This window comes from Bacillus sp. FSL L8-0199, from assembly GCF_038005705.1.
Taxonomy (GTDB): Bacteria; Bacillota; Bacilli; order Bacillales; family Bacillaceae_G; genus Bacillus_A; species Bacillus_A cereus.
Map to the genome: position 1 here is coordinate 5,298,660 of NZ_JBBOTS010000001.1, position 57,671 is coordinate 5,356,330.

Sequence of the window (57,671 nt, forward strand, 5' to 3'; positions counted from 1 at the left end):
TGTGAACATACCGTTGTCGTAACACGCGGTGAACCAATAATCTTAACAGAAATCTAATATAAAAAAACGGTTGTTTTATTCCACATAAAACAGCCGTTTTTTTATTTTTGGGAAAATATGTGAACCATTGTTGAACTCTTTATCATTTAAGTATATAATCTTTAGCGGAGGTTACTTAAGCTTATCTTTACTAAAAAGATATTGTAACTAAGGAGTAAAACACCTTCTTTCTTATTGTTTAAACAGTCTCAAAAATGACCGTAGTAACGTGTTAGTCGAATATTCTGTAATCCTTATATTTATCTAACAATGTAAGAAACTATCATCTTTCAACTTCGGTCCACTAATCGCACAACTCTCTTTAGACAAAATAGATGACTATTTTCAAAGTACATATTGTCTTCATTCTGACCAAAACCAACCCTATCTAGATTTTTATTTCCACATAACTTTAAGGCAAAAATAAGCCTTCACAAAGGGATACACTACATTGGTTAGTATGTATCGTAAAACTTACCTTTATAACCATTCTTTTTTACTAGATATACATGAAAACTATCTCACATATAAAGGTCTGATATCATTCTTTATATCAGTATTTTTTTCGACATTTTTTGTCGAATTGTGTATATTTCCACAGAACTGTGTAAATATACATTTTGTTTTACGTTAAACAATTTTACTTTGAACATAATCTTGTTTGTCTGAGAACGCGTATAGAAACGGAGGGATAACAAAAATAAATAGCTTATAACAAATACTTTTAATATTCCATTTGTTCATGTGGAATAAGTCCCCAATGGACAAATGAATGTTCAGAGGAGGAAAAATGAAAAAACTTTTTAATGTATGTTTAATTGTATTCGTACTATTTTCGCAACTTGCTAGTTTTCCATACAATCAAGTAAGAGCGGAAACCTTAACAGGAGATTCCTTATTTGACACTGTTGAAATGAAAGATGCGACGAATCATATTATTGACGAAGCAAAAAATCCTAACAATTTAATAAAGATAGGATCAACCATTCAAGTAGAATACGCTTGGTCAATAAAGGATCAACAAGTTGCACACGCAAATGATACAGCAGTAGTTCAAATACCACTTGCATTAAAAGTATCTAAAGATTTGCAAGGGGATTTAGTAACAGATCAAAAAAATATTGGTCAATATTTTATAACAGCTAAAGATAATAAATTAAAATTAATATTTAATGATCAAGTAGAAAATTTGAAAGACGCTAAAGGAAAAATTAAAGTTGATACCGTGTTTAACTCAACTTTAAAAACTGGGGAAAAATCAGTTCAAATCGCTTTTCCTTTAGGAACAATGGTTCAGCCTATATCAGTTCCTGTTCAAGTAGAAAACTCTAAAGAAGATGGCACCAAACAGGATACTAATAAACAAGCGCAAGATCCAGTAGCTAAACCTGTTACTGACAATCCGGAGCAAGATCCAGCAACTAAAACTGTTACTGATAATCCGGAACAAAACCCAGCAACTAAAACTGTTACCGATAATCCGAAACAAAACCCAGCAGCTAAAACTGCCACTGATAATCCGGAACAAAACCCAGCAGCTAAAACTGCCACTGATAATCTGGAACAAAACCCAGCAGCTAAAATTGCTACTGACAATCCAGAACAAAAGCTATCAAGCGGCCCTGCTGAGAATACAAATTCAGGTCCAAAGCAAATAACAACAAACATTTTAACCGGTGTAAAGTTGACGGATAAAGACGGAAAACCATTTACAGAGGATAACCGTCCAAGTACAGATTCCCCTGCCAATATTGAGTTTACATGGGAACTTTTAAAATCAATGAATGTGAAAAATGGAGATTACTATATTTTTGATCTTCCTAAACATTTTAAGATTTACAATACAATTAACAGTCCTTTATATGATAGTGAAAACCATCAAATTGGTAATTTTACTGTTACAAAAGATGGAAAAGTCACGATGACATTCAACGATTATGTTGAAGAGCATCCAGATGTTGCTGGTAACCTACAATTAAAGACAGAATTTAATAAAGCTGAAATTAAAGGTACAACAACACAAGAAATTCCTTTCCCGATTAAAGATAAGGATGTTTCTATTACAGTTGACTTTAAGCCTAATGTACAAACAGCTACGAATAAAAAAGGATTACCTGATAGACCAATTAATACAAATGAAATTAATTGGAAAGTAGAGATGAACAAAACGCAAGACACCCTTAAAAACGCTATTTTTAAAGATAACATTCCACAAGGTACAAACTTAAATAAAGATTCTATTAAAGTTTATTATTTAGAAGTTGATGTTAATGGGAATGTAACGCGTGGTGCAGAAGCTGAGCCAACAGATTACAATATTATTTCATCAGATGGTTCAAAATTGGAGATTGCTTTCAAAGATTCTATCAATAAAGCATATCAAATCGAATATACCACAAAAATTACTGATGAAAATATTAAAAGTTTCCGAAATAACGTTACGATAACGAGTGATAATCAAAAGCAACAAAACGCAAGCTCTACTGTAACGGTTTCTCGTGGTACACACTTAAATAAAACAAGTAAATATGATCCAAAGACGCAAACAATTGAGTGGACAATTACTTACAATGGTGATCAAAGAGAGATCAAAAAAGCAGATGCGATTTTAAAAGATATTTTTGACGATACACACGAACTAGATGCAAATTCTATTGTTGTAAAAAACGCTTCATATAATGAAAAAGGAACGCTTGTAACAGGAGACGCTGTTAATAATTACACTGTAAGTAACAAGAAGAATGGATTCGATTTACAGTTTAATGATGATATTAATAGTGCTTATGTGATTACCTATAAAACCAAGCCAACTAATAAAGTTATAGAAGATGGAAAAGTAAAAAATAAAGTTACAGCTGATAATGATTCAAGTAAAGAAAATGAAGCTAGCTTCAAGCAGCAAAATATTATTAAATCTAATAATAAAGCTGAAACAAATTATAAAGACAAAACAACAACTTGGACAATTATAGTAAATAATAACAACTATCCATTAAACAACGCGATTATTACGGACACCTTTGATCATGGTGGATTACAATTAAAAGATAAGAAACTAGAAATTAAAGACGGAAATTATACCCTTCAAGCTGGGACTGACTATGTTTTAGATGTAACAGATAAAGGCTTCAAAATCACTCTTATAGGTACGTATCAGTCTAATATGACAAAGACATTAGTCGTAAAATATACGACAGACTTTGATTATACAAAGCTAGAAAGTGGTAAAACTTCATTTAAAAATACAGTTAACCTTTCTTGGATAGATACGGATTCTAATCCACAATCAAATAAAGTTGAAGCTAATTTCGATCCTGATACTTTCACAAAGGCAAATGGTTATAAATACGGTTCTTATAACGCCCAAACGAAGGAAATTACTTGGATAATAGGCTTTAACTATAATAATGTCGGGATTAAAGATCCTTATGTTATAGACGTCATACAAGATAAACAAAAGTTAGTGCCTGGATCCATTGAAGTGCGCGATATGATTTTAAATGGAAATCCTGATAATGCACAACCTGGTAATGCTGTACCAACTGAGAAATATGAACTTGAAGAACCTACAGAGGAAAATAAAAACACCCTAAAGGTTCATTTCAAACAATCAATTAATTCACCTTACTATATTATCTTTAAAACAAGCCTTGATGGTGAACTTATCCAAGGTACCTACAAAAACGAGGCAGATTTAAAAGATGGCTCTAAAATTGTAAACACCCTTACAGGTGACACTCAAGTAAATAAAGGTGGCAGCTTCGTTACTAAAAAAGCTGTGCAAGACGACAACTATATTAATTGGAGTATCGCAATTAACGAAAGCCAATCAACCATTGCAGATGCCGTTGTAACAGATGACCCAACCGAAAATCAGGTAATTGTGGAAGATTCATTCCACTTATATCCTACAACTGTTGATCCATATGGAAATTTAACAAAAGATACAGTAAATGAATTAAAAGAAGGAACAGACTATAAACTCAAAATAACAACAGACAATAATACCGGAAAGCAACATTTCGAAATTGCCTTCTTGAAAAAAATTGATCGAGCTTATATTTTAGAATATCGCTCACTTATTAATGCAGATGATAAAGAAAAAGTAAGTAATAAAGCGAAAATCACAGGCAATAAGTTGACAGTTAAAAACACAGAAACTACTGAAACGATTGAAGTGAGAATGTCTTCTGGTTCAGGCGGAGGATCTGCTACTAAAGGCCGTGGAAACCTTGAAATTATAAAGGTAGATAACGACAATAAGAACGCACTATTAGCTGGGGCAGAATTTACTTTATACGATCGTACAGGTAAAACTGTTATCCGTAAAATTACAACAGACAAAGATGGTATCGCTAAATTTAATAACTTAAAACGCGATAAATATTTATTAAAAGAAACAAAAGCTCCTGAGGGCTATGTAATTAGCTGGGATTTAAAACAGGGAAAAATTGTTGAACTTGGTTCACAAGAGACTACAACATATAAACTTGCAAATAAGAAATTTGTCGGTAAAGTAGTTTTAACAAAGTCTGATGACCTGAATAAAAACGTCACACTGCAAGGTGCCGTTTTCACACTACTTGATAAAGACAAAAAAATAATTTCAGAACACGAAAAATTAACAACAAATGATAAAGGACAAATTACTGTAGATAATTTAAAATCAGGAACTTACTACTTAAAAGAAATAAAGGCTCCTGAGCATTATCAATTAGATGATCGACTTATTGAATTTACAATCGAGGAAGATCAAACAACAGTAATTAATAAAACGGCCCAAAACAGCTTAATTAGAGGCTCAGCTATCCTAACAAAAGTTGATAAAGAGGGTAATACTTTAGAAGGTGCTGTATTTAGTGTACGGGACCAAAATAACAAAAGAATTCCTGGTTATACCAAATTAACGACAAATGGTAACGGACAAATCGAAGCGAAAAATTTACTTCCTGGAGAGTACCAATTTGTTGAAGAGAAAGCACCTGAACATTATGAAATAGATAAAAAACCGCTTAAATTTACAATTGATAAAAGCCAACAGAAAGCACTTACTGTTACCGCGACAAATCACCTCATTAAAGGTGGTGTCACTTTAACGAAAGTCGATGATGTCGATGGCACTGCCCTTGAAGGTGCTGTATTTAAAATTGTCGATGCGAATGACGAGAAACAAGTAATTCGTGAAAATATAAAAACAGGTTCAGATGGAAAAGTTACCGTTAAAGATCTAGAGCCTGGTGTTTATAAATTTATCGAAACAGAAGCTCCTAAGGATTATACGTTAAGTACAAACCCTATCGAGTTTACAATTGATAAAAGCCAACAAGCTCTTGCTACTGTTACGGCAAATAACAGCTTAAAAACGGGCGAAGTTGAATTATTAAAAGTTGATGAGTTTGGTGAGAAAAAACCACTTGAAGGTGCAGTATTCAAGCTTGTCGATACAAATAATAATGACGTTTCCCCTCACACTAACTTAACTACTGATAAACACGGTAAAGTTAAAGTTAGTAACCTACGTCCTGGTACGTATAAATTCATTGAAATAGCTGCTCCTGAACATTACGTTTTACGAGCAGAACCTATTGAATTTACAATCGATAGAAGTCAGAAAGAAACTCTACTTGTGAAAGCTGAAAATGCTTTAAAACCAGGAGATGTTGAATTAACAAAAGTTGATGATGTCGATGGTACAGCTCTTGAAGGTGCTGTATTTAAAATTGTTGATGCAAATGATGAAAAGAAAGTCATTCGCGAAAATATAAAAACTGGTGCGGATGGTAAAGCTATCGCTACTGGCTTACGCCCTGGCGATTATAAATTTATCGAAGTAACAGCACCGAAGTATTACGACAAAAATACAAAACCAATTAAATTTACGATTACAGAAAGTCAAACAACTCAGGCTACTGTTACCGCTAAAAACAGCTTAACAAAAGGCGGTATTGAGTTAACAAAAGTGAATGCTGCAGATGAAAAGGAAACACTTGAAGGTGCAGTATTTAAAATCGTTAATAGAGATACTAATGAAGATGTTCGTACGGACCTTGTTACGAATAGTAAAGGAATGCTAGTTGTAGATGACTTACGTCCTGGTAACTATAAACTTATCGAAACAAAGGCTCCAACTTATTACGATGTAAATGTAGAACCAATTGAATTTACAATCGAAAAAGGACAACAAAAACTCCTTCCACTTACATTTAAAAATAGTTTAACGAAAGGAAAAGTTAAACTTATTAAAGAAGATGATGTGGAAAGTAGTAAAGCTCTTGCCGGCGCTGTATTCACATTGCAAGACGCAACTGGCAAAGAAATTATGAAAGATTTAACAACAGATGATCACGGAGTATTAGTTATTCCTGATTTAGCACCAGGGGATTATCAATTTATCGAAACAAAAGCTCCTGAACATTATAAATTAGACAAAACACCTATTAAGTTCACAATTAAAAAAGGTAGTAAGGAAGATCTTCCTATCCCTGTTACTGTAAAAAATAGTTTACTTACAGGTGGCGTCACTTTAACAAAAGTTGATGATGTTGATGGCACTACTCTTGAAGGTGCAGAATTTATAGTCGTGGACGCTCATGATACTAAAAAGGTAATTAGAAAAGGTTTAACGACTGATAAAAACGGTAAAATTACTGCTTCTGATTTACGTCCTGGAGACTATCAATTTATTGAAGTAAAAGCTCCAAAAGACTATACCTTAAGCAAAGATCCTATTCCGTTCACTATCGAAAAAAGTCAAAAAGAGAATATTACTGTTACTGCTACTAACAGTTTAAAGAAAGGTGCGGTAACATTAACAAAAATTGATGACATCGATCGTACGATGCTCGAAGGTGCAATCTTTAAGATTGTGGATATGAATGGTAAGGAAGTTCATACGAATCTTGTTACTGATAAAAACGGAAAAATTTCTGTTTCTGATTTACACCCTGGAGACTATCAGTTCATTGAAACAAAAGCTCCTGAGCACTATGTATTAGATGAAACAACGATTCCATTTACAATTGAAAGAAGTCAAGCGAAAGAGATCAATGTTACAGGCAAAAATGCTTTAAAAAAAGGTAGCGTTGAACTAACAAAGATTGACGATATTGATATAAATACAAAACTTTCTAACGCCGTATTTAATTTATTAGATGCAGACGGTGAGCTAGTTGAAGAAGGCTTAAAAACAAATGCTGAAGGTAAAATTGTTGTTGAAAATCTACGTCCTGGTACGTATCAATTCGTTGAAACAATTGCTCCTGAACATTACGATTTAGATAAAAAACCTATCGTATTTACAATTAAAAAGAGCCAAACTGAAACTCTTCATATCACTGCTACAAATGCTTTAACAAAGGGTGCAGTTAAACTTTCTAAAGTAGACGATGTTGATGGCACTGTCCTTAAAGATGCAGTATTTAAAATTGTTAATATGAACGGTTATGTAGTTCATAAAGACCTTGTTACAAATGAACAAGGAATAATCGAAATTAACGACCTACGTCCTGGTGATTACCAATTCATCGAAACGAAAGCTCCTAAGCATTACGTTTTAGATGAAACACCAATCAAATTCACTATTGAAAAAGGACAGAAGAAAGTTATTTCTTTAACTGCTACAAATAGCTTAAAACAAGGTAGTATCGAATTACTTAAAGTTGATGATTTAAACACTCAAACAAAACTTGCCGATGCGGTATTTCATTTACTAGATCAAGATGGCAAAGTACTTAAAACAGATTTAAAAACAAACAGTGAAGGTAAAATCGTTATCGAAAACTTACGTCCTGGTACGTATCAATTCGTTGAAATAACGGCTCCTGAACACTATGATTTAGACAAAAAACCAATTATATTTACAATTAAAAAAAGCCAAAAAGATATTGCTACCGTTACTATGAAAAATAGTTTAACAAAAGGCGGCGTGGAACTTTCTAAAGTGGATGACGTCGATGGCACTACTCTTGAAGGCGCAGTATTTAAAATTGTGGATATGAATGGCACTGTAATTCGCAAAGATCTTGTTACGAATCAACAAGGTAAAATTAGCGTTTCTGACCTACGTCCTGGTGATTATCAATTCATCGAGACAACGGCTCCGAAACACTATGATTTAAACAAAGAGCCAATTCCATTCACAATCACAAAGAGCCAAGCTGATCCTATCTCCGTTACAGCTACAAATAGCTTAACGAAAGGCACTGTGGAACTTTCTAAAGTAGATGATGTAGATGGTACTGCTCTTAAAGATGCGATATTTAAAATTACTGATATGAATGGTAACGACATTCGCACTGAGCTTACAACAGATGTACCTGGAAAAATTTCTGTTTCTGATTTACGTCCTGGGGACTATCAGTTTATTGAAACGAAAGCTCCTGAACACTATAAATTAGATAGTACACCTATTAAGTTTACAATTAAGAAAAGCCAAAAAGAAAAGCTCCAAGTTACTGCTACAAATAGCTTAACTGAGGGTGCTGTAGAATTAATAAAAGTGGATGATATAAATCCAGATACAAAACTTTCTGATGCAGTGTTTAACATCATCGATGCGAAAGGTAAAATTGTTCGCACTGATTTAACTACTGATAAAGATGGGAAGATTTCTGTTTCTGATTTACGTCCGGGAGATTATCAGTTCATTGAAACGAAAGCTCCAACTGGCTATGATTTAAACGTTAAACCAATTCCTTTCACAATTACGAAAGGACAATCTCAGGTTACCTCTGTTACAGCTTTAAATAGTTTAACAACAGGTTCAATTGAGTTAACTAAAGTTGATATTGATCACCATGGAACACTTGAAGGTGCCATTTTCAATATTTTAGACCAAGATGGAAAAGTCATCCGAGAAGGTTTAAAAACAGATAAACACGGAAAAGTAATCGTAAATGATTTGAAACCTGATAATTATCAATTAGTAGAAACAAAGGCTCCTAAAGGCTATCAATTAGATGCATCACCAATAAACTTTACAATTGATAAAGCCCAAGCTACGCCACTACAAATTACAGTTTCAAATAAAAAAATTGAATCTTCTTCAGGTGGAGATGACAAGCCAATTACTCCTCCAAATAAAGAAGATAACAAAGGCAATGAAACATCTGAGAAACACGAAAACGGAACTTCTGAAGAACAAAATAATGAAACACCTGAGAAACACGAAAACGGAACTTCCGAAGAAACATCGAATAAAACAGATAACAAACAGCAAGATGATCGAAATACGGATAAGCACCTTCCAAATACAGGTCATAAAGAAGACCCTACACAAACAGTAGGTATTGTTCTTCTACTAGCTGGATTATTAAGTATTTTAGCTACAAAACGCAAAAAAAATTATTAATAATTTTTTCACATCCAATCAATCTCTCAATTGATTGGATGTTTTTTTATACAAAAAGGACGATACATAAAGTATCGTCCTTTTAACGGGGTGAGGCTGCCCAAAAGTACGGAAAACCTTTGAACAGCCTCTTATTTTCATATGGATGCCTTACATATATCACTGATAATAATTATGAAATGCGGAAACATAATTACCATCAACTGATTCAAACATGAGAAATGAAACCCTACAGTGGTTCCATTCCTCTACATAATCTAAAGTTTGGGTACACTAGATTCATGCAATGTAGGAGCTTTCAGAGTAGAAAGCGAACCTTCGTTTAAAATGATAGCATACATATCTCCCTCAAAAATATGCAAATATGCATATATCGTTTTTTTATTTCTCAATGTCAGAATATTGAAAAACAAAAGGTGTGAAGGTAAAATAAAGTCATTATCCGTCTTCTTTTGTCAGTCAGAGAGAATAGAAGAATAGGAGAGGAAAAAATGAGAAAATCATTGAAACAAAAAATAGTAAGCTCTTTGCTTGCTGTATCACTTGCTGTTAGCTTAGCTCCAATTGGGCAAGCAAAAGCGGATTCCACGTCAGAGGTTACACAAACTCCATCTATTACAAAACAGATTGATCCAAACCGCGCGATTGAACATGTTCGTTTCTTATCTGAAACAATTGGTCCTCGCCCCGGTGGAACAAAATCCGAAGAATGGGCTTCTCGTTACATTGGTATGCAGCTTAAATCAATGGGCTATGACGTAGAATATCAACCATTTCAGGTGCCCGATCAATACGTTGGATTCATTGAATCACCACTATCAACAAAACGTAATTGGCAAGCTGGTGCTGCTCCTAATGCACTAATTTCTACAGAAGCTGTTACAGCTCCCCTTATCTTTGTTGAAGGTGGGACAAAATTAGAAGATATTCCAAATGAAGTAAACGGTAAAATTGTTTTATTTGAAAGAGGAACGACAGTTACCGACTATAATAAACAAGTTGAAAATGCTGTTAGCAAAGGTGCAAAAGGTGTTCTTTTATACAGTTTAATTGGCGGGCGCGGAAATTATGGACAAACCTTCAATCCCCGCCTAACGAAAAAGCAATCTATCCCTGTCTTTGGTCTTGCTTATGCGCAAGGAAATGCATTTAAAGAAGAAATCGCTAAAAAAGGGACAACAATTCTTTCCCTAAAAGCGAGACATGAATCTAAATTAACATCTCTAAATGTTATCGCCAAAAAGAAACCAAAAAAGAGTACAGGTAATGAAAAAGCAGTCGTTGTAAGTTCGCACTATGATAGTGTTGTCGGAGCACCTGGCGCAAATGATAATGCTTCTGGAACTGGATTAGTATTAGAACTAGCTCGTGCTTTTCAAAATGTAGAAACTGATAAAGAAATTCGCTTTATTACCTTTGGTTCTGAAGAAACTGGATTACTTGGTTCGGATTATTACGTGAATAGTCTATCCCAAAAAGAACGCGACCGTATTTTAGGTGTCTTTAACGCCGACATGGTTGCAACAAATTATGATAAAGCAAAGAATTTATATGCTATGACACCTGATGGCTCTACAAACTTTGTAACAGACGCTGCCTTGCAAGCAGGTAAACAACTAAATAATAACCTCATCCTACAAGGTAAATTCGGTTCTAGTGATCATGTTCCATTTGCTGAAGCTGGTATTCCTGCTGCTCTATTCATTTGGATGGGTGTCGATAGTTGGAATCCATTAATCTATCATATTGAGAAGGTATACCATACACCTCAAGATAACGTATTAGAAAACATTTCACCTGAACGAATGAGAATGGCATTAGACGTTATCGGAACAGGAGTTTATAACTCGCTTCAAAAACCTGTTCCTCAAACTGAACAGAAAGCTGCTTAATCATTTAAAATACCACTGATTTTATCAGTGGTATTTTATTGAGAAAAAATATATATGCATAAAAGCATATTTTATCCTACCCATTATCGTATACAATATTAACTGTAACAAAACTGATTACAACTAATAAGGAGGCTTTTTCTATTATGAAAAAAATGATTTTAGCAGGTGCATTAACTTTAGCAGGAATTACTGGAGCTACTGCGTTTATTCCTGAAACAAAAGTCGCTGCTGCCGCTCAAGAACAAAGCTTTACAAAATTTTATTCTTTGCAAACTGGAGGTAGTTCTGAACAAGAACCTATTTTCCTTCAAAAAGGACAAGAACTAACAATTCATCCTAACAGCAAAACTCCTAGTTACAGTGTTTATGACTCAAATCATAACCTTATTGGACGTTATTCTGATGGTTACGGCCGAATTTTCACTGCAAAAACAGATGGCAATATGTATGTTCAATTTCATGCACCTTACGTTTACTATAGTCCTGTTAGTTTTTCTGTTACTTATACTATTCAATAGAAAAGAGGTCCTTTATAGGACCCTTTTATTTCTCTTCCCAATTCACTTTTACAAATCCATCTTTTACTTTTAATCCGCTTATATTCAATACATATTCTTCATTTGCTTTTAAAGTAACTGTAAAAGTACCTTTTTTCGATTCACAAATTTCCTTTAACTCTTTTATACCTTCTCCTTGTCTTTCATACACACTAAAACATAAGTTTCCTCGTTTTGCATCTGTCTCATAAGAAAATGTCACTTCTGTATCCTTTTCATACTGAAATTCAATATCCTTACCGGCAATATCCCATGATGAGAATTTTGCCTTGTAACTTGTTTTCCCTTGCCTCTCATTTGCTAAATATATATATCCGGCTCTCCACGCATCATCTAACGTTTGTGCAAAAGTAAAACCACTAAGTAATACAAACATTGTGCTTGCCAATATCGCAACTAATGTTACTTTCTGTTTTTTAACAAAATTCACCTTACGTTCTCCTTCAACCTTCTTTTTACTTCTTCTTGCCATATATAATAAAAAACCAATAAAGAATGGTAATATAACTGCTAAAATACTCCATCCTTTGCTCATTTGATGTGCTTTAGCATCTGTATATACCCATGACCCAACACATATTAAAAGTGCTATAAAAGCCAAAAACATTGTAATCCCAGCTATCTCAAATACTACAAATGGATTAGCGAACTCTATCATGTAATTTATACTCCTTCTTTAAAAATGACTGTATTACAACATATATCGGAACGTATACGTGCATCATAATCACACTTGCTATCAGCATAGGAATTTTATGATCCAAATGAGTGATAAATTGTTCTATAACAATTGTTAACAAAACAATCCAAATGGCATGAATACTAATTAGCCACCTCTTCTCTAACTTCTGAGCCTTTCGCACACTCTGCTTCGTGTTATTGATTAGCTCTTCGCTTGGAATTATCTCTCCTGCTAAACTGCTCTTTATTTTCTGTTCAAATTTATCTTCCTTCATGAACGAACCCCTCCAAATGTTCTCGCATTTTCTTTTTCCCATAATTAAGCCGATACTTTACCGTACCAATCGGTATATTTAATATTTCACTCATTTCCTTGTAAGAATATTGTTCATAGTAATAGAGTACGAGTACCGTTTTATATTTTTCATTTAATAAATGTATAACTTCCCATATCATTTCCGCTTCTACCTTTTGAATGATTTCCTCTGATATATTCACATCATCTACAAACTCTACTTCTCCACCATCTTCTTTATGAAATAAATCTAATACGCGATCTTTCCATCTTTTCTTCTTGCGGTAAAAGTCATAAAATGTACGAACGCAAATTGTAGTAATCCACTTTTTATAATTATCCACATAAGAAAGTTGGTGCCTTGATGAAAAAACCTTTATCCACGTCTCTTGAAAAATATCTTCCGCATCTTCTTTCGTTTTCGCTAACTTATAGCATAAGGAATATATTTGCTGCTTATATATATCAATTAATTCTTCTATCTTTTCTTCCATCATAAGCCTCCTGTCATTTATATAAGACGACGCAAATTCCTCTTTTGTTTGATAAAATTTTATTTTTTTATTATCTCCACATAAAAAGGCAATCACAACATCGTGTGATTGCCTTTTATTTAAAAACGAAAGTCCGCTTCCGTTTTTCTTTATGTCCAGCTCTGCCTCCTATTCTAAACGAGCCGCTTCCGCTTTTCTTCATTACATTTTTTCTGGTGCAGATACTCCTACGATTGCTAATGCATTTTGAAGTGTAGTGCGTACTGCCTTCATTAACTCGTAACGAGCTTTACTTAATTCTAAGTTATCTTGGTTTAATACTTTTTCTGCATTGTAGAAGCTGTGTAATGTTGCTGCTAATTCAAATGCATAGTTTGTAATACGGTGTGGCAGACGTTTTTGTGCTGCATCTGCAACTACAGCTGGGAATTCACCAAGTTTTTTCAGTAACTCTACTTCTTTCTCAGAAGTAACAAGCTTGTAGTTCACATCTCCGCCTGTAGCTAATCCTAACTCTTCACCTTGACGAAGGATACTGCATACACGAGCATGAGCATATTGTGCATAGTATACTGGGTTTTCATTAGATTTTGATACAGCTAAGTCCATATCGAAGTCTAAATGAGAATCACCGCTACGCATTGCGAAGAAGTAACGCATTGCGTCCACGCCTACTTCTTCCATAAGCTCACGAAGTGTAACTGCTTTACCCGTACGCTTACTCATCTTCATTTTTTCACCGTTTTGATACAGTTGTACCATTTGGATGATTTCTACTTCAAGTGTTTCTTTATCGTAACCAAGTGCTTGAATAGCAGCCTTCATACGAGGAATGTAACCGTGGTGGTCAGCACCCCAAATGTTGATTAACTTATCAAAACCACGCTCTAATTTATCACGGTGATACGCGATATCTGGCGTTAAGTATGTGTAAGAACCATCGTTTTTAATTAATACACGGTTTTTATCGTCACCGTAAGTCATTGAACGGAACCAAGTTGCTCCATCTTCTTCAAAGATCTCTTCGCGCTCTTTTAATACGGCAAGAGCTTGATCGATTTTTCCGTTTTTGTATAGTGATGTTTCTGAGAACCATACATCAAATTTAACACGGAAGCTTTCTAAGTCTTTTTGAAGTTTTGCTAATTCATATTTTAAACCGTACTCACGGTAGAATTCATAGCTTTCTTTTTCATCAGCTTTCGCATAACGATCGCCGAATTCTTCAGCTAAACGTTTACCGATTCCAATGATATCCGCACCATGGTAACCGTCTTCTGGCATTTCTTTATCTAAGCCTAAAGCTTGCATGTAACGAGCTTCAACAGAAAGAGCTAAGTTATGAATTTGGTTACCAGCATCATTAATGTAGTACTCACGAGATACATCGTAGCCTGCTTTTGCTAATAGGTTACATAAAGTATCACCTACTGCCGCACCACGTGCATGCCCTAAGTGAAGGTCACCTGTTGGATTCGCAGATACGAACTCAACTTGTACTTTTTCACCTTTACCAGTATTCGTTTCACCGTAAGCTTCACCAGCGTTTACGATTGTTGGAATTAAATCTGTTAAGTAGCTATTATCCATATAGAAGTTAATAAAACCAGGACCAGCGATTTCGATTTTTTCAATAGAAGCTTTTGCTTTATCGAAATTTGCAACTAGTTCTTCTGCAATCATACGAGGTGCTTTTTTCGCAACGCGTGCAAGTTGCATTGCCATATTTGTAGAGAAGTCACCATTTGTTTTATCTTTTGGAGATTCTAATACAACGTTTGGAATCTGTTCTTCTGTCGCTAATTCTGCCTTTAATACAGCAGCCTGAATTTCTTCTTTAATCAATCCTTTTACTTGTTCTAAGGAATTCATTATTTTGCCTCCTTCAAATTAATTGTAATAGTATATCTGCCAGCTTCTTGTTCACTTAGAAGCAATGCGTAAGTTAAGAAGAGTTGTCCTTTTTTCTTTTCATCCGACCATTTAAAAAGAACGTTATCAGTCTTTGTTTGCAATGCAAACGTACCAAGTTCACTCGTATACGTACCAGTTGTCCATTCACCTTTCACATGCGTCTGACGCATAGAAACAGCACCTGAACGCATAATGAGAACTTGTTCATCTTGAATTTTAATAATTGTTTTCACTTCGCCTTGTTCGTTCGGCTCCTGGAATGTTACATATGTACCTTGACCTTTTACATAGTATTGACCATTTGCTTCAAAAGCAACGGTTTCCTTCCTCGCCCCTTCACGGATTTCTGTTACGAAATGAACGTGTACCGGCAAGCCTGCAAGTTGTTTCTCCACGTCTTGCACACCTTTCAAATGTTATAGATATTAAATACTACTTATAATAAATCACTTTTCCTATCATATCAAAAAAAGACTCTGTCTGTCTGCTGAAAAATCAGGAAAACTCCATTTCAAAAAATAATTCACTTCTACTTTATTTCATATGATAAAATATTTTTTAAATCTAAATATTCTTTCAATTAAAGAGGTGAGTATAGTGATACCAACAAAGTTAAAAAAGGGTGATGAAATACGAGTGATTTCACCATCGTGTAGTTTAAGTATTGTTTCAAATGAAAATAAAAAACTTGCTATAAAAAGATTAACCGACATGGGCTTTCAAGTTACATTCTCAAAATATGCCGATGAGATAGATCGATTTGCTTCCTCTTCTATTTCTTCCCGCATTCAAGACCTCCATAAAGCATTTGGAGACCCTAATGTAAAAGCTATTTTGACGACACTTGGCGGATACAACTCCAATGGTTTATTGAAACATCTCGATTATGATCTAATTCGTAAAAACCCGAAATTTTTCTGTGGTTATTCAGATATTACTGCTTTAAATAATGCAATTTACGCAAAAACAGGGCTCGTTACATATTCAGGACCCCATTTCTCTTCCTTTGGAATGGAGAAAGGGCTCGAGTATACAACCGATTACTTTTTAAAGTGCTTAACTTCTAATGAGCCTATTGAAGTCCTGCCATCTGAAACATGGAGCGATGATTCTTGGTATATAGATCAGGAAAATCGAGAATTTATTAAAAATGAAGGATACGTTTCAATTCAGGAAGGAGAAGCTACGGGAGATATTATCGGTGGCAATATGAGCACATTTAACTTACTGCAAGGCACACCATATATGCCAAATTTAAAGGACAAAATTTTATTTATTGAAGAAGATAGTTTAACTGGAACATCTACTCTTAAAACTTTTGATCGTTATTTACATTCCCTTATGCAGCAGCAAGATTTTGAATACATAAAGGGAATCGTTATAGGAAAGATGCAAAAAGGTGCAGAATGTACGATAGAAGACATTCAAGAAATGATTGCTTCAAAACCTGAACTTGCACATATTCCTATCATTGCAAACGCAAGTTTCGGGCATACAACCCCGATTTTCACTTTCCCAATTGGTGGACGTGCAAAAATTATTTCTAACAAGGAAAAAACATCTATCACTATTTTAACGCACTAAAAAAGGAGCGAATGAGTCGCTCCTTTTATGGTTTTTCTATTTTTTCCAACGCTTTTTGTGGAATAGATTCTTTCGGGATTTCAGCCCATCCTTTTCCTTGCATACCTTTTGCATAAATTTTTATAAACGCCCCCGTATGCAATTCACGGTTCATCATTCTTTTAATGATCTGTAACTTTCCGTCTTCTGTATACCCTTTAAAAGTATACAAGTATTCTCCGTCTTTTTTCTCACCTTTATCTATAACCGCATAATAATCTTGTATTTCTTTATTTGAAAAGAAGTTGTCTACAAAAGCATGTACACCTTCTGTTTTTGTGTTCAAATAATACGCTGTTCCACCTAGAATAATGGCGAATACAGCTAAAACTTTAATTACCAATTTCATACATGAACCTCCTGTTTGCACTTCTTTCTCACTAGTATTATATCTATACTTGTATTATACGGAAAAGAGCATACTATACTCTATCTAAAAGTCTTACACTTTCCTTACATTATTGTAAGGGATTTTTTCTTACAGCAAGTTCCCAAGAAAAAATTTTTCCGTTTCATACACTTTTATATTATTATTGAATGATACGAATTTTTATTACAAAAATCAAAGGAGACAGTTTTCAAATGGCTATCTTGCAAGGTTTAGCACTATTACTTGTTGTACTTTGTCTATTTACACTTTTTAGTTACCGTGCGCCTTATGGAATGAAGGCGATGGGTGCTTTAGCTAATGCAGCAATCGCAAGTTTTCTTATTGAAGCATTTCACCGTTATATAGGTGGAGAAATGTTTCATAATGACTTTTTACAATCAGTAGGAGAAGCTTCCGGTAGTATGAGCGGTGTCGCAGCAGCGATTTTAGTCGCATTAGCAATCGGTGTTTCCCCCGTATACGCTGTTTTAATTGGTATCGCTACTAGTGGATTCGGTATTTTACCAGGATTTTTCGCTGGATACGTTTGTGCTTTCGTCGTGAAATTTCTCGAAAAGAAATTACCAGCTGGCGTGGAATTTTTAGCAATCCTATTTATCGCTGCACCAATCTCACGCGGAATGGCAATGCTTATGGATCCGCTCGTTAACGCAACACTCGGTAAAATCGGTTCTATGATTTCAGTTGCAACTACAGAAAGTCCTATCATTATGGGTATTATGCTTGGTGGATTAATAACAGTTATTTCTACCTCTCCACTGAGTTCTATGGCACTAACTGCAATGCTTGGATTAACAGGTTTACCAATGGCGATTGGTAGTCTTGCCGTTGCGGCCTCAGCCCCGATGAACTTTATTTTCTTTAAACGATTAAAAATTTGTTCAAAGAAAGATACAATTGCTGTAGCAATCGAACCTTTAACACAAGCCGATGTTGTCTCAGCAAATCCAATTCCTATCTATATGACAAATTTCGTTGGCGGTGCACTTGCCGGTATTATTACATCGCTATTCCAACTTGTTAATAATGCACCAGGAACAGCATCACCAATTCCAGGTCTTCTTGTCCTATTCGGATTTAATGACGTTATAAAAGTAACGATCGCTGCCGTACTATGTGGAATCGTTACCACTATTGTCGGATACATTGGATCTATTGTGTTCCGTAAATATCCAATCCGCTCTGCTGATGAAATTCGCGGAGTTACTTCGGAAGAGAAGGTTGCATAAAAAAAGAGCTATTCCCATCGTTTGAGAATAGCTCTTTTTTGTGTTGCATAATGGTAAATGAAATTATATCGGCGGTTTTTTAAATATATCAGCGATTTTTTTAATATATCGACTTACCGACACATAACGACAAAGTAAGAGCCCTCTAATCATATAGAGGGCTCTTACTTTATCTAGCTGCAGCAGCTAGAATGATCGGTGGCTTCGCTTCTTCCTTCGAGGCAAAAAGCGCCTCTACGTCTGAAGCTCCATCCCCCTCACATTCTGAGCGAGCCGCTTCCGCTTTTATTTTATCCAGTTACGCCTCCTAGACCCTTGCGTCTAAGAACCTTCCCTGCCAAAAGGTAAAAAGCACCTTTTGCAGGAAAGAACCTTAGTCACCGGGTCTAAACAGTCGGCTTCACTTTTATTTCACCCAACCGAGCAGCATTTCCCGCACGAATTTGCTTGCTGCGACTGGTGTTTGATCACTATGGTCGTAGACTGGAGCTACTTCTACTAAGTCTGCTCCAACTACATTTATATTTGAATTTGCAATTGCTACGATGGAATCTAATAATTCTTTAGATGTGATACCGCCAGCTTCTAACGTTCCTGTTCCTGGAGCGTGAGCTGGGTCCAATACATCAATGTCGATTGTGACATAAACTGGGCGGCCAGCAAGTTTCGGTAATACTTCTTTTAACGGTTCTAATACGTCAAATTTGTATAAGTTCATACCTACTTCTTTCGCCCATTCAAATTCTTCCTTCATTCCAGAACGAATTCCGAAAGAATATACGTTTTCCGGACCAATTAAATCACACACTTTACGAATTGGTGTAGAGTGGGATAAAGGCTCCCCTTCATACGATTCACGTAAATCAGTATGAGCATCCATGTGGATGATTGCTAAATCCGGATATTTTTTTGCCATTGCCTTAAAAATTGGCCAAGACACTAGGTGCTCACCGCCGAGACCTAGTGGAAACTTATCGGCATCTAAAAGTTTTGATACATACTCTTCAATCATGTCTAAGCTGCGTTGTGCGTTTCCAAATGGTAATGGGATATCACCCGCATCAAAATATTTTACCTCTTCTAGTTCACGATCTAAATACGGGCTATATTCTTCAAGACCGATTGATACTTCACGAATACGTGCAGGGCCAAAACGAGATCCCGGACGGTAACTTACTGTCCAATCCATAGGCATCCCATAAATAACTACCTTTGACTCTTCAAAACTTGGATGACTTTTAATAAATACTTTACCTGAATAAGCTTCATCAAAACGCATATTCTTTTCCTCCTTATGTGGAACTTAAGGTATCCCAACCTTTCACTATTTCTCAAATTTGGAGCGAATTGCTCCTCTTTCTCGATTTACCGGGTCTTCTTTTTAACAACAAGAAGACGATTTTCTCTACAGAAGTGTAAGTAGCTAGCATGTTCAAGTCTTCTGGACAAACACCTTAAATGAGCTACTTACACTTTATTTGTTTGATACAATTCTCTTACTTAATTAAATCGCCAACAAATTTCGGTAATGCGAATGCTGCATTGTGTAATTCTTTTGTGTAGTATTTCGTTTCGATTTCGTGGAAACGCTCTTCACTTACTTCTAATGGATCATGTTTTTTAGATCCAATTGTGAACGTCCAAAGACCACTTGGGTAAGTTGGAATGTTTGCTGTGTATAAACGAGTAATTGGGAAGATCTCTTTTACGTCTTTAAACACAGTTGTAATTAGTTCTGGTGTAAACCAAGGGTTGTCCGTTTGTGCAACGAAAATACCATCTTCTTTTAACGCTTTTGAAATTCCAGCGTAGAAGCCTTTTGTAAATAGGTTTACTGCTGGTCCTACTGGCTCAGTAGAATCTACCATAATTACATCGTATTCATTTTCGCTTTCTGCGATATGTAGGAAACCGTCTCCTACTTTTACTTCTACACGCTCATTATCTAATGCGCCTGCAATTGATGGTAAGTATTGTTTAGAGTACTCAATTACTTTTCCATCGATTTCAACAAGAGTTGCTTTCTTTACACTTGGGTGTTTTAACACTTCGCGAATAACACCGCCATCGCCGCCGCCAACAACTAATACGTTCTCAGGATTTGGATGTGTAAATAAAGGTACGTGCGCTACCATTTCGTGATAAACGAACTCGTCCTTTTCTGTTGTCATAACCATGCCATCTAAAATAAGCATGTTTCCGAACTCTTCCGTTTCAACCATATCTAGTTTTTGGAATTCTGTTTGCTCCGTATGTAATGTGCGGTTAATACGCGCCGTAATCCCAAAATGTTTTGTTTGTTTTTCAGTGAACCATAGTTCCATCGTACAATCACGCCTTTCAATGCAAATTTATAATAGGGACATCATTAATGTCCCCTAACAAAAATAAAACAAAACATCCAAAATGTATAGTTAAAAGTACAAAAATACCGAAAATATATTTTAGTCAGAGGGTTCTAACATATGTGCGGAAAGGGTTTGCACCGTAAAAGGAAAGAAAACCCTTTCTTAAGAAAGGGCTTTTGTCTCTATTTCTACTGGTTTACGAATTGGAATTAGGATCATAATACAACCAACTAACACAACAATTCCACCTACTAAAAACGGACTTTGTGGTGAAACAGTATGACCGATAATTCCTGATAAAATTGGAGCAATCGCACCACCTAGCCAACGAACAAAGTTATAAACACCTGACGTAACAGATCTTTCATAAGGTGAAATATCCATTACATAACTTGTATATAATGCATTGTTTAAGCCAGATGCCAATCCTGATAAAACGATAAGAGTAATTTGTAACCACATAATTTTCACAAAGAATAGTGCAATTAAGAAAATCGCAAATACGAGTAAACTACCCTTTAATAATGTTTTTGGTTCATATTTCCCTTCTAGCTTATGTGCTAAAATTGCAGAACCGTAAGCTAACGCGAGCCCCCATCCGCAAAATACAAAGCCTAATTGAATAGCTGATAAATGCATAATAAGTGGTGAATATGCTAACACAACGAAAAATCCGTAGTAGTATAACATTCCTGAAATCGCACCTTGCATAAACGGTTTATACTTCACCAGGTTAAGTAATTCCCCTACCCCAGCAGCCTTACGCTTCACTTTTCGCTCCGGTTCTTTTACAAAAAAGAATACTAAAATAAATGCTAAGAAAATTAAAATACTTGTCGCGAAAAACGGATAACGCCAAGAATGACCACCTAATATCCCGCCTAATAATGGTCCGCCAGCCATGCCTAAACCGATAGCTGCTTCGTATAATCCTACTGCTTCATGAACTTCTTTACTTAATGCTATTAATAGCGTCATTGCTGTAGCAAAAAACATCGCATTTCCTAATCCCCATCCAGCGCGGAAAAGAGATAATTGAGCAATCGTTTGCGATATACCGCATATAAACGCAAATACAGTCACAATTGCAAGGCCGATTGTCATCATTCGTTTATCACCAAATCTCGATGCAAATATACCAGCTGGTAACATCATGATTGCCATCGTTAAAATATAAGCGGTAAATAACATTTCAACTTGCCAATGCGTTGCACCGATTTTCTCAGCAATAATTGGCAAAATCGGGTCAACTACCCCTATACCCGAAAAGGCAAGGAAGGTAGCCACCACTGTAATCAATCTCCCTAGTTTTTGTTTGCTCTCCATTTTGATTACTCTCCTTTTGTGTTCTCTAAAAATGTTACTGCACGATGTAAACTATCTTCGAGTTCTGCCTTTACACGTTGCATTTGCTCCATTTTTTCGTCTAGCGTTTGCACTTGTTGTTCAAGCATCTCTTTAATTTCTTGAATCACTTCACGGTCACGAGGATTTTCACTACTTCTTCTTTGCTCCATTCTTTCTTTTAACGATAAAAAATGCTGCATCTCTTGAAGCGTAATTCCTAACACTTCTTTCGCTTCCACAATTTTTTTAATTCTGGCGATATCCCCGTCTGTATACAGGCGAATGTTCCCCTCACTACGTTCAGGGGGATGAATTAAACCAATTTCCTCATAATAACGAAGTGTACGTTTTGTCAAACCAACTTGCTTTGTTACTTCATCAATTTTATACATGTTTATTCCTCCCTTCACTTGATTATTACATTTTACGTTAACGTTAACTTCTGTGCAACTGTTAGACTTTTGTAAATGTTTGTCATATTCAATTGTATTTTCCCTAAAGCAGTTTCATAATGAAAGAAAAGAGATAATAAGGAGAATTTCACATGAGTAAACCACTTATTTTCGCTCACCGCGGAGTAAAAGGAACACATCCCGAAAATACGATGATTGCCTTCCAAGAAGCAGAACGCATTGGCGCTCACGGAATTGAACTCGATGTCCACTTATCAAAAGATGGTGAACTTGTCGTAATTCACGATGAAACCGTCAATCGTACAACAAATGGCGTTGGACTTGTTTCGGAAAAAACGGTAGAGGAACTACAATCATTGGACGCTGGTAGCTATAAAGACCCTTCTTTCCATGAAGCAAAAATCCCAACGTTGCGTGAGGTTTTCATTTGGCTTTCCACAACGAACTTACAACTAAATATTGAATTAAAGACAGATGTTATTCATTACCCAAATATTGAGGAAAAAGCTGTTGCACTTGTGCGTGAATATCATCTTTCTAATCAAATTGTATTTTCATCATTTAACCATGACTCTGTTTCATTATTAGCAGAAATTGCTCCTGAAATCCCAAGAGCAATTTTATATGATACACCACTTGCTGATCCAATTGCCGAAGCAAAACATAGAGAAGCAAATGGATTACATCCAAACTTCCAGTTATTAACGAAAGAATTTGTGCAGTTAGCACAAGAGCAAGGGTATGTTTTCCGTCCATATACAATTAATGAATACAAAGATTTACAAACTATGATTGATTATGGTGTAGATGTCATCATTACTGATTGGCCAGCACGTGCCTTTGAGCTCCTTTCTTAATGGAAGGGGCTTTTTTATTTTCGAAATTTCATTGTTTAAAATAAATGAAAACCCTCAATACTAATACAATAACGCTTGTATTAATGAGGGGCTGAAAAAAGATGGATCAAACTATGAATCCAAAACTTAAAAAATATAAACGTCTTTTCTTCACCGCAATGTTTTCTTGCGTCCTTTTCTTCGTTTTTTCTTTTTTTGTTATTATTATAGTTGCAAAAATTATGGGACCTCCTCCTGTTGCGGTCCCGCAAACAAGCGTCTTTTACGCAAATGATGACACTGTTATAGGACAAAGTAATGAAATGCAAAAACGTTACAATGTATCTCTTAATGAAATTTCACCTTATGTAAAAGAGGCGACACTATCTATTGAAGATCAACGATTCTACAAACATCATGGCTTTGATATGAAACGTATTGCTGGTGCCATTGTTGCCGATTTAAAAGCGATGGCAAAAGTCCAAGGTGCTAGTACGATTACACAACAGTATGCTCGTAACCTTTACTTAGATCATGATAAAACGTGGAAACGTAAACTATTAGAAGCAATGTACACAATTCGCCTTGAGGTGAATTATAATAAAAATCATATTTTAGAAGGATATTTAAATACAATTTATTACGGACATGGCGCTTATGGCATCGAAGCTGCATCCCGTCTATATTTCGATAAAACGGCAAAAGAGTTAACATTAGCAGAAGCTAGTATGCTCGCAGGTATCCCGAAAGGGCCAAGTGTCTATTCGCCCTTTTTGAAAGAGGATCGTGCGAAAGGACGACAAGCTCTCATATTAGATGAAATGGTAGAACAAGGATATATTACGAAGCAACAAGCAGCCTTAGCGAAGAAAGAGCCACTAACTTTTGCCTCATTAGATACGAAAAAAGTAGCAGAGGTCGCACCATATTTCCAAGATGCTGTACAAGCTTCGCTCCTTCGTGATGTTGGATTAGACGAACAAGCTTTACAACGGGGTGGCTTGCGAATTTATACAACGCTAGACCCTAAACTACAAGCTGTAGCAGAACAAGCTGTAAAAGATCACATACCTGACACAACAAACATACAAACTGCTCTCGTCTCTATGAATCCAAAGACAGGTGAAGTGGCTGCTCTTGTTGGTGGAACTGATTATACTACAAGTCAATTTAACAGGGCTACACAAGCCATTCGTCAGCCTGGTTCTACATTTAAGCCATTTCTATATTATGCGGCATTAGAACGAGGATTCACGCCTGCTACGCGCTTAAAAAGCGAATATACTGTATTCACCTTAGGTGACGGCGTTTCAAAGTATAAACCGAAGAACTATAAAGATTATTATGCAGATGATTTCGTAACGATGGCACAAGCTCTCGCAGTCTCTGATAACATTTATGCTGTGAAAACGAATTTGTTTTTAGGCGATGACGCGCTTGCAAAAACAGCGAAACAATTTGGAATTAAAAGTGCATTAAAAGATGTTCCTTCTCTAGCTCTTGGTACATCACCAGTAAAACCAATTGAAATGGTTAACGCTTATAGCATGTTCGCAAATGGTGGAAAAGAAGTAAAACCTACTTTCATTCGCCGCATTATGGATCATGAAGGAAATATATTATACGATGCTCATTTAGAGAGTAAACAAGTTCTCGACAAGAGCAAAGCGTTTGTAATGGAAGAAATGATGACTGGTATGTTTAATAAGAAACTAAGCAGCTATGCTGCTGTAACTGGTCAATCGATGTTATCCAAACTATCAAGAACATATGCCGGCAAATCTGGTTCTACTGAAACGGATAGTTGGATGATTGGATTTACTCCGCAAATCGTAACTGGTGTGTGGGTCGGATATGATCAACCTAAATCTATTTCAAACGTAGCAGAACAAGGATATGCGAAGAAAATATGGACTGATACGATGGAGAAAGGGTTAGATGGACAACCAAAAAAAGAATTTAAACAACCAAGTGACGTCGTAGCGGTTAATATCAATCCAGAGAACGGTAAAATTGCTACAAAAAATTGTCCTATTTCTGTGAAAATGTATTTCGCTAAAGGTACCGAACCGACTGAATATTGTATGGATCACGTCGATGATAAAGAAGAATTTGAAAAAACGACTGAAGAAAAGAAAAAAACAAGTTGGTGGAAAAAATATCTTCCTTGGTAAAAAAATAGCTGACGGGCATCCGTCAGCTATTTTTTATTCACTTAATAATGCACGGCGCAATTCTTCACTAGATTCGTTCCAAATCGCTTCATTATGTTCTTTCAAGAACGTACCAAGTACTTTTTTAGATGATTCATCCATATGTTCAACCATAATGTGACGCTTCAATGATTTATCCATTTTATTTACGTGCTCTGGAAGTGATTTATATCCGCGGCGAATTTCACGGTCTACTGTCATTTCACAAGCTGTTACACCTGCGTAATACGCACCTGTCGCAGTTCTTTCAATCGTTACCCAAACAAGCCAAAATGGTTTTCCGTTTGGAACTTCATCTTTATTTGTTAAAAACTTAATACCTTTTTCTACTGTACTACGCGCGTGCATCGCACCAATATCAACGAATGCAGTTTTCTCTAGTACATCAACAAATACAGGTGAAATGTTTTCTAAGCTTAATGCCCCAACACCAAATCCACCATGTCCATCTGTTGAATCATTTTTCACGATATTAAAACCGATTTTTTTCTTTTTCTCTGTCATATGTAAAATCCTCCTCACTTAAAAATTATAAAAGGCCAAAAATAGGCGCAATGATGCTATCTAAAAATACAAATACATGCGGAATAACTACCTGGAAAATAGGTTGAATTGTGTAATTACTAAGCGGTGTAATAACGAGAATTAATAACGCAATTGCCCCGTATTTTTCATACTGTGTCATTTTCGCGCGAATATTTGCTGGCGCTAAATCTTCCACTACACGATACCCATCAAGTGGCGGGATCGGTAATAAGTTAAATACAAGTAAAACGATATTCAGCATAATAAAAATCTGAAAAAATTGAGCTAACGTATCTGCTACTGCAGATGGAATTGAGTATAATACACCAAATTTTAATAAGCTATACCAAATAATTAAACCAATTGCGCTTAAAATTAAATTACTAATCGGCCCCGCAATTGAAACTAATACACCTGCAAGACGCGGTCTTTTAAAGTTATATGGGTTAACAGGAACCGGTCTTGCCCAACCGAATCCAAGAATTAATACTGCAATCAAACCTATAGGATCTAAGTGTGCCATCGGTGATAAAGTCAAACGACCTTGTCTCTTTGCTGTATCGTCTCCAAATTTATATGCTACATATGCATGTGCAAATTCATGAACTGATAATGCGATAATAATGGCCATTGCTACCAAAGGAATTTGGTGCAACGGGTATCTAAATAACTGATCCATGCTTCATCTCCTCTTCCATATGTCAAAAAAAGAAATTATTTGTTTTTTCGATTGTTCTTCCCTATAATCCGCTATAATAAGAGTGTAACTTACATAAAAGGAGCGATTGTACATGCCATACGTAACAGTGAAAATGCTAGAAGGACGCACAGAAGAACAAAAGAAAGCTCTTGCTGAGAAAGTAACAGCAGCAGTAAGCGAAACAACTGGTGCTCCTGAAGAAAACATCGTTGTTTTCATCGAAGAAATGTCTAAAAACCATTATGCAGTTGGCGGAAAACGCTTAAGCGACAAATAATTTCAAGTTTTTTCATAAGAAGCAGCCATTAGCTGCTTCTTATTTCTTTCCTTCTAACAACTCAATAATTCTCTCTTTATATTTTCCTTTTCTTCCATCTTCATAGATTAAATCATGCGGATAGAATAGCTTTTGATCCGTTCTTTTCTTACCTGTAATCGCCTCAACAATATCCGACTCACGTGAAAGCTCTCTAAGCTCTCCGTTTGGCATAAGAAGTAGGATTGGTAGACGCTCTTCTTCTTCTCCTGCACGATAAAAGTCATACGGTAAGTCTGATGTTGAATCGACTACTAAATAATACTCCGGATCAAGTCCAATCTTTTTAAATAAACTACTTAATTCCATCCAATTATCTAAACCGTGTTTATCTGTAAACTCTACATATTTAAATAGATTTCGATTCATAAAACGGCGGCATAAATCGCTTAAAATTGGATCTTCTTCTTCCTGCCATACTTGGAAGTAGTAATACATAACGTTCTCGTCTAACTTTAAATAATCCTCTACTGTTACTTCTTCTTCAAATAAAGAATAGAAATGAACAGGATGATTTTTAAATGTATAATACTTCTCGTGCAGTGATTTCGCACGGTGTAAAATCTTCGTTAAAATAACTTCTGCACTTCGCGTTACCGGGTGGAAATATACTTGCCAATACATTTGATAACGACTCATAATGTAATGCTCAACAGCATGCATACCACTATTTTTAATGACTACTTGATTCCCATACGGACGCATTACACGCAGTATACGTTCCATATCGAAGTTTCCGTACTTTACGCCTGTAAAATAAGCATCTCTTAATAAATAATCCATACGATCCGCATCAATTTGACTCGAAATCATACTAATCGCTAATTTATTAGTAGACGTTTTTGCAATTACATCTGCTACCTTTTGTGGAAACTCCTTATCAACACGACTTAATACATCATTAATCTCCGTATCGCCTACGATAATCTTTTGCGTAAATTTCTCATGATCTAATGAAAATACTTTTTCAAACGAGTGAGAAAATGGGCCGTGGCCGACATCATGAAGTAATGCCGCACATAAACATAACAATCTATCTTCAGCATTCCAATTTGGTCTGCCATCAAACACATCATCAATCATACGACGAATAATTTCGTATACACCTAACGAATGAGTAAAGCGACTATGCTCTGCACCGTGAAATGTAAAAAATGTCGTTCCAAGCTGCTTAATACGGCGCAAGCGTTGAAATTCTTTCGTTCCGATTAAATCCCAAATAACACGATCACGCACGTGCACATATTTATGTACTGGGTCTTTAAACACTTTTGTTTCGCTGAGTTTGTCGTTTAAATATACCACTTTCCGACATCCCCCTTTCTTTACTACATTCTTACTTTATATTATAAACGAAATGAGAAACAGAAAGAAATGAAAGACTGTATTAATTCCCTTTATAAAAAGAAAAAATCACCTTTACCGAAGTAAAAGTGATTTCCTTTATACATTATTTACCTAAAACGAATTCAGCAACTTCGTCTAAGATCATATCTTTTCCTAGTGGGAAGTAACCTTTGTTTAAGTCTTCATTTTTAATTGTAAATACGTGGTTATTTTTAACAGCGTTCATGTTTTTCCAAATTGATTCTTCTTGGAATTCTTTTAAGCGCTGAGAACCGTCACCAGTTGTAAATACGAATAAGTAATCTGGGTTGTAATCGATTAAAGCTTCTTTTTGTACTTGTACTAACGGTTTATCAGTTGGTGTACCTTTAACTGCTGGTAGTTTTAAATCATTAAAGATTACGCTACCGTAACCGTAGTCACCATATACGCGGAAAGCATTTGGATATGCAGCCATTTTCATAAATGTTGCTTCACCAGTTTTAGCGACGATTTTGTCATGTAATTTGCTTGCTTTTTCATCATACTTTTTGAACCATTCTTTTGTTTCTTTTTCTTTACCGAAGATTTGACCTACTTCTTCGAATTTTGGACGCCATTGATCTAATGGAGTGTTTAACATAACTGTTGGTGCAATTTTAGATAATTGATCATAAATCTTTTCTTGACGATTATTTACAAGAATTAAATCTGGTTTTGCAGCAGCTACTGCTTCGATGTTAATTTTATCGCCCCAAGCAGAACCAACTGGTTTAACATCTTTTAGTTTCTTTTCAATATGTGCATCAATTTTTTCTTGAGATGTATTAGCAGTAATAACCGGTTTCATACCGAAAATTAGTAATTCTTCTGTTGAACCACTAAGGTCAGCAATTTTCTTTGGGTTTGCAGGAATTTTAATTTCCCCTTTTGCATGTTTTACAGTGCGCTCTTCAGTCTTTGCATCTGCTTTCTTTTCTTCTTCTTTGTTAGAACAAGCTGCAAATAGTACAGAAGTCACAACTAGTACCATTGCTAATAGTGCCATTTTAAAATTCTTCATGTTCCCACTCCTTCTAGCTGTATTTATCTTATAAGTTACAATGAACTATAAGAAACAAAGATAACAATTAATTAATATATATTTATTAACTGTTGTTAATAACCCATTCTAACGGGCGTTCAACTTCCCATTCATATATAAGAAGCTCAACGTCCATTAGAAGCCCCCCTCTTTACGAGGGGGTTCTACTTATGCTTTTTTACGCAATTGATTACTAATCATCGCTAAATCATATGTTAAACAAATTGGCTTACAGTTTACTGGACATGGAACGATTTGAGCTTCAATCTCAAATACGTTACGAAGTGTTTCACTTGTCATAACTTCATCTGGCGTTCCTTGTTTCATTAACTTACCTGCTTTTAATGCAATCATATGATCAGAGAAACGAGAAGCGTGGTTTAAGTCATGGATAACCATAACAATCGTTCTACCTTCTTCTTCATTTAACTTTTTCAATAAGTTTAATACTTCTAATTGATGAGCCATATCTAAGTACGTTGTTGGTTCATCCAATACAAGTAATTCTGTTCCTTGTGCAAGAGCCATTGCGATCCAAACACGTTGACGTTGGCCACCTGATAGCGCTTCTGCTGGACGATTCGCAAATTCTTTCATTCCTGTCACTTCAAGTGCCCAGTTAATGTAGCGATAATCCTCTTCTTTCAACGTGCCAAACCCTTTTTGATGAGGGAATCTTCCATATGACACAAGCTCAAATACAGTAAGACCCGTTGGCACTTCTGCAGTTTGTGGTAAAATCGCCATTTTCTTTGCAATTTCTTTCGTTGGCTGTTTCTCAATTGCTTTTCCGTCAAGATAAACAGTACCTTGCTTTGCCTTCAAAATACGAGACGCCGTTTTTAATAATGTGGACTTCCCACAACCATTTGGTCCAATAATTGTTGTAATTTTCCCTTCCGGAATTTCAACTGTTAACCCGTCAATAATTAAACCTTCATTATAGCCAACAGATACCGCATCCACCGCTAAAGTTGCCATACGAAAAGCCTCCCTTTATTTTGTCCTCATAAGTAAATAAATGAAATATGGTGCACCAATTACAGAAATAACAAGACCGACTGGTATTTCTGAAGTTGTTAATACACTTCTTGAAATTACGTCTGCAAATAAAAGTAAAAACGTTCCTATTAGCGCAGCTGTGGGCAACATAATTTGATGTTTACCACCAACAAGGCGCCTTGCTAAATGCGGGGCCATTAAACCGATAAAGCCAATTCCGCCTGCAACAGCAACAGATGCACCTGCTAAACAAACTGCAATAAATAATAATTTACGTCTTTCTTTTTCTACGTTTACACCAAGGCCAACTGCTGTAGAATCGCCTAGGTTCATTACATTTAATATGTGTGCTTTACTTATAGCAAGCGGTAAGAAAATAACCATCCATGGAAGTACACTTAATACGAATTTCCAATCTGTACCCCATAGACTTCCCGCCAGCCAAATCGTAGCAAAACGAAAATCGTTAGATGTCATCTTCATAGAGAAAATTAAACTAACAGCTCCAAATCCAGCTGCAACGGCAATACCTACAAGTATTAATCGAGTCGATGAAACGCCGTCTTTCCATGCTAGTAAATAAATAATTACCGCTGCTAATATCGCTCCAACTAGTGCGAAGAATGGAAGAATGAATACAGATAAAAATGTACCAGTCCCTACTTTCCCGAAGAAGAAGTAGACGAATATAACAACTGTTAATCCCGCTCCAGCATTAATACCTATAATACCTGGATCAGCAAGCGGATTTCGTGATAAACCTTGCAAAATCGCACCTGACATAGCTAAAGCAGATCCGACTAGTATAGCAATTACCATACGCGGCATACGGAATTCAAATAAAATAACAGACTGATCTTCAGCCCCTAGTCCAACCAATGACTTTAATACGTCCATTGGCGGGATTTTAAAAGTTCCTGTATTTAAACTAATAAGAAATATAGAAACGATTAGTCCTACTAAAATCGTTAATATAGAAATGTTCTTTTTTGTTAAGACACTCGTCCTCACATCTTTCCTCTCCCTTCATTACGTGCTAAGTAGAGGAAGAATGGAACCCCAATTAGCGCTGTAATTGCTCCAATTGGCGTTTCAAATGGCGGGTTAATAACGCGAGATAACATATCTGCACATTCAATTAACAGCCCACCTAAGACCGCAGAACATGGAATAACCCATCTATAGTCCGAGCCTACAAGAAAACGAGTCATATGCGGAATTACAAGACCAACAAATCCAACTGATCCTGCCATGGAAACTGCGGAACCCGTTAAAACAAGAACAAGTACTGTTCCGATAAATTTAATCAATGTCGTATTTTGACCAAGTCCAATTGCAATTTCTTCACCGAAGCTCAAAATTGTAATATATCTCGACATCATAATTGCGATAAAAAGACAAACAAGGCCAATTGGCACTAACATATTAATACTTTGCCATTTCACTCCAGCAACTCCGCCTGCATTCCACATGCTTACCTCTTGGGCAAGATTGAAATACAATGCGATTCCAGATGAAATTGCCCCTAATAAAGCACTAATAGCTGCACCTGCTAAAGCTAATTTCACAGGTGTTAATCCACCTGGTGAAGAAGACCCAATTCCATATACAATGCTTGCACCAAACGCAGCTCCAATAAAAGATGCGATAACAAACATTAAATAAGGTGAATTAGGAAAAAATGCATACATAATTGCAATTCCAAATACAGCCCCATCTGTAATCCCCATTAACGATGGTGAAGCAAGTGGATTTCGCGTCATACCTTGCATAATTGCTCCTGATACCGCTAAAAAGGCACCTGCAACTACGCCCCCTATTGCTCTAGGCATGCGAAGCTCTTGAATTACATTATGATGTGTAATAGATCCATCAAACTGAAATACAGCTTGCCATACAGTCTTTAAACTAATATCTGCAGCCCCAAAAGAAATAGAAACTGCCATGCTTAAAGCTAACAAAACTGTACCCGCTACTAAAATAATAGAAGCGATAAGCGGTCTGCTCTTAATCTCTTTAACATTCTCTTCTTGCTGTTCTATACTGCTTGCGCTCGCTTCCATCCCTCAACCATCCTAACTAACAACATATATTTATTGAAATGAAATTTATTCTCAAATAGTAATAAAAAAATTAGGTGAATTGTTATTTTCCTGATAATGATTATCAGAATCAGACACTTCTATTCTACCTATCGCTTTAAAAGACTGTCAACCATTATTTTGAAATATAAATTTATATAAATTGGAATTTCAATACAAAAGTTATATCTATCCTTTAGAAAACGTTCGTCCACACAAGAGTACTTTCGCAGAATAAATCATTCCTCTTATGGGCATAAAAAAGAAGAGTAATCTTTTCACTCTTCTTTTTCTTACTTATTTAACTTTGCTTCAATTTTTGCGATTAACTCATCTTCTGTTGGAGCCGCAACTGGACGGTTATTTACAAATGCGAATGATTTTTTACGACCAGGACCACAGTAAGACTGACATCCAACTTCAATCGTTGCACATGAATCTACTTTTTTTAACTTCGGAACTAACGTTTTAACGTTCGTTGCCTGACAGTCATCGCACACGCGAAACTCGTTTCCCATTATATAACACTTCCTCTATTTTAAACTTTTCTCAAGTACATTTAAAAATAAACACTAAATGGTATTTTACCGCTCTTTGAAGCTCGTTGCAAGTTTCCCTACAAAGCCTATTCTCTACATAATGCTACATATTTATATGCTCTTCTACAGAAGCGCTCACCATTCATGGGAAAATTTTTACCTTTCATCGAAATCTACCATATTTTTAAAAGCTTTGTATAAAAGTTTATTTTTTTGCCCATTATAAAAATAGGAAGTTCATAAAAAGAAAGGGAGTTGAATCTATGAAAGTAAGACAAGATGCTTGGACAGATGAGGATGATTTATTACTTGCTGAAACGGTACTTCGTCATGTTAGAGAAGGAAGTACGCAATTAAATGCATTTGAGGAAGTAGGGGATCAGTTAAATCGTACATCTGCTGCTTGTGGTTTCCGCTGGAATGCTGTTGTTCGCTATAGCTACGAACAAGCTCTTCAACTAGCAAAAAAACATCGTAAAGATAAAATGCGTGCTGCAAGCGGTGAACAAGCAAAAAAACGTTTACTTTATACACCACCAGCTTCAGATTCGATAACTGATTATGAAGAATTAGTACAAGAAGAATCAATCGTACAATATAAAGAAGCTATTCCATATCAAGAATCTACTGCTCCTGCTGCAAGAAGCTCTATGACAATGCAAGATGTTATTTATTTTTTACAAACAGTCGGATCTTCAAATATAAAAGTGACAGCTCTTGAAAACGAGAATACGAGATTGAAACAAGAAATTAAAGCACAAATCCTTCGGAATGAGGAACTAGAAAAGAAACTAGAAAAATTGGAAAAGCAATCTCATACTGTACAAGAAGATTACGAAACACTTATGAACATTATGAACCGAGCTCGTAAATTGGCAGTCATGGATGACGAAGAACGTTCTCAAACATCTTTCCGAATGGACCGAAACGGTAATTTAGAAAAAATTGCAGAATAAAAAGGATGCATGTAATGCATCCTTTTTATTATTTCACCTATAAGCTCCCCCTTTATATGTGAGAAAACTCCATTCTTCATTTTTTGCTATAATAGAGATTGTCATTTTAAAGATAAGGGGTTAGTTATATGAGCAATTCCCGTTCCATTTTATCTCAGCCAGAGTGGCGCATTGTAGATCAATCTAGTTTGGGACCAACATTCCATGCACTTCAGTCATTCGCAATGGATGACACATTATGCACAAGCATTGGAAATGGCAAGTCAGCCGCAACAATGCGTTCTTGGGTTCATCACAATACAATTGTCCTTGGCATTCAAGATTCACGCCTTCCGCATTTAGAAGAAGGTATTTCTTTTTTAAAACAAAACAACTTCAATGTTATTGTCCGTAATTCTGGCGGGCTTGCGGTCGTGCTTGATGAAGGTGTTTTAAACGTATCACTTTTATTCCAAGAAACAGAAAAAGGTATCGATATTGATCTTGGATACGATACAATGTGGCATTTGATTAAGGAGATGTTAAAGGATTACGACGTTACTATCGAGGCAAAAGAAATTGTCGGCTCTTACTGTCCTGGTAGTTATGACTTAAGTATTCGCGATCAAAAATTCGCTGGTATTTCACAACGTCGTATTCGCGGCGGTGTCGCTGTCCAAATCTATCTCTGCGCTACCGGAAGTGGCTCTGAGCGTGCCGCACTCGTTCGTGATTTTTACAGCCTAGCAATTCAAGGGGAAGAAACACGCTTTACGTACCCTGAAATTGTACCAAGTACGATGGCCTCACTCTCAGAATTACTTGGCGAAACCATTACAGTACAAGATTTAATGATGCGTCTTTTAAAAACATTGCAGCAATTCGCTCCAAAGTTAACACCATCTCAATTAACAATAGATGAGATTCCTTTATATGAGACGAATTTACAACGTATTATTGATCGTAATAATAAAGCACTTGGTTTAGAAAAATAAAGACCGTCGCTATAATAGCGACGGTCTTTATTTCAATTCATTATAGAATTAAAGTGCTTGAGCTGCTGTAATTAAAGCTAACTTGTACACTTCTTCTTCGTTACATCCACGAGATAGGTCATTTACAGGCATGTTTAAGCCTTGTAAGATTGGCCCTACTGCTTCGAAGTTACCTAAACGTTGAGCGATTTTGTAGCCGATATTACCAGCTTCTAAGCTTGGGAATACGAATACGTTAGCATCACCTTTAATTGTAGAACCTGGAGCTTTTTTCTCAGCTACAGATGGTACGAATGCAGCATCGAATTGGAATTCTCCATCTAAAGTTAACTCAGGAGCCATTTCTTTTGCAATGCGAGTTGCTTCTACAACTTTTTCTGTTTCTGGAGATTTCGCAGAACCTTTTGTAGAGAAGCTTAACATAGCAACGCGTGGATCAATGCCGAATAACTCAGCAGTTTTCGCACTTTCGATACCGATTTCAGCTAAATCTTGACTGTTTGGTGCAATGTTAATTGCGCAATCAGCGAATACATATTTCTCTTCTTCACGTACCATGATGAATACGCCAGAAGTTTTTGTAACGCCTGGTTTTGTTTTAATAATTTGAAGTGCTGGACGAACTGTATCAGCTGTAGAGTGAGCTGCACCACTTACTAGACCGTGTGCTTTGCCCATGTATACAAGCATTGTACCGAAGTAGTTTTCGTCTTTAAGGATTTTGCGAGCGTCTTCTTCAGTTGCTTTACCTTTACGGCGTTCAACGAAAGATGCTACCATTGCATCCATTTCTTCGTATGTAGCTGGGTCGTAAATATCAACGCCTGCTAATGTTAAATTCATGCTAGCAGCTTTTGCGCTAATTTCTTCTCTATTACCAACTAAGATTGGTTTTACTAACTCTTCTTTTGCTAAACGCTCTGCAGCGCCTAAAATTCTTTCATCAGTTCCTTCAGGAAGTACGATAGAAATGCCTTTTCCTTGAACTTTTTCTTTTACTGTTGTAAATAAGTTGCTCACGAATAAACCCTCCTACATATGTTAAAAAAACTCTATCTTTAAGAATACTGCTTTTCTTCTATATTTTAAACTTATAGCTCCCAAAAAATAGATAAAATAAAAATGATTATATTTTCATAAAATTCAGCCGTTAAATTCACCTTGCTTAAACACTTAAATGTGACAATTTTATGCGCCAAGGTTTTATATAGATGATTTTAAAACTATATATGCTATAGTTAACGTGTAAAACTATCATTAACTGAGGTGAATAGAATGAGTGAAGCAACAACAACGTTAGATGGCTGGTATTGTTTACATGATTTACGTTCTATTGATTGGGCTGCATGGAAAACATTATCTAGCGACGAACGCGGACAAGCAGTGTCTGAATTTTTAAATGTCGTTGAAAAATGGAACGAAGTAGCTACTGCGAAAAAAGGTAGTCACGCAATGTATACAGTTGTTGGCCAAAAAGCTGATATTATGCTTATGATTTTACGTCCAACAATGGAAGAGTTAAATGAAATTGAGACAGAATTGAATAAAACAACTTTAGCTGAATATATGGTTCCTGCATATTCTTACGTATCTGTTGTTGAATTAAGCAACTATCTTCCAGCTGATGAGGATCCATACCAAAACCCGCAAATTTTAGCTCGCTTATATCCTGAATTGCCGAAAGCAAATCATATTTGCTTCTATCCAATGGATAAGCGTCGCCAAGGTGATGACAACTGGTACATGCTTCCTATGGAAGAGCGTAAAAAAATGATGTACAGTCATAGTAAAATTGGACGTCAATACGCAGGTAAAGTACGCCAAGTGATTTCAGGATCTGTTGGATTCGACGATTTCGAATGGGGCGTAACATTATTCGCTGACGATGTTCTTCAATTTAAAAAACTTATATATGAAATGCGCTTCGATGAAGTAAGTGCTCGTTATGGTGAATTTGGAACATTCTTCGTTGGAAACATTTTACCAGACGAAAAAGTAGAGAAATTTTTACACATATAAATGGTGAAAAGGAACGAAATTCGTTCCTTTTTTTATTCTTCTCTATATTTATCCTCAAAAATCCCCTTTTTTCTGCACTTTTGAAGAAAAACCGACATTTTTTCAAATTTATTGTAAAATTGTAACCTTTTTATATGTAAAGATATGCTAAAATGATACGAGCTATATGCTAAATAACGATGCGAAGGTGATAATCTATATGAAAAAAATTTTGTCTATTTTACTATTGTTTGTATTGTCAATTTCTTCCTTAGGAGTAACAACATCCCATGCGGAAGAAAAAATACATATTGAGGCAGCCGCTGCACTTTTATTTGATGCAGATACAGGAAAAATACTTCACGAGCAAAATCCAGATGAATTGCTAGCTATTGCTAGTATGTCGAAATTAATTGTTGTTTACGCTGTTTTAGAAGCAATTAAAGAAGGAAAAATCACATGGGATACGAAAGTAAATATTTCTGATTACGCTTATGAAGTCTCTCGTAATAATGAATTCTCTAATGTACCGTTCGAAAAAGGACGTCAATATACTGTAAAAGAATTATATCATTCTATTGTTATATTCTCTGCAAATGGATCTAGTATCGCTTTAGCAGAACTTCTTGCAGGAAGTGAGAAAAACTTCTTAAATCTTGCAAATGAACATGCTAAAAAGCTAGGATTAAAGAAATATAAATTTGTAAACGCTACGGGCTTAAATAACGCTGACTTAAAAGGAAAACATCCTGAGGGTACTGATCCAAATGCAGAAAACTCTATGTCAGCTCGTGATATGGGTATGCTTTCAAAAGCAATGATTACAAAGTATCCAGAAATGCTAGAGGATACAAAACAAAGATTTAGAAACTTCCCAGACAATCACCCAAAACCAATTCGTATGGAAAACTGGAATTGGATGTTACCAGGAGCTGCTTTCGCTTATGAAGGTACTGATGGTTTAAAAACTGGAAGTTCTGATACAGCTGGATACGGATTTACTATTACTGCTAAACGTGGTGATGTACGTCTTATCTCGGTTATTATTAAAACAAAATCAATGGATGAACGTTTCACAGAATCTCGTGAATTAATCGAATATGGATTTAATAACTTTGAAAAACAAAAACTAAAAGTTAATAAGAACAATACAATCTCTGTAGTAAAAGGGAAAGAAGACCAAGTAACTGTTGCACCCGAAAAAGAAATAACAGTAATTGCGAAAAAAGGTAGCAAAGAACCTTATAAAATTGGGACTGAATTAGATAAATCTCTTGCTGAAGATGGACATTTAGTTGCTCCTATTAAGAAAGATGCCAAAGTAGGCTCAATTACTTTAGAATCAACTGATAAATATGGTTTCTTAGACGGTAGTAAAAGTATGAAAGTTACTGCAAAAACGACAGAGGAAGTTGAAAAAGCAAATTGGTTTGTGTTAACAATGCGCTCTATTGGTGATTTCTTCTCAAACTTATGGTCTAAAGTTTTTTAATAAAAAAGCTGGCTCACGCTAGCTTTTTTTATTTTCCGCTCTCAATGTAAAACTTCGTTTGGTTGTCATATCTGAGCCCTTTTCCTCATACGTATGAACTAGTAATTGTTACACACTTCATCTAGAGATAAACCTCTTTCCAAAAGGTATTCCAAAAAGAGAGGTGACACATAATGGGAGTTATTGCTTATAACGAAGAAGATGTAAAGTTGTTAGCTAGACTGATGCGTGCTGAAGCCGAAGGAGAAGGACAACAAGGAATGTTAATGGTCGGAAACGTTGGGGTAAATCGTGTCCGCGGAAATTGTTTAGACTTTAAAAGCATTCGTAATTTACGTCAAATGGTTTATCAAAACCCCGGCGGTTTTGAAGCAACGCAAAAAGGATACTTTTATCAACGGGCACGTGAACAAGATATTGCCCTAGCGAGACGGACCATTCAAGGGCAACGTTTTTGGCCTGCCAACTTTGCCTTATGGTTCTTTAGACCTGAAGGGGCATGTCCACCGACTTGGTATAACCAACAAAACTCTGGTCGCTTTAAAAAGCACTGCTTCTTCCAGCCATCTGCTGGAGACTGCCCTAGCGTATATTAAGGAATAAAAATGAGGAGGGATTTTTGAATGGCACAGCAACAAAATCCGTACTATGGAACAGGTTTTTATCAACCATCTGGAACTTATGTACAACCGCAACAAATGACTCAACAACAGCAGCAAGCGATGCAACAACAAACAGCTCAAGCTGCGCAAGCTCAATATGCAATTTCTCAAGGCATGTTACCTCTAGAGCAATCCTATATTGAAAATATCCTTCGTTTAAACAAAGGTAAGCAAGCTACGGTTGTAATGACTTATGAACGTGGCAGTTCCCTTGGTACACAATCTTATACAGGTATTATTGAAGCAGCTGGCCGTGACCATATTGTTATTAGTGAACCGCAATCAGGAAAACGCTATTTACTACTAATGATCTACTTAGATTACGTAGAGTTTCCAGAAGAAATTACGTATTTACCTAGTCAACAAGCAACTTATACTCCAAGACCATAAAAAAAGCTGGCAAATGCCAGCTTTTGTTTTTTTATAATCCTTTTACAACTGCAGTCCCTACTAGAATCCACGCCACAATAAACGCTACACCACCAAGAGGTGTAATTGGACCAAAGAACTTAATGCCTGTCGTACTTAATGCATACAAACTACCTGAGAACATAATAATTCCAGCTACCATTAGCCAACCAGCAGTAGTTAAAAGTGATGATTGAACCTTATCCATCAATAAAGCAACTACGAATAGTCCACCTGCATGAAACATTTGATATGTAACGCCTGTTTTCCAAACTTCTAACATTTTTGCAGAAATTTTATTTTCTAAACCGTGTGCTCCAAAGGCCCCTAACGCAACAGATAGCCCCGCTGCAATACAACCTAGTAAAAAGAAAATTTTCATCTTAATTCCCCTTTTTTACCTTTATCATAAGCAATTTTTGCATATAAGCCAAACGATTTATCTTCTAAAAATCAAATAAAGAATTACCGTTTGCATCACTTTCTTTTATATATACTGGCTCCCCAGAAACAGGTGCAATTGGTTGCATAGTTGTTACTGGTTGTGATCCAATTACTTGCGATTGAATTTTCGGTTCTCTATATGTAGATGTTTCAACTTGTTCATCTAATAATAAGTCACATAAAGCACGCACAACTAATAAATGTTCTTTTGACTTTTGTCCTTCACTACTTTTTGCCTTCACAATTTCATTCGCCATTTTATTTAAAATCTTGTCGCTAGATATTTGCATTCCTTATCACCTCGTACTTTGTAATTCTTTCTCGAATTGTCCCAATTTTTCTACTGAACCAAATACTATTATCATATCACGTTCTTTCAATTTTTCCTGCCCTGTTGGATTATGTATAATATTCCCATTTCTTGAAATCGCTAATATTGTTACATCAAACTGATTCCTTACATTACTCTCTAGTAACGATTTACCAACTAATATTGAATCTTTTCCAACTAGAATTTCTTCAATGACAAATGACTGTTCTACTCCATACAACACTGTATCAATATAATGAACGGTTAATGGATTTGCAATACCTTTTGCGATATGAATACCCGCCATACTAGATGGGTTAATAACCTTATTTGCACCAGCACGCCTTAATTTCTCTTCAGTTTCTGGCTTTTCAGATCTCGCCACAATTTTAATCGTATCGTTTAACCCTCTTGCTGTTAATGTAATAAATACATTTTCGGCATCATTTGCAACAATAGCAACTAAACCAGCTGCTTTTAAAATTCCGGCATTATGTAATACTTGATCTTCCGTTGCATCTCCATGTACAAATAAAAGCTTTTCCTGCTCCAATATACTTTCATCTTTATCAACAACGACAAATGGAATATTCTTTTCTTGCAATTCATGTACAACTTGAAGCCCCACTCTACCGCAACCACATACTATAATATGATTTTTCAACTGCGCTATTTGTTTATCCATCTTCTTCCTCCGTACTGCATGAAATAAATTCCCTTCAATAATCATAGCTGCCACTACCCCAATTGCATACGTAACAATACCTACGCCAACAGGAATAATAAGAAGCGCAAATACTTTCCCCGCTTGCGTTACAGGAACGGCATCTCCGTATCCAACAGTCAATACAGTAATCATTGTCATCCAAAATGCTTGAAACAAACTAATCTCTTCAATCGTCATAAATCCTATCGTTCCTAGAATTACAACAAAAGTCATACATATAACTGCTATCCATAATTGCTTACGTGCATTCATACCGTGTTTCAACTCTTTTCTCTATCTACAATCTTTGCCAGTGGAAATAAAATACGTATATACTAGATACGGAATCTATGAAAGAGGTTGATATAATGAAGACATTTCTTTCCGCCTTACAATGGGCACTATTTATTTTAGCTGGAAGCCTTATTGTACCAATTAGTGTCGCAACTAGTTATGGTCTTAATGGCGCTGAAGCCATCGCATTCGTACAAAGAACATTATTTGTTCTAGGTTTTGCTGGTCTCTTGCAAGCTATATTTGGGCATAAACTTCCTATTCAAGAAGGTCCTGCTGGCCTTTGGTGGGGAATTTTCTCCCTTTACGCAAGTTTAGGCGTCGTACTATTTGGATCAAATAATGAGACACTTAAAGTTCTTCAATATGCTTTCTTATTAAGCGGTATTATTTGTATTATTCTTAGCGTTTTTGGACTTATTGATAAACTCGTTCGCTATTTTACACCGACAGTCATTGGAACGTATTTATTTCTTCTTGTCGCGCAGCTTAGTGGCTCCTTCTTAAAGGGAATGTTTGGCCTTGATGGAAAACATACAGAAGTACAATCTAACGTATTTATTCTTTCACTCATTGTTATTTTACTATCCTTTTTCATCATGAAGCTACCTATTATTGGACAATATTCCGTTCTTTTCAGTATCGTATGCGGCTGGATATTATTCGCATGCTTCGGATTATCTAATCCAATAACACCAGTGACAGACATAATCCGTTTTCCATCCTTATTTGTTTTCGGAATGCCTCGTGTTGAATGGAACATGGTAATTACGGTCATTTTCGTTACACTCTTACTTCTAACAAATATGTTAGCAAGTATTCGTGTTGTACAAAAGGTTGTCTCTAAATATGAAGAAAACGCTGCATCAGATCGTTTTAAACAAGCTGGCATTATAACAGGAATCAACCAATTGCTAGGCGGCCTATTTTCAGCTATTGGGCCTGTCGCTATTTCTGGATCAGCAGGTTTTATTGCAACGACTAATATTTATAAACGTCTCCCGTTTATATTAGGGTCAAGCTTTATTATTGTCGTTAGTATATTTCCAAAGATTACTTCATTCTTTGCAGCAATCCCTGTTGCAGTTGGTTATGCCGCTATTTATCCTGTATTCGCAAGCATGATTGGCCTCGCCTTTCGAGAATACGAAACTGTCCAGGATAAAGAACGATTATTTAAAGTAGCCGGTCTTTCAATCTTTACAGGAGTCGGAGTTATGTTTGTTCCAGCAGGAGCATATTCCACACTTCCACCATTTCTAGCATCGTTTTTAAGTAATGGTCTCGTTCTTGGATCTGTAATGGCAATCTTGCTAGAAATACTATTTTCTCGTTCCACAGCAAAACAAATATCTTAAATTGGAAAACTTCCATTATTGCACTCTACCTTTAGAGTTGTTACGATAAAATCAAACTTTAATCATTGGGGTTTTATTCATCCCCAATGATTATTAACCAATATTATGAGCAACACACTCATAATAATTTATCTACTTCTTTTCAAAGAGGTTTGATGTCTTACTATTATTCCTCAATCTCTTCATGAACATGTATTTTGATTTCAATTAAAGAAAGGAATTTTCTATATGACTTATAAAATGATTGTTTTAGATTTAGATGATACTTTATTACGTGATGACCATACTATTTCACCTCGTACGAAAGAAGCATTAATGACTGCACAAGAGCAAGGTGTAAAAGTTGTACTTGCTTCTGGACGTCCAACATTCGGTATGCGCAATGTAGCGAAAGAACTTCGTTTAGAAGAATATGGCAGTTTCATTCTATCTTTTAATGGCGCAAAAATTATTAACTGTAAAACAAACGAAGAAATCTTTAGTAGTACGCTATCTCCTGAAATCGTTCACAACCTATTTGAAATTAGTAAAACTGAAGATGTATGGATTCATACTTATATGGGCGATGATATCGTAACAGAAGAAAATAATCCTTATACTGAAATTGAGGGCGATATTACTGGTATGCCAATTGTTGTAGTAGATGACTTTAAGGCTGCTGTTAAAGAGCCAGTAGTAAAAGTATTAATGAATAAAGAGGCTGAACGCCTTGTTGAAGTTGAAAAGAAACTACAAAAACAACTAGAAGGCCAATTAAGCGTGATGCGTTCGAAACCATTCTTCTTAGAATTTACTGAAGCTGGTGTTACAAAAGGAACGAGCTTAAACAAACTGATTCAAAAGCTTGGCATTAAGCGTGAAGAAGTTATCGCAATGGGCGATAGCTATAACGACCAAGCGATGATTGAATTTGCTGGTCTTGGCGTTGCAATGGGCAATGCACCTGATGATATTAAAGAAATTGCAAACTACGTAACAGATACAAATATGAACGATGGTGTTGCAAAAGTTGTAGAGAAATTCGTTTTAAAAACGGATGTACTTGTTTAATATTTTCATTCACAAAACCTATTTGAAGTCAAATGCTTCAAATAGGTTTTTATTTAAATTCTCATGCTTTTGTGACTATATTTTGAACTTTGCACTATTCTCGTAGTGTAAACTTTCTTTTTGTATATAATGAAACAAAATAGACTATTTTATTTTGAAAAAGAATACAAATTTACTATATACAAGCATACGTTAAAGGAGGCTACTTTATGTTATCTACACCAATCGGACGATTAAGAGCAATTGGACTAGTTGAGGGTATTTCTTTCCTATTACTATTATTTGTAGCAATGCCATTGAAATATTTCGCAGGATTTGCAACAGCTGTTAAAATTACAGGCATGGCTCATGGTGTTCTATTTATTCTATTCATCTTTGCAGTAATTCAAGTAACAATCGTACACCGTAAATCAATTTTATGGGCACTTGGAGCATTTGTTTCATCAGTTATCCCATTTGGCACTTTTGTACTAGATGCAAAATTAAAGAACGAGCAACAATAATAATAAAAAGGTAGTTAACGACTGTTAACTACCTTTTCTATTTATAAATTTGGAATTTCCCAATCAATTTCTCTTTCGCCCATATTAGCTAAAATCGTATTTACTTTAGAATATGGCTTACTACCAAAGAAACCACGTCTTGCCGATAATGGGCTTGGATGTACAGATTCGATAATATGATGATTCGGATTCGTAATTAACTTCTTCTTCGCCTGCGCATGGCGCCCCCACAATATGAAAATAACTGGCTTTTCACGTTCATTCAACAGTTCAATTACACGATCTGTGAAGTGCTCCCATCCTTTTCCCTTATGAGAATTTGCTTCGCCTTGACGAACTGTTAATACGGTATTTAGTAATAATACTCCTTGTTCCGCCCATTTTACTAAATAACCGTTATTCGGGATTTCATAACCATATTCATCTCGAAGTTCTTTATACATATTTAACAATGACGGTGGTGTTTTAACACCAGGTTGTACAGAAAAGCTTAAACCATGCGCTTGATTCGGTCCATGATATGGATCTTGTCCTAAAATAACAACCTTTGTATTTTCATAACTTGTATACTGAAGAGCGTTAAAAATATCTTCTACTTTCGGATAAACAACATACGTGCTGTATTCTTCTGTCAAAAAACTGGATAGAGTAAGATAATACTCTTTCTCGAATTCAGGTGCCAATAGTGGCTCCCAATCATTCTTTAAAATATTTTCCATACTGTCACTTCCTGTCTAATTAATTCACCATATCCTGTCTTGTAAATACTACGAACGAAATAACAAGAGAAACAACTGCCCAAACAGTTAAATTCATCAAAGAAAATCCCATCGATAAACCTTGTAATGCAGGTAATTTTCCTGATAAATAATCCGTTAATGATAGATTCACACTAAAAATATATTTGGCGCCTTCCCAAGATGTTGCGAACGAGCTTAAAATACCGCCTGCAATTAATGCAGCTAGCATAACGCCCATACCAGCTGGTGTATTACGAATTAAAACAGAGACCATAAATGATATAGTTCCGACAACGATAGCAACAAACCAGGCTAGTCCATACGCCATTAAGATGTATTGCCACTGCGGAATAAGATGCACAAAGTTCGTATTTAACGTTTCCTTATCAATAACAAATCCTGTTAAAACAGGTAAATTCCATCCCGAGTACCCAAATACAAGCCCTGATAATATGTAAGCAAACAAGCCTACAAGAAACAGTATGAGCGAAATGAAAAATAACATCGTCACGTATTTACTAAGGAGTATTTTCCAGCGCCGAATTGGCCGCGTAAGTAACATCTTCATCGTCCCATCACTTCGTTCTCCTGAAACGATATCAATGGCTACAATCATTACGAGAAGCGGAATAAATAATGTAATTCCTTGTTCAATAAATGCTCTGACAAAAGTTGGTGCACCCGGTGCCATCGGATTAATATCATGATCTAAATAATATTGTTGTTGCTCAACTCTTACCTTTAACCAATCACGCCATTCTTCTGGCAACCTAGAATTGTTCAACCGGTTCTGAGAATCAACAATTTGCTGTTGCAATGAAACCTTCCAATCGGTTGTACCGAGCCTTTTTTGTGTCGTTTCTATTTCACGATACTGCGCATACACAAAAAGCGGGATCAAGATTGCTAAAATAAGCATGACAACAAAAATACGTTTCTTACGGTAAATTTTTTCTGATTCATTTAAAACTAGATTCGCAAATTCACGCATGCTGCTCACCCCTTGTGAGTTCAATAAATAAATCTTCTAGCGTAAATACAAGCTCCTTAACGCTATGTACATCTATCTCATTTTCTACAAAGTGTTTATTCCAACTACTTATAGATGCAATATCCATGCGGCATAGTAATCGCTCGCCTTCTACACTTACTTCCCTTACTTCTTCGGCTGCTTCTAGCATATCTTTCGCCTTAGAAATTGGTGTAACAATCCATTCTACACGATCACTTGCTGTTTTAATTAATTCTTCAACCTTGGCAACTGTTATCATCTTTCCTTTATGAATAATAGCAACGCGATCGCATATCATTTGCACTTCACTTAGCAAGTGGCTTGAAATAAACACGCTCATATTTTCTTCTTTTACAAGCTTATGTATAAATTCCCTAAGTTCTCTAATCCCTGCTGGATCTAAACCATTCGTTGGCTCATCTAATATGAGCAATTTTGGATTCCCAAGGAGCGCCTGCGCAATTCCAAGGCGTTGTTTCATACCAAGTGAGTACGTTTTTACCTTATCATGAATTCTTTCATCTAAATGAACCATTTCAGCAATTTCAATAATACGTTCATCTGATATATCACCTAACATACGAGCAAATTGCTTTAAATTTTCCCATCCCGTTAAATATGTATACAACTCTGGGTTTTCAACGATACTCCCAATTTGACGCATCGCTTCTCTGAAATTTTCCTTAATCGAATAACCACCGATAAAAATCGTACCTTCTGTCGCCTTAATCAATCCGACTAACATTCGAATGGTAGTCGTCTTTCCAGCACCATTTGGTCCTAAGAACCCGAACACTTCTCCTTGCTTTACATCAAAGGAAATATTCTCTACAAGAGTCTTCTTTCCAATTACCTTCTTCAAATCTCGTACGGAAAGTATCGTCGTCATTTTACCCCTCCTTGTTCTAGTTTTAATTTACTTACAACATTTTGAACTAAACGTTCTGCCATATACGTATAACCTACTTCGTTCGGATGAAAATGATCAGAGTATAATAAATCTTTCCCGCGGTTTTGGAATAAATCAAATGTCGGTGTAATATACACATTTTTATCGTTTAGCGCTAACTTCTCTAAAGATGCATTCCAGTCCACAACAATGTTTGAAGACCCTTTTAAATCTTCTACATCTTCAAAAGGATTGTATAAACCAAGCCAAAAAATCGGACTATCTGTATTTAATTTACGAATTTCTTCTATAATTTTCTTTGCTTCATTTTGAAACGTTTCTGTGTCAGGACGATACGTCTCTAAATCTATTTTCCCAAGCGATTCCCAGCCTGGGAACAAATCATTCCCACCAATCGTTAACACGATTACATCTGCTTGCTTAATTGAATATTGAGCGCCATTACTTTCAATTTGTTTTAATAAATCGGGCATTTTTGCACCACTAACTGCTAAATTTGTTAATGCAATTTTTTGCTTATAATCTTTTTGTAAATCCTCTTTCATTCGCCCAACATAGCCAATTCCTTCTTTATCACCAACGCCACGCGTTAATGAATCACCTAAACTAACGATTTGTAACGTTCCCGTTTTCTTTTTCTCTTTTGCCACTACATCGGTCTTTTTAATTAAATTTGAAGCTTTCGGATTTAATACATCATTTACACCTGAAACAAAGCCATATGCAAATAAACAGAAAGATGCAATTGTAATGAGTAGAATTACTTTTACTACTTTTGATCTCATATCAAAACCCCTTTTAGCCCTCATAGATTGTCCATAATTATACCAAACGAAATTTTGAAAAGCGATTTTCACACCTTCTCAATTATGTCGTTTCTCTATCTACTAACTCTGGTAATAACTCTATATGCTTCACATCTAATTTCTCTTCATTAATCTTTTCATATAATAATTCAAACGCTTTTACTCCAACGTTTTTACTAGAATGCGAAATCGTCGTTATACCCAATATATCTGCCACCTCTTGATCATCACACCCGATAATCGTAATATCCTCTGGAATACGAATTCCTTGTTTTTTTGCTTCTGTAACCATCCCTGCTGCAATATGGTTACAAGATACAAGGAACGCCGTCGGTTTTACTGACATATGAGCCCATTCTCTAATTACATTGCGTCCATCTTCCACTGTAAAACAACCCTCAAATTTCCAGGTCTCTAACGGTGTTACGATACTCTGTTGAAGCGAATCTTCATATGCCTTCTTTCGTCTTTGGCTATTAACACTATTACTTCTTCCAATACAATATCCAATATGTGTATGACCGGCATCTATTAAGCTTTTCATCCCAAGTGAAAATACTTTGTAGTAATCGATATGGACACTTGAAATGCATTTTGAATCTATTTCTTCACACATAACAATCGGGCCGAATTTCGTATATTCTTCAAGCTTCTCCTTACTATTTGCCCGAGAACAAATAATAACCCCATCAAGCTTTTTCATTTTTAACATATTTAAAATTTCTAGTTCTCTTTCTTCGCTATAATTCGTCTGGCAAAGCATCATATTATAATTATTCTTGGCTGTCTCTTTTGATATCCCCTCGATAATAGCGCTATAATATTGATCATTTACGTGTGGCAATAAAACGCCAATTACATTCGTTTTTCCTTTCACTAAATGAATTGCATTCACGTTTTGCGTGTAATTTAATTCTTCTATAATCGCTAGAATTTCTTTTCGTTTCTGTTCATTTACGTACGGATGATTATTTAGTACACGTGAAACAGTTGAAACAGATACTCCAGCAAGTTCAGCAATCTTTCTTATATTTGTCATCTCATTTTCCCCTTCTCACAAAAATTCTCCCTTGACCTGGTAAGCTTTCCACAATATATCCTTTCCTAGCAAATACATTTAGAAAGGATATACAACTATGCTTCGATTCAAATTAGAATATATATTTTTCATTGGCGGTTTACTCATTCTTGCCATCGGTATTAATATGATGACGACAATTACTTCCTTTGGACTTAGCCCTTATGATTCCTTCTTTATTGCACTATATCAAAATTTTGGCATAAGTATTGGTTTTTGGATTTTTATGATTAACTTTGCCTTTACACTTATCGTACTCTTTTGGAATAAAAAACAAATTACAATCGGTACAATTGTAACGATGGTTCTTATTTCTCTTTTTGTTGATTGGATTGGTTCCATTACAACTATTATGGACGCTATCCGCTCTCTTCCAAAATATATAACACTTATTTGCGGAAATCTATTCGTTGGAGCTGGAATTGGTCTTTACGTCTCTACAAACTTTTGTGCAGCGCCTCAAGAAGCTTTCGTTTTAACGGTTGCTGAGAAGAAAAAATGGACGTTTAGAAGAACAGAGATTTCATTAGCCTTTTTATTTTTAACGTTAAGCTTTTTATTAGATGGACCTATCTATTTTGGAACAATCATCTTATCCTTTACAACAGGCTGGATTATCCAAGCATTTATTCAATTTGGTACGCAGATTTTAAATAGAAAAGAGCCTATTAAGCAAGCTGCTTAATAGGCTCTTTCTGTTTTATGGTAAGAGATACTACTTAGCATCCCCTTCAATTCGATAGTTCGCTTTCAAACAATCTATTTCTTCATACCCTTGCAACGTATGTAGAATATAATCATAATCAGCAAGAGACGCACGATGCGTTACAATTACAATTTCAGCCTTTCCTTTCTCTTCAAGCGGCATTTGAATAATTTTCTCAAAGCTAACTCCGCGCTCAGAGAACAATGAAGTAATTTTTGCAAATACACCAATTTCGTCTTTTACATGCAGTCTTAAAAACTTTTTCACGACAATTTCGTCTGGCTCTTTTAATACTTTTTGATATTGTGGGACTACAGCACTATTTCCTGTTACCCCTAATCTAATATTTTGCATTACAGCAACTAAATCCGAAACAACAGCTGTAGCTGTCGGTAAACTTCCTGCGCCTGGTCCATAAAACATCGTTTCCCCAACTGCTTCACCGTACACATACACAGCGTTATATTCATTTTGTACTGCCGCAAGAGGATGTGTATTTGGAAGTAAAGTTGGTTCAACTGTAACCTCCAATTTTTCACCATCTCGTTTTGCAAGACCGATTAATTTAATTGTATAACCTAAGCTCTTACTGTATTCAATATCTTCCTCTGTAATAGAGGTAATCCCTTTTACTTTCACGTCTCCAAGCTCTACATTTGTAGAGAAACCGAGAGTAGCTAAAATTGTCATTTTTCTTGCTGCATCTAAACCTTCTACATCTGATGTTGGATCTGCTTCTGCAAATCCAAGTTGTTGGGCTTCTTTTAACACGTCGTTATATGCTCTCCCTTCGTCTGACATTTTCGTCAAAATAAAATTTGTCGTTCCATTTACAATTCCCATTACTTTCGTAATAAGATCTGAAGAAAGTCCTTCTACGATACTGCGTAAAATTGGAATTCCCCCTGCCACACTCGCCTCATAGAATAAATCAGCCTTATTATCTTTTGCTGTCGCTAATAATTCAGCTCCATGTAATGCCATTAAGTCTTTATTTGCAGTTACAACATGCTTTCCGCTTTTTAAAGCTTGTAAAATATATGATTTTGCATCATCAATGCCACCCATCACTTCAATGACAACATCAATATTTGGATTATCTAAAATTTCAATTGCATCTTGTGTTAATAGAGTAGAAGGTACCTCTACCTCTCTCTCTTTCTCAATGTTTTGCACTAATACTTTCGTTACCTTCACTGGACAACCTACTTGGTGTATGAGTCGTTCTTGATGATCCGTAATAATACGAACCACACCACTGCCAACTGTCCCAAGACCTAATAACCCAACTTGAATTTCTTTCATAGTACTGTCCACCCCTCAAAAATTGTGTTTAGATGAAATTATATGAGTAAAAAATCCGAAAAACAATGTATTTTGAACATTCGGAAAAATAAAGGTTGATCTTTACAAGGAAAACGTTGCCACGTGTTACACAATCTTTCTTTACAATATATAAGGGGTTTCTTGATACACGTAATAATTCAACCAATTAGAAAACAATAAATTACCATGACTTCTCCACCTAACAAGCGGCTTTTCATCTGGATTATTATGTTTAAAATAGTTTTTTGGCACATCAATATTTAATCCCTTGTCACGATCTCGTTCGTATTCTTGTTTTAACGTCTCACAACTATATTCGCTATGTCCAAGGGCAAACACTTGCCTTCCTTCTGGCCCAATAACAAGGTGAACACCTGCTTCTTCAGAGTTTGCTAACAATGTTAAGTCTTTCACTCCTCTAATATCATTCTCTCGTACTTCTGTATGACGAGAATGCGGAGCAAAAAACAATTCATCAAATCCTTGTAACAATTTCACATGTTGCTCGCAAACTTCATGTTCAAATACACCGAACATTTTTTCCTTAAGGGGATACTTTGGAACACCATAATGATAGTACAAGCCAGCCTGTGCTCCCCAGCAAATATGGAGCGTAGATGTTACATTCGTTTTTGAATACTCCATAATATGTTTAAGCTCTTCCCAATAATCTACCTCTTCAAAAGCGAGGGTCTCCACTGGCGCTCCTGTAATAATGAGCCCATCAAACTTTTCATTTTCAATATCACGAAACGTTTTATAAAAGCTTGTTAAATGTTCTTGCGTTACATTACGAGATAGATGTGATTCCATATGAAGCAAATGAACATCTAATTGTAACGGTGTGTTTCCAATTAAGCGAAGTAATTGCGCCTCTGTGTCTTGCTTCGTTGGCATTAAATTTAATATAGCAATTTTCAAAGCGCGTATATCTTGTGTTTCCGCTCGCTCCTTCGTCATTACAAAAATATTTTCTTTTTGTAACACTTTGCGAGCCGGTAAATCTTTATCAATTATGATCGGCATGTGTTTTGCCCCCAACTAGAGCTGCTTCCAAATCTGCAATAATATCAGAAACATCTTCTATACCAACTGATAAACGAATTAAATCAGATGTAACACCAGCTAAACGCTGATCTTCAGCATTTAATTGTCTATGCGTCGTACTAGCAGGATGTATAACGCAAGTTCGTGCATCAGCTACGTGTGTTACGAGAGTTGCTAGTTTTACATTTGCGATAAATTCTTTTGCTGCTTCTAATCCGCCTTTAATACCGAAAGTTAAAACACCACTAGCACCTTTTTTCAAGTACTGTTGTGCCAATGAGTAATTTTCATTACTATCTAAGCCCGGATAATTCACCCATTCAATACGTTCATGATTAGCAAGCCACTTAGCAACCGCGAGAGCATTTTCACTATGACGTTCCACTCGTAAATGCAATGTTTCTAAGCCAATATTGCTAATATATGCATTGAATGGGCTCATACAATTTCCATAATCTCTTAATAGCTGAACACGTGCTTTCACAATATACGCTGCTGCACCAAAGTTTTGAACGTAACTTACACCGTGATAACTTGGATCTGGTTCAACAAGTTCAGGATACTTTCCATTTGTCCAATCAAAGTTTCCACCGTCAATTACAATACCGCCTAAGGAGCTCGCATGCCCATCGATATACTTCGTCGTAGAATGAACAATAATATTTGCCCCATGTTCAAACGCCTGGCATAAATAAGGAGTTGCTAATGTATTATCAACGATAAAAGGTACCTCTAATTCTTTAGCAGCAGCTGAAAATTCTTTAAAATTTAAAACATTCATCGCTGGATTTCCTAACGATTCTGCATAGATAAGTTTCGTCTTGTCATTAGCAAGCGCCGTAATTTCATCTGCCGTTAAATTTGGATTAAAGAACGTAACATCAATGCCCAGTTTACGCAAACTCACTCCAAATAAATTAAACGTTCCCCCGTAAACCGTTGAAGAACAAAGTAAATGATCCCCACTACTACAAATATTTAAAACTGCGAGCATAATAGCTGCTTGCCCAGAAGCCGTTGCAACAGCTCCTACACCGCCTTCTAAATCTGATAACTTCTGCTCAAATGCAGCTAGAGTAGGGTTTCCAATACGTGTATAAATATATCCTTCTGCCTCTAAGTTAAATAGGGCTGCTAAATCATCTGAAGTATCGTATTTATATGTTGTACTTTGATAAAGTGGTAAAACACGTGGTTCACCATTTTTTGGCGTATAGCCACCTTGCACACAAATTGTTCCTTTTCCCCATGATTCTCCCATCTCTCATTCTCCTTTCTTTTATACAAAATAAAAAACTGCCCCTTTCCTGAAAACAAGAAAGGAGCAGTTTGAAAACACGCTCTAAAGGCTCTTTCTTATCTCTCAGGATTACTACCTGCAGGATTTGGCACAATTCCGTTATACGGCTGTTGCCAAGGTTTCATCGGGCCTGTCCCTCCACCTTTTCTTGATAAGACTATGCAATTACCGTTGATTTTATAGCAATAATTTCCTAATGTCAAACAGTTTTTCTGAATGTTCTAAAATAAATGTTAACAGTTTCATATAAAGCAACAAAAGAAATATATTCTAGTCTATTTCAAAAAAGACCTTTAAAAACCGCAAATCAGTCTATAAAATTAAATAAGTAATTTAACCTATAAATTCAAATTCCCCTAAAGTTAGCCTATATGTTGAATAGGCCATCTTCTCAAAAAGATACTATATATATTCAATCCATTTTTCACTAGTATATTTCACTTTTTTACCTACTAAGATTTACATAACGGAGGTATAACATGACAAATAAAAAAGATATGCAGTACATACTTGCTCTATATGGCATTCTTCTAGGATCTATAGTAGGAGCTACAGTCTGGTTATTTTTAGTCACAATAAATATTGGAATCCACTTTATTTGGGGATACTTGCCTGAAGTTCTCTCTTTTCCCTCTTATTACACCCTTTGCGTAACAATAATTGGCGGGATCCTTGTTGGTCTATCACAAAAACATTTCGGTACATACCCACGCCTTATGCCTGAAGTGATGGCTGAATATAAAAAAACTGGTCGAATCGAATATCGCTTTGTCCATCAGGCTACTTTAACAGCGATTATTGTTTTAATTTTCGGAGCTAGTCTTGGTCCAGAAGCCGCACTAGTTGGAATTATAGGCGGACTGTGCACATGGGTAGGGGATCGCTTTAAATTTGCCTTAAAGGGTATGAATGAGCTAACCGAGATTGGAATTGGCGCTACTTTAAGTGTAATTTTTAACGCACCATTATTCGGTTATTTAGCACCAAATGAAAATGAAGGGGAACAAATTGCTGCTTTTTCTAAAGGAAAAAAGGCGATTGTATACTTAGCTACTACTTTCGCAGGTTTTTCTGTTTATTTACTACTGAGTAAACTCGATAATCGTGGATCCTTTATTGTTGATTTCGGGGAAGGTGCACTTTCTTTCAATGACTGGATTGCATTTCTTCCACTTGCTAGTATCGGTGCTATAGTTGGTTTCTTTTATTTCAAGTTAGAATTCACATTAGAGAAGTTAATTCACCCTTTTAGGGAATACAAACTGACACTCGGAATTATCGGTGGTATTTTATTAGGAATTGCGGGAACTTTTCTTCCGTACACATTATTTTCAGGGGAACATCAATTAAAAGAATTAGTTGTTGAATGGAGCCATTTATCTTTTTGGATACTACTTCTTTCAGGGATTTTAAAGTTGTGCATTACTGCCGTTTGTTTGAACACAGGGTGGCGAGGTGGACATATCTTCCCAATTATATTTTCCGGGTCAAGTATCGGATACGCTGTAGCATCTATTCTTCCTATAGATCCAGTAGCATCTGTTGCCATCGTAACGACAGCAATTTCAAGCTATGCGTTACGAAAGCCAATAGCTATAACATTACTATTACTTATGTTTTTCCCGCTTAATTTACTATTTCCCATGCTTGGTGCAGCTGCTATCGGGAATGCCTTTCCGCTCCCAAAACATAACGAAAATAAAAATTAATAAAAATAGGCAGTGGGGATGAAAGCTCCACTGCCTATTTTTTTATTACACATGCTGCTTTAATAACGCTTCTAACTCCTCAAAATTATGCACTTCATATGTCGGTATAATCCCACTATCATTTAATTTCCTTTCTGGATTAAACCAACAAGTATCAATTCCCACTACATATCCACCTTTAATATCAGCGCTTAATGAATCCCCAATAATCAGCCCTGCTTCAGGTGCAAAGTTAGGAATCCGTTCAAAAACATAATCAAAATACTCTTTCATCGGCTTTTGAAAACCTGTATCCTCCGAAACAAAAACATCTTTAAACAATGAATGTAACCCTGCATTACGCAAACGTTTATCTTGCGTCTTAGAAACACCATTTGTCACTATATACAACTCATACTCCCCTTGAATTTGATTTATAAATTCAAACGCACCTTGCATGAGTTGATTTCCTTCTTCTAAGTAGTTACGGTAATTATTTTCCAATAATATTCCGTCTACTTCTTCTCCATACTCTTTAAACAACAGAGAGAATCTTGTATTTACAACTTCATTGCGTGATAGTTCACCTTTTTCAAAAGCATCCCAAAGACCTTTATTTATTTTTTTATAACGAGCCTCTATCTCGTCTGTTAAAGGGATTCCCTTCTCTTCAAAAAGCACCCGTAAAGCCACTTTTTCAGCCTTTTGGAAATCTAGTAATGTATCATCTACATCAAATAACAATGTTTTATATTTTTTCATAAACTCATCACACTCTCTTTTCTACAAAAACAAATTTACATAAATCGTATCATTCCTTCTTGTAAAGATAATAGGAGATATCTCATACTATACATGGGGGTGAAAATATGAAAATCAGCAAAAATGAGGAAGAAATTTATCAATACATGCGAATCCATCAATTCCATACCCTATTTTCATTTCATGTCTTGCCATATGTAGAGCTGCATTCTTTTCAAACGAAAGAGATGATATGTAGCGAAGGAAATGCTCTCCCTTATCTCTATTACTTAATTTCTGGGAAGGCAAAAATATATATGAGTCATAAAAACGGGAAGGTTTCATTAATTAATTTTATTCAAGCACCATCTTTTATCGGGGAATTAGGATTAATAGGAGTAGAAAATATTACTAAGTCCGTTGAAGTACTAGAAGATTGTGTGTGTTTGGCACTTCCTCTTAAAGATTGTCAGCAACTTTTATTACAAGATGCAACGTTTTTACAGCACTTATGTAAATTTATTGGAGAAAAGACAATTACTCGCACTGAAAATTACGCAAAAAACTATAGTTATCCTTTTGAAAATCGATTAGCTGCTTTTATTTTATTAACAGAGCAAAATAATTGTTATATAGAAAAGCATACCGAGGCCTCGGAATATTTAAATGTCAGCTACCGTCATCTTTTATATGTATTAAATCAGTTTTGCCAACAAAATTATTTAAGAAAAGAAGGCCGAACATATTATATACAAGATCGAAATACATTAGAAAAACTTGCTGATGAACTAAAAATATAAAAAAACAGCATTAACATGTAAACGTTAATGCTGTTTTTTCGAGTGACGATTATAATTTTAATTAAAATTCACTTGCTACTTTAGCTGCTTCTTCAAGACCTACAGCGATGATTTCTTCTGCTTTATCTGGAAATTGGTTATGTCCTTCAATAACTACTGTTTCCATGTTTGTTGCGCCGAAGAAGCCCATCATACTTGCTACATATTTAACAGCCATTTCTACCTCAGCTGCTGGACCTTCTGAATATACGCCGCCTCTTGCATTTAATAATGCAATCTTCTTATCTCCGATTAGACCAACTGGACCCTCTGGCGTATATTTGAACGTTTTACCAGCACGGTTTAAATAATCAATATATGTGTGCAATACTGCTGGAATCGTTAAGTTCCATAATGGGAAGCCGAAAACAACTTTATCAGCTTCTAGGAATTGATTTAAATACTTATCAGCAACTGCTACTGCTTTTGCCTCTTCTTCTGTTAAATCAAATCCTTTACCTACCTTGAATGTACCATTAATCATATCTACGCCTACATATGGTAATTCTTCTTTATATAAATCAAGTTCTACTACTGTATCATTTGGGTGTGCTTCTTTATAGTTTGCTAAAAATGCCTCATATAATTTTACACTAACTGCTTGTTCCGCTGGGCGGTTATTTGCTTTAACGAATAAAACTGTTGCCATTATTTATTCCTCCTAGTACTCACTCTTATGTTGTTATATGCTTTCAAAAAAGGTATCCCTTGTAATTGTTGTTTTGTTGCTTACAAACATATTTTATCTTTATATAATGACAATTTCGTCCTCACATAGACGTATTTTTCCATAAAAAAAGTCCACCTTCTAAAGGCGAACTTGGTCTTACGACTTTCGTCTTATACAATTCCATTTTTCACTGCATATAATGCCGCTTGCGTACGATCAGATAAATTCAACTTACTCAAAATACTACTTACATGCGCCTTAACTGTCTTTTCTGTAATAACTAAAACAGATGCAATTTCCTTATTGCTCATCCCTTTTGCTAATAGCTGCAATACTTCATTTTCTCTCGCTGTTAGCACATCCACTTGAATAGAAGGTTCTTCTTCCTTTTCTTCTACAGGTAATGTTTGAGAGAGAAGAGCATTTGCTATATCCGGATGTAATTGAATATTACCT

54 protein-coding genes and 1 riboswitch (2 of these 55 cut by a window edge) are annotated in these 57,671 nt (G+C 35.8%); of the genes, 21 read left to right on the plus strand and 33 right to left on the minus strand.

Annotated elements, in window-relative coordinates:
- From map to NST86_RS27475, 4 genes are all read left to right on the plus strand, one after another.
- Positions 1 to 57, plus strand: the 3' end of a protein-coding gene (gene map, locus NST86_RS27460; protein WP_003313889.1) for a type I methionyl aminopeptidase. It extends 738 nt beyond the left edge of the window; the window shows 57 of its 795 coding nt (coding positions 739-795); its start codon lies off the left edge, out of view; the stop codon is at positions 55 to 57.
- Between the two features lie 772 nt (positions 58 to 829).
- Positions 830 to 9,388: a SpaA isopeptide-forming pilin-related protein gene (locus tag NST86_RS27465; protein WP_227593358.1), complete on the plus strand. Its 8,559-nt coding sequence runs from the start codon at positions 830 to 832 to the stop codon at positions 9,386 to 9,388.
- Between the two features lie 491 nt (positions 9,389 to 9,879).
- Complete coding sequence (locus tag NST86_RS27470) at positions 9,880 to 11,280, plus strand: M28 family metallopeptidase (RefSeq protein WP_001232213.1); 1,401 nt, start codon at positions 9,880 to 9,882, stop codon at positions 11,278 to 11,280.
- Between the two features lie 146 nt (positions 11,281 to 11,426).
- A complete protein-coding gene (locus NST86_RS27475) occupies positions 11,427 to 11,801 on the plus strand; it encodes a hypothetical protein (RefSeq protein ID WP_000738221.1) in 375 nt (124 codons plus the stop codon).
- Between the two features lie 25 nt (positions 11,802 to 11,826).
- On the opposite strand, the gene NST86_RS27480 is transcribed toward NST86_RS27475, so the two are convergent.
- From NST86_RS27480 to NST86_RS27500, 5 genes are all read right to left on the minus strand, one after another.
- A complete protein-coding gene (locus tag NST86_RS27480) occupies positions 11,827 to 12,498 on the minus strand; it encodes an anti-sigma factor (RefSeq protein ID WP_227593357.1) in 672 nt (223 codons plus the stop codon).
- Positions 12,482 to 12,796, minus strand: a complete 315-nt coding sequence (locus NST86_RS27485; RefSeq protein ID WP_016118954.1) for a hypothetical protein — start codon at positions 12,794 to 12,796, stop codon at positions 12,482 to 12,484. Before NST86_RS27485 ends, NST86_RS27480 begins: the two co-directional genes overlap by 17 nt.
- Complete coding sequence (locus tag NST86_RS27490) at positions 12,783 to 13,310, minus strand: RNA polymerase sigma factor (RefSeq protein WP_142238204.1); 528 nt, start codon at positions 13,308 to 13,310, stop codon at positions 12,783 to 12,785. The genes NST86_RS27485 and NST86_RS27490 overlap by 14 nt, the downstream gene beginning before the upstream one ends.
- Before the next feature lie 201 nt (positions 13,311 to 13,511).
- Positions 13,512 to 15,182 carry an arginine--tRNA ligase gene (gene argS, locus NST86_RS27495; RefSeq protein WP_001086447.1) on the minus strand — a complete coding sequence of 557 codons (1,671 nt, stop codon included), beginning with the start codon at positions 15,180 to 15,182 and terminating at the stop codon, positions 13,512 to 13,514.
- On the minus strand, positions 15,182 to 15,619 hold the full coding sequence (locus NST86_RS27500) for a DUF1934 domain-containing protein (protein ID WP_000414867.1): 438 nt from the start codon (positions 15,617 to 15,619) through the stop codon (positions 15,182 to 15,184). Before NST86_RS27500 ends, argS begins: the two co-directional genes overlap by 1 nt.
- Positions 15,620 to 15,821: 202 nt before the next feature.
- Between NST86_RS27500 and NST86_RS27505 the strand changes: the two genes are divergently transcribed.
- Entirely contained in the window at positions 15,822 to 16,808 is a 987-nt protein-coding gene (locus NST86_RS27505) for a S66 family peptidase (protein ID WP_000613233.1), read from the plus strand.
- Positions 16,809 to 16,833: 25 nt separating this feature from the next.
- Here NST86_RS27505 and NST86_RS27510 read toward each other — a convergent pair whose 3' ends face one another.
- Positions 16,834 to 17,196, minus strand: a complete 363-nt coding sequence (locus NST86_RS27510) for a YxeA family protein (RefSeq protein WP_000779920.1) — start codon at positions 17,194 to 17,196, stop codon at positions 16,834 to 16,836.
- Between the two features lie 233 nt (positions 17,197 to 17,429).
- Between NST86_RS27510 and NST86_RS27515 the strand changes: the two genes are divergently transcribed.
- On the plus strand, positions 17,430 to 18,467 hold the full coding sequence (locus tag NST86_RS27515; protein ID WP_000996328.1) for a PTS sugar transporter subunit IIC: 1,038 nt from the start codon (positions 17,430 to 17,432) through the stop codon (positions 18,465 to 18,467).
- A 406-nt stretch (positions 18,468 to 18,873) separates the two neighbouring features.
- Here the strand turns inward: NST86_RS27515 and speB are convergent, their stop codons facing one another.
- The 4 genes from speB to NST86_RS27535 all read right to left on the minus strand — a co-directional run bounded on the left by speB (position 18,874) and on the right by NST86_RS27535 (position 22,554).
- Positions 18,874 to 19,746, minus strand: coding sequence for an agmatinase (gene speB / locus NST86_RS27520; protein ID WP_001209831.1), 873 nt, complete (start codon positions 19,744 to 19,746; stop codon positions 18,874 to 18,876).
- A gap of 217 nt (positions 19,747 to 19,963) precedes the next feature.
- The gene (speE, locus tag NST86_RS27525) at positions 19,964 to 20,791 is read right to left on the minus strand and encodes a polyamine aminopropyltransferase (RefSeq protein WP_000424696.1); all 828 of its coding nucleotides are present in this window, start codon (positions 20,789 to 20,791) and stop codon (positions 19,964 to 19,966) included.
- Between the two features lie 186 nt (positions 20,792 to 20,977).
- Positions 20,978 to 22,141 (minus strand): MFS transporter, encoded by a 1,164-nt coding sequence (locus NST86_RS27530; protein WP_000444233.1) that lies wholly within the window; start codon positions 22,139 to 22,141, stop codon positions 20,978 to 20,980.
- 5 nt (positions 22,142 to 22,146) lie between these two features.
- A complete protein-coding gene (locus tag NST86_RS27535) occupies positions 22,147 to 22,554 on the minus strand; it encodes a MerR family transcriptional regulator (RefSeq protein ID WP_061664282.1) in 408 nt (135 codons plus the stop codon).
- A 152-nt stretch (positions 22,555 to 22,706) separates the two neighbouring features.
- Between NST86_RS27535 and NST86_RS27540 the strand changes: the two genes are divergently transcribed.
- Together NST86_RS27540 and NST86_RS27545 are read left to right on the plus strand one after the other, a co-directional pair.
- On the plus strand, positions 22,707 to 23,432 hold the full coding sequence (locus NST86_RS27540; RefSeq protein ID WP_061664281.1) for a glycerophosphodiester phosphodiesterase: 726 nt from the start codon (positions 22,707 to 22,709) through the stop codon (positions 23,430 to 23,432).
- Positions 23,433 to 23,533: 101 nt separating this feature from the next.
- Positions 23,534 to 25,585, plus strand: a complete 2,052-nt coding sequence (locus NST86_RS27545; RefSeq protein WP_000372965.1) for a transglycosylase domain-containing protein — start codon at positions 23,534 to 23,536, stop codon at positions 25,583 to 25,585.
- 33 nt (positions 25,586 to 25,618) lie between these two features.
- On the opposite strand, the gene NST86_RS27550 is transcribed toward NST86_RS27545, so the two are convergent.
- Together NST86_RS27550 and NST86_RS27555 are read right to left on the minus strand one after the other, a co-directional pair.
- Positions 25,619 to 26,128, minus strand: a complete 510-nt coding sequence (locus NST86_RS27550) for a YwhD family protein (protein ID WP_016118957.1) — start codon at positions 26,126 to 26,128, stop codon at positions 25,619 to 25,621.
- Between the two features lie 25 nt (positions 26,129 to 26,153).
- Positions 26,154 to 26,828 (minus strand): site-2 protease family protein, encoded by a 675-nt coding sequence (locus NST86_RS27555; protein ID WP_000372456.1) that lies wholly within the window; start codon positions 26,826 to 26,828, stop codon positions 26,154 to 26,156.
- Between the two features lie 112 nt (positions 26,829 to 26,940).
- On the opposite strand from NST86_RS27555, the gene NST86_RS27560 reads away from it, so the two are divergent.
- Entirely contained in the window at positions 26,941 to 27,126 is a 186-nt protein-coding gene (locus tag NST86_RS27560; protein WP_001147171.1) for a 2-hydroxymuconate tautomerase, read from the plus strand.
- Between the two features lie 39 nt (positions 27,127 to 27,165).
- Here the strand turns inward: NST86_RS27560 and NST86_RS27565 are convergent, their stop codons facing one another.
- The 6 genes from NST86_RS27565 to NST86_RS27590 form a co-directional block, all read right to left on the minus strand.
- Positions 27,166 to 28,470: an HD domain-containing protein gene (locus NST86_RS27565; protein WP_000262730.1), complete on the minus strand. Its 1,305-nt coding sequence runs from the start codon at positions 28,468 to 28,470 to the stop codon at positions 27,166 to 27,168.
- Positions 28,471 to 28,615: 145 nt separating this feature from the next.
- Positions 28,616 to 29,554, minus strand: coding sequence for an ABC transporter substrate-binding protein (locus NST86_RS27570; protein ID WP_000787724.1), 939 nt, complete (start codon positions 29,552 to 29,554; stop codon positions 28,616 to 28,618).
- A 189-nt stretch (positions 29,555 to 29,743) separates the two neighbouring features.
- Positions 29,744 to 30,556, minus strand: a complete 813-nt coding sequence (locus tag NST86_RS27575) for an ABC transporter ATP-binding protein (RefSeq protein WP_000212068.1) — start codon at positions 30,554 to 30,556, stop codon at positions 29,744 to 29,746.
- A 15-nt stretch (positions 30,557 to 30,571) separates the two neighbouring features.
- A complete protein-coding gene (locus NST86_RS27580; protein WP_001260757.1) occupies positions 30,572 to 31,588 on the minus strand; it encodes a FecCD family ABC transporter permease in 1,017 nt (338 codons plus the stop codon).
- Positions 31,585 to 32,640: a FecCD family ABC transporter permease gene (locus NST86_RS27585; protein WP_000388296.1), complete on the minus strand. Its 1,056-nt coding sequence runs from the start codon at positions 32,638 to 32,640 to the stop codon at positions 31,585 to 31,587. Before NST86_RS27585 ends, NST86_RS27580 begins: the two co-directional genes overlap by 4 nt.
- Before the next feature lie 311 nt (positions 32,641 to 32,951).
- Positions 32,952 to 33,176, minus strand: a complete 225-nt coding sequence (locus tag NST86_RS27590; RefSeq protein ID WP_000526078.1) for a DUF1450 domain-containing protein — start codon at positions 33,174 to 33,176, stop codon at positions 32,952 to 32,954.
- 284 nt (positions 33,177 to 33,460) lie between these two features.
- Here NST86_RS27590 and NST86_RS27595 point away from each other — a divergent pair, with 284 nt between their 5' ends.
- Together NST86_RS27595 and NST86_RS27600 are read left to right on the plus strand one after the other, a co-directional pair.
- The gene (locus NST86_RS27595; protein ID WP_000868358.1) at positions 33,461 to 34,153 is read left to right on the plus strand and encodes an RsfA family transcriptional regulator; all 693 of its coding nucleotides are present in this window, start codon (positions 33,461 to 33,463) and stop codon (positions 34,151 to 34,153) included.
- 128 nt (positions 34,154 to 34,281) lie between these two features.
- Complete coding sequence (locus tag NST86_RS27600) at positions 34,282 to 35,127, plus strand: lipoate--protein ligase family protein (RefSeq protein ID WP_000071952.1); 846 nt, start codon at positions 34,282 to 34,284, stop codon at positions 35,125 to 35,127.
- A 48-nt stretch (positions 35,128 to 35,175) separates the two neighbouring features.
- Here NST86_RS27600 and pta read toward each other — a convergent pair whose 3' ends face one another.
- Positions 35,176 to 36,147 carry a phosphate acetyltransferase gene (pta, locus tag NST86_RS27605; protein WP_000067225.1) on the minus strand — a complete coding sequence of 324 codons (972 nt, stop codon included), beginning with the start codon at positions 36,145 to 36,147 and terminating at the stop codon, positions 35,176 to 35,178.
- A 255-nt stretch (positions 36,148 to 36,402) separates the two neighbouring features.
- On the opposite strand from pta, the gene hemQ reads away from it, so the two are divergent.
- The 4 genes from hemQ (at position 36,403) to gerQ (ending at position 39,669) form a co-directional block, all read left to right on the plus strand.
- Positions 36,403 to 37,146, plus strand: coding sequence for a hydrogen peroxide-dependent heme synthase (hemQ, locus tag NST86_RS27610; RefSeq protein WP_001287595.1), 744 nt, complete (start codon positions 36,403 to 36,405; stop codon positions 37,144 to 37,146).
- A 199-nt stretch (positions 37,147 to 37,345) separates the two neighbouring features.
- A complete protein-coding gene (locus NST86_RS27615; RefSeq protein ID WP_061664277.1) occupies positions 37,346 to 38,617 on the plus strand; it encodes a serine hydrolase in 1,272 nt (423 codons plus the stop codon).
- A 173-nt stretch (positions 38,618 to 38,790) separates the two neighbouring features.
- On the plus strand, positions 38,791 to 39,213 hold the full coding sequence (cwlJ, locus tag NST86_RS27620; protein ID WP_000538167.1) for a cell wall hydrolase CwlJ: 423 nt from the start codon (positions 38,791 to 38,793) through the stop codon (positions 39,211 to 39,213).
- A 27-nt stretch (positions 39,214 to 39,240) separates the two neighbouring features.
- Positions 39,241 to 39,669 (plus strand): spore coat protein GerQ, encoded by a 429-nt coding sequence (gene gerQ / locus NST86_RS27625; RefSeq protein ID WP_000068652.1) that lies wholly within the window; start codon positions 39,241 to 39,243, stop codon positions 39,667 to 39,669.
- 31 nt (positions 39,670 to 39,700) lie between these two features.
- On the opposite strand, the gene NST86_RS27630 is transcribed toward gerQ, so the two are convergent.
- The 3 genes from NST86_RS27630 to NST86_RS27640 all read right to left on the minus strand — a co-directional run bounded on the left by NST86_RS27630 (position 39,701) and on the right by NST86_RS27640 (position 41,420).
- Positions 39,701 to 40,069 (minus strand): DUF423 domain-containing protein, encoded by a 369-nt coding sequence (locus NST86_RS27630; RefSeq protein ID WP_000688315.1) that lies wholly within the window; start codon positions 40,067 to 40,069, stop codon positions 39,701 to 39,703.
- Positions 40,070 to 40,133: 64 nt separating this feature from the next.
- Positions 40,134 to 40,421, minus strand: coding sequence for a YwdI family protein (locus NST86_RS27635; RefSeq protein WP_001167359.1), 288 nt, complete (start codon positions 40,419 to 40,421; stop codon positions 40,134 to 40,136).
- A gap of 6 nt (positions 40,422 to 40,427) precedes the next feature.
- Positions 40,428 to 41,420, minus strand: coding sequence for a potassium channel family protein (locus NST86_RS27640; RefSeq protein WP_000993984.1), 993 nt, complete (start codon positions 41,418 to 41,420; stop codon positions 40,428 to 40,430).
- 95 nt (positions 41,421 to 41,515) lie between these two features.
- Here NST86_RS27640 and NST86_RS27645 point away from each other — a divergent pair, with 95 nt between their 5' ends.
- From NST86_RS27645 to NST86_RS27655, 3 genes are all read left to right on the plus strand, one after another.
- Positions 41,516 to 42,799: a purine/pyrimidine permease gene (locus NST86_RS27645; RefSeq protein WP_061664276.1), complete on the plus strand. Its 1,284-nt coding sequence runs from the start codon at positions 41,516 to 41,518 to the stop codon at positions 42,797 to 42,799.
- Positions 42,800 to 43,027: 228 nt separating this feature from the next.
- Positions 43,028 to 43,849, plus strand: a complete 822-nt coding sequence (locus NST86_RS27650; protein WP_000221382.1) for a Cof-type HAD-IIB family hydrolase — start codon at positions 43,028 to 43,030, stop codon at positions 43,847 to 43,849.
- A gap of 209 nt (positions 43,850 to 44,058) precedes the next feature.
- Positions 44,059 to 44,352 carry a DUF3817 domain-containing protein gene (locus NST86_RS27655; RefSeq protein WP_000953396.1) on the plus strand — a complete coding sequence of 98 codons (294 nt, stop codon included), beginning with the start codon at positions 44,059 to 44,061 and terminating at the stop codon, positions 44,350 to 44,352.
- A gap of 41 nt (positions 44,353 to 44,393) precedes the next feature.
- On the opposite strand, the gene NST86_RS27660 is transcribed toward NST86_RS27655, so the two are convergent.
- Genes NST86_RS27660 through NST86_RS27680 form a run of 5 tightly spaced genes read right to left on the minus strand, consistent with a single transcriptional unit; the run spans position 44,394 to position 48,859 of the window.
- Complete coding sequence (locus NST86_RS27660; RefSeq protein WP_061664275.1) at positions 44,394 to 45,071, minus strand: uracil-DNA glycosylase; 678 nt, start codon at positions 45,069 to 45,071, stop codon at positions 44,394 to 44,396.
- A gap of 19 nt (positions 45,072 to 45,090) precedes the next feature.
- On the minus strand, positions 45,091 to 46,083 hold the full coding sequence (locus tag NST86_RS27665) for an ABC transporter permease subunit (protein WP_001206477.1): 993 nt from the start codon (positions 46,081 to 46,083) through the stop codon (positions 45,091 to 45,093).
- A complete protein-coding gene (locus NST86_RS27670; protein ID WP_016118962.1) occupies positions 46,076 to 46,993 on the minus strand; it encodes an ABC transporter ATP-binding protein in 918 nt (305 codons plus the stop codon). Before NST86_RS27670 ends, NST86_RS27665 begins: the two co-directional genes overlap by 8 nt.
- On the minus strand, positions 46,990 to 47,871 hold the full coding sequence (locus tag NST86_RS27675; protein ID WP_002022849.1) for an SGNH/GDSL hydrolase family protein: 882 nt from the start codon (positions 47,869 to 47,871) through the stop codon (positions 46,990 to 46,992). The genes NST86_RS27670 and NST86_RS27675 overlap by 4 nt, the downstream gene beginning before the upstream one ends.
- A 10-nt stretch (positions 47,872 to 47,881) precedes the next feature.
- On the minus strand, positions 47,882 to 48,859 hold the full coding sequence (locus NST86_RS27680; protein WP_016118963.1) for a LacI family DNA-binding transcriptional regulator: 978 nt from the start codon (positions 48,857 to 48,859) through the stop codon (positions 47,882 to 47,884).
- A gap of 97 nt (positions 48,860 to 48,956) precedes the next feature.
- Between NST86_RS27680 and NST86_RS27685 the strand changes: the two genes are divergently transcribed.
- Positions 48,957 to 49,583, plus strand: a complete 627-nt coding sequence (locus tag NST86_RS27685; protein ID WP_016118964.1) for a YczE/YyaS/YitT family protein — start codon at positions 48,957 to 48,959, stop codon at positions 49,581 to 49,583.
- 30 nt (positions 49,584 to 49,613) lie between these two features.
- Here NST86_RS27685 and NST86_RS27690 read toward each other — a convergent pair whose 3' ends face one another.
- The 3 genes from NST86_RS27690 to NST86_RS27700 form a co-directional block, all read right to left on the minus strand.
- Positions 49,614 to 50,909, minus strand: a complete 1,296-nt coding sequence (locus NST86_RS27690; protein WP_061664274.1) for a homoserine dehydrogenase — start codon at positions 50,907 to 50,909, stop codon at positions 49,614 to 49,616.
- Positions 50,910 to 51,050: 141 nt separating this feature from the next.
- Positions 51,051 to 51,956, minus strand: coding sequence for a homoserine O-acetyltransferase MetA (metA, locus tag NST86_RS27695; protein ID WP_001121538.1), 906 nt, complete (start codon positions 51,954 to 51,956; stop codon positions 51,051 to 51,053).
- On the minus strand, positions 51,940 to 53,238 hold the full coding sequence (locus tag NST86_RS27700; protein ID WP_061664273.1) for a bifunctional O-acetylhomoserine aminocarboxypropyltransferase/cysteine synthase: 1,299 nt from the start codon (positions 53,236 to 53,238) through the stop codon (positions 51,940 to 51,942). The genes metA and NST86_RS27700 overlap by 17 nt, the downstream gene beginning before the upstream one ends.
- Before the next feature lie 92 nt (positions 53,239 to 53,330).
- Positions 53,331 to 53,435, minus strand: a riboswitch (SAM riboswitch).
- A gap of 321 nt (positions 53,436 to 53,756) precedes the next feature.
- On the opposite strand from NST86_RS27700, the gene NST86_RS27705 reads away from it, so the two are divergent.
- Positions 53,757 to 54,986: a chloride channel protein gene (locus tag NST86_RS27705; RefSeq protein WP_061664272.1), complete on the plus strand. Its 1,230-nt coding sequence runs from the start codon at positions 53,757 to 53,759 to the stop codon at positions 54,984 to 54,986.
- 45 nt (positions 54,987 to 55,031) lie between these two features.
- Here the strand turns inward: NST86_RS27705 and NST86_RS27710 are convergent, their stop codons facing one another.
- Positions 55,032 to 55,727 (minus strand): YjjG family noncanonical pyrimidine nucleotidase, encoded by a 696-nt coding sequence (locus tag NST86_RS27710; protein ID WP_063263984.1) that lies wholly within the window; start codon positions 55,725 to 55,727, stop codon positions 55,032 to 55,034.
- Positions 55,728 to 55,834: 107 nt separating this feature from the next.
- Between NST86_RS27710 and NST86_RS27715 the strand changes: the two genes are divergently transcribed.
- Positions 55,835 to 56,506 (plus strand): transcriptional regulator YeiL, encoded by a 672-nt coding sequence (locus NST86_RS27715; protein WP_000703322.1) that lies wholly within the window; start codon positions 55,835 to 55,837, stop codon positions 56,504 to 56,506.
- Positions 56,507 to 56,567: 61 nt separating this feature from the next.
- Here the strand turns inward: NST86_RS27715 and NST86_RS27720 are convergent, their stop codons facing one another.
- Both NST86_RS27720 and NST86_RS27725 read right to left on the minus strand, forming a co-directional pair.
- Positions 56,568 to 57,194: an FMN-dependent NADH-azoreductase gene (locus NST86_RS27720; protein ID WP_044797723.1), complete on the minus strand. Its 627-nt coding sequence runs from the start codon at positions 57,192 to 57,194 to the stop codon at positions 56,568 to 56,570.
- Positions 57,195 to 57,385: 191 nt separating this feature from the next.
- A protein-coding gene (locus tag NST86_RS27725; RefSeq protein WP_000695799.1) for a response regulator crosses the window boundary here: on the minus strand, positions 57,386 to 57,671 show its end. 362 nt of this gene lie beyond the right edge of the window; 286 of the gene's 648 nt are visible here — the last part of the coding sequence; the start codon falls outside the window, past its right edge; its stop codon occupies positions 57,386 to 57,388.

Excerpts from the sequence above, each read along its gene's own strand:
- speB (WP_001209831.1), bottom strand. The coding sequence starts at position 19,746 with ATGCGTTTTGATGAAGCTTATTCAGGTAAAGTATTTATTAAAAGTCAT.
- NST86_RS27470 (WP_001232213.1), top strand. The coding sequence starts at position 9,880 with ATGAGAAAATCATTGAAACAAAAAATAGTAAGCTCTTTGCTTGCTGTA.
- gerQ (WP_000068652.1), top strand. The coding sequence starts at position 39,241 with ATGGCACAGCAACAAAATCCGTACTATGGAACAGGTTTTTATCAACCA.
- NST86_RS27555 (WP_000372456.1), bottom strand. The coding sequence starts at position 26,828 with ATGGATCAGTTATTTAGATACCCGTTGCACCAAATTCCTTTGGTAGCA.
- NST86_RS27665 (WP_001206477.1), bottom strand. The coding sequence starts at position 46,083 with ATGCGTGAATTTGCGAATCTAGTTTTAAATGAATCAGAAAAAATTTAC.
- NST86_RS27615 (WP_061664277.1), top strand. The coding sequence starts at position 37,346 with ATGAAAAAAATTTTGTCTATTTTACTATTGTTTGTATTGTCAATTTCT.
- NST86_RS27465 (WP_227593358.1), top strand. The coding sequence starts at position 830 with ATGAAAAAACTTTTTAATGTATGTTTAATTGTATTCGTACTATTTTCG.
- NST86_RS27535 (WP_061664282.1), bottom strand. The coding sequence starts at position 22,554 with ATGTATAAAATTGATGAAGTAACAAAGCAAGTTGGTTTGACAAAACGT.
- NST86_RS27485 (WP_016118954.1), bottom strand. The coding sequence starts at position 12,796 with ATGAAGGAAGATAAATTTGAACAGAAAATAAAGAGCAGTTTAGCAGGA.
- NST86_RS27705 (WP_061664272.1), top strand. The coding sequence starts at position 53,757 with ATGACAAATAAAAAAGATATGCAGTACATACTTGCTCTATATGGCATT.
- NST86_RS27530 (WP_000444233.1), bottom strand. The coding sequence starts at position 22,141 with ATGGAGAGCAAACAAAAACTAGGGAGATTGATTACAGTGGTGGCTACC.
- NST86_RS27655 (WP_000953396.1), top strand. The coding sequence starts at position 44,059 with ATGTTATCTACACCAATCGGACGATTAAGAGCAATTGGACTAGTTGAG.
- NST86_RS27510 (WP_000779920.1), bottom strand. The coding sequence starts at position 17,196 with ATGAAATTGGTAATTAAAGTTTTAGCTGTATTCGCCATTATTCTAGGT.
- NST86_RS27490 (WP_142238204.1), bottom strand. The coding sequence starts at position 13,310 with ATGGAAGAAAAGATAGAAGAATTAATTGATATATATAAGCAGCAAATA.
- NST86_RS27680 (WP_016118963.1), bottom strand. The coding sequence starts at position 48,859 with ATGACAAATATAAGAAAGATTGCTGAACTTGCTGGAGTATCTGTTTCA.
- speE (WP_000424696.1), bottom strand. The coding sequence starts at position 20,791 with ATGGAACTATGGTTCACTGAAAAACAAACAAAACATTTTGGGATTACG.
- NST86_RS27630 (WP_000688315.1), bottom strand. The coding sequence starts at position 40,069 with ATGAAAATTTTCTTTTTACTAGGTTGTATTGCAGCGGGGCTATCTGTT.
- NST86_RS27635 (WP_001167359.1), bottom strand. The coding sequence starts at position 40,421 with ATGCAAATATCTAGCGACAAGATTTTAAATAAAATGGCGAATGAAATT.
- NST86_RS27545 (WP_000372965.1), top strand. The coding sequence starts at position 23,534 with ATGGATCAAACTATGAATCCAAAACTTAAAAAATATAAACGTCTTTTC.
- hemQ (WP_001287595.1), top strand. The coding sequence starts at position 36,403 with ATGAGTGAAGCAACAACAACGTTAGATGGCTGGTATTGTTTACATGAT.
- NST86_RS27560 (WP_001147171.1), top strand. The coding sequence starts at position 26,941 with ATGCCATACGTAACAGTGAAAATGCTAGAAGGACGCACAGAAGAACAA.
- NST86_RS27515 (WP_000996328.1), top strand. The coding sequence starts at position 17,430 with ATGGCTATCTTGCAAGGTTTAGCACTATTACTTGTTGTACTTTGTCTA.
- cwlJ (WP_000538167.1), top strand. The coding sequence starts at position 38,791 with ATGGGAGTTATTGCTTATAACGAAGAAGATGTAAAGTTGTTAGCTAGA.
- NST86_RS27710 (WP_063263984.1), bottom strand. The coding sequence starts at position 55,727 with ATGAAAAAATATAAAACATTGTTATTTGATGTAGATGATACATTACTA.
- NST86_RS27575 (WP_000212068.1), bottom strand. The coding sequence starts at position 30,556 with ATGGCAACTTTAGCGGTGGATGCGGTATCTGTTGGCTATAATGAAGGT.
- NST86_RS27715 (WP_000703322.1), top strand. The coding sequence starts at position 55,835 with ATGAAAATCAGCAAAAATGAGGAAGAAATTTATCAATACATGCGAATC.
- NST86_RS27595 (WP_000868358.1), top strand. The coding sequence starts at position 33,461 with ATGAAAGTAAGACAAGATGCTTGGACAGATGAGGATGATTTATTACTT.
- NST86_RS27700 (WP_061664273.1), bottom strand. The coding sequence starts at position 53,238 with ATGGGAGAATCATGGGGAAAAGGAACAATTTGTGTGCAAGGTGGCTAT.
- metA (WP_001121538.1), bottom strand. The coding sequence starts at position 51,956 with ATGCCGATCATAATTGATAAAGATTTACCGGCTCGCAAAGTGTTACAA.
- NST86_RS27650 (WP_000221382.1), top strand. The coding sequence starts at position 43,028 with ATGACTTATAAAATGATTGTTTTAGATTTAGATGATACTTTATTACGT.
- NST86_RS27540 (WP_061664281.1), top strand. The coding sequence starts at position 22,707 with ATGAGTAAACCACTTATTTTCGCTCACCGCGGAGTAAAAGGAACACAT.
- NST86_RS27720 (WP_044797723.1), bottom strand. The coding sequence starts at position 57,194 with ATGGCAACAGTTTTATTCGTTAAAGCAAATAACCGCCCAGCGGAACAA.
- NST86_RS27550 (WP_016118957.1), bottom strand. The coding sequence starts at position 26,128 with ATGACAGAGAAAAAGAAAAAAATCGGTTTTAATATCGTGAAAAATGAT.
- NST86_RS27600 (WP_000071952.1), top strand. The coding sequence starts at position 34,282 with ATGAGCAATTCCCGTTCCATTTTATCTCAGCCAGAGTGGCGCATTGTA.
- NST86_RS27590 (WP_000526078.1), bottom strand. The coding sequence starts at position 33,176 with ATGGGAAACGAGTTTCGCGTGTGCGATGACTGTCAGGCAACGAACGTT.
- NST86_RS27475 (WP_000738221.1), top strand. The coding sequence starts at position 11,427 with ATGAAAAAAATGATTTTAGCAGGTGCATTAACTTTAGCAGGAATTACT.
- NST86_RS27480 (WP_227593357.1), bottom strand. The coding sequence starts at position 12,498 with ATGATAGAGTTCGCTAATCCATTTGTAGTATTTGAGATAGCTGGGATT.
- NST86_RS27685 (WP_016118964.1), top strand. The coding sequence starts at position 48,957 with ATGCTTCGATTCAAATTAGAATATATATTTTTCATTGGCGGTTTACTC.
- NST86_RS27585 (WP_000388296.1), bottom strand. The coding sequence starts at position 32,640 with ATGGAAGCGAGCGCAAGCAGTATAGAACAGCAAGAAGAGAATGTTAAA.
- argS (WP_001086447.1), bottom strand. The coding sequence starts at position 15,182 with ATGAATTCCTTAGAACAAGTAAAAGGATTGATTAAAGAAGAAATTCAG.
- NST86_RS27570 (WP_000787724.1), bottom strand. The coding sequence starts at position 29,554 with ATGAAGAATTTTAAAATGGCACTATTAGCAATGGTACTAGTTGTGACT.
- NST86_RS27690 (WP_061664274.1), bottom strand. The coding sequence starts at position 50,909 with ATGAAAGAAATTCAAGTTGGGTTATTAGGTCTTGGGACAGTTGGCAGT.
- NST86_RS27670 (WP_016118962.1), bottom strand. The coding sequence starts at position 46,993 with ATGACGACGATACTTTCCGTACGAGATTTGAAGAAGGTAATTGGAAAG.
- NST86_RS27660 (WP_061664275.1), bottom strand. The coding sequence starts at position 45,071 with ATGGAAAATATTTTAAAGAATGATTGGGAGCCACTATTGGCACCTGAA.
- NST86_RS27645 (WP_061664276.1), top strand. The coding sequence starts at position 41,516 with ATGAAGACATTTCTTTCCGCCTTACAATGGGCACTATTTATTTTAGCT.
- NST86_RS27640 (WP_000993984.1), bottom strand. The coding sequence starts at position 41,420 with ATGAATGCACGTAAGCAATTATGGATAGCAGTTATATGTATGACTTTT.